General features: G+C 65.1%; 38 protein-coding genes (1 of these 38 running past the window's edge). 13 read left to right on the top strand and 25 right to left on the bottom strand.

Annotation, left to right across the window (positions count from 1 at the left end):
• Positions 1-164: 164 nt before the first annotated feature.
• Complete coding sequence (locus ACFYWJ_RS32530; protein ID WP_355280171.1) at positions 165-317, bottom strand: hypothetical protein; 153 nt, start codon at positions 315-317, stop codon at positions 165-167.
• Between the two features lie 222 nt (positions 318-539).
• Between ACFYWJ_RS32530 and ACFYWJ_RS32525 the strand changes: the two genes are divergently transcribed.
• The 3 genes from ACFYWJ_RS32525 (at position 540) to ACFYWJ_RS32515 (ending at position 7,566) form a co-directional block, all read left to right on the top strand.
• Positions 540-2,480 carry an N-6 DNA methylase gene (locus ACFYWJ_RS32525; RefSeq protein WP_355279788.1) on the top strand — a complete coding sequence of 647 codons (1,941 nt, stop codon included), beginning with the start codon at positions 540-542 and terminating at the stop codon, positions 2,478-2,480.
• A gap of 591 nt (positions 2,481-3,071) precedes the next feature.
• Positions 3,072-5,327, top strand: a complete 2,256-nt coding sequence (locus ACFYWJ_RS32520; RefSeq protein ID WP_355279791.1) for an N-6 DNA methylase — start codon at positions 3,072-3,074, stop codon at positions 5,325-5,327.
• Between the two features lie 379 nt (positions 5,328-5,706).
• Positions 5,707-7,566, top strand: coding sequence for a DUF2075 domain-containing protein (locus ACFYWJ_RS32515; protein ID WP_355279793.1), 1,860 nt, complete (start codon positions 5,707-5,709; stop codon positions 7,564-7,566).
• A 33-nt stretch (positions 7,567-7,599) separates the two neighbouring features.
• Here ACFYWJ_RS32515 and ACFYWJ_RS32510 read toward each other — a convergent pair whose 3' ends face one another.
• Together ACFYWJ_RS32510 and brxD are read right to left on the bottom strand one after the other, a co-directional pair.
• Positions 7,600-9,732, bottom strand: a complete 2,133-nt coding sequence (locus ACFYWJ_RS32510) for a DEAD/DEAH box helicase (protein ID WP_355279795.1) — start codon at positions 9,730-9,732, stop codon at positions 7,600-7,602.
• Positions 9,729-11,042: a BREX system ATP-binding protein BrxD gene (gene brxD / locus ACFYWJ_RS32505; RefSeq protein ID WP_355279797.1), complete on the bottom strand. Its 1,314-nt coding sequence runs from the start codon at positions 11,040-11,042 to the stop codon at positions 9,729-9,731. Before brxD ends, ACFYWJ_RS32510 begins: the two co-directional genes overlap by 4 nt.
• A 167-nt stretch (positions 11,043-11,209) precedes the next feature.
• Between brxD and ACFYWJ_RS32500 the strand changes: the two genes are divergently transcribed.
• Both ACFYWJ_RS32500 and ACFYWJ_RS32495 read left to right on the top strand, forming a co-directional pair.
• Positions 11,210-11,758, top strand: coding sequence for a DUF4365 domain-containing protein (locus ACFYWJ_RS32500; RefSeq protein WP_355279800.1), 549 nt, complete (start codon positions 11,210-11,212; stop codon positions 11,756-11,758).
• Positions 11,740-12,936 (top strand): hypothetical protein, encoded by a 1,197-nt coding sequence (locus ACFYWJ_RS32495; RefSeq protein WP_355279803.1) that lies wholly within the window; start codon positions 11,740-11,742, stop codon positions 12,934-12,936. Before ACFYWJ_RS32500 ends, ACFYWJ_RS32495 begins: the two co-directional genes overlap by 19 nt.
• A gap of 12 nt (positions 12,937-12,948) precedes the next feature.
• On the opposite strand, the gene ACFYWJ_RS32490 is transcribed toward ACFYWJ_RS32495, so the two are convergent.
• The 7 genes from ACFYWJ_RS32490 to ACFYWJ_RS32460 all read right to left on the bottom strand — a co-directional run bounded on the left by ACFYWJ_RS32490 (position 12,949) and on the right by ACFYWJ_RS32460 (position 31,268).
• Entirely contained in the window at positions 12,949-13,992 is a 1,044-nt protein-coding gene (locus tag ACFYWJ_RS32490; RefSeq protein ID WP_355279806.1) for a CBS domain-containing protein, read from the bottom strand.
• A gap of 2 nt (positions 13,993-13,994) precedes the next feature.
• Entirely contained in the window at positions 13,995-15,800 is a 1,806-nt protein-coding gene (locus ACFYWJ_RS32485) for a DUF262 domain-containing protein (RefSeq protein WP_355279808.1), read from the bottom strand.
• 126 nt (positions 15,801-15,926) lie between these two features.
• Complete coding sequence (pglZ, locus tag ACFYWJ_RS32480; protein WP_355279811.1) at positions 15,927-18,755, bottom strand: BREX-2 system phosphatase PglZ; 2,829 nt, start codon at positions 18,753-18,755, stop codon at positions 15,927-15,929.
• Positions 18,752-22,666 carry a phage resistance protein gene (locus ACFYWJ_RS32475; RefSeq protein ID WP_355279814.1) on the bottom strand — a complete coding sequence of 1,305 codons (3,915 nt, stop codon included), beginning with the start codon at positions 22,664-22,666 and terminating at the stop codon, positions 18,752-18,754. The genes pglZ and ACFYWJ_RS32475 overlap by 4 nt, the downstream gene beginning before the upstream one ends.
• Positions 22,666-26,304: a BREX-2 system adenine-specific DNA-methyltransferase PglX gene (gene pglX / locus ACFYWJ_RS32470; protein WP_355279817.1), complete on the bottom strand. Its 3,639-nt coding sequence runs from the start codon at positions 26,302-26,304 to the stop codon at positions 22,666-22,668. The genes ACFYWJ_RS32475 and pglX overlap by 1 nt, the downstream gene beginning before the upstream one ends.
• Positions 26,301-30,794, bottom strand: coding sequence for a BREX system serine/threonine kinase PglW (pglW, locus tag ACFYWJ_RS32465; protein ID WP_355279820.1), 4,494 nt, complete (start codon positions 30,792-30,794; stop codon positions 26,301-26,303). Before pglW ends, pglX begins: the two co-directional genes overlap by 4 nt.
• Positions 30,795-30,974: 180 nt before the next feature.
• Positions 30,975-31,268, bottom strand: a complete 294-nt coding sequence (locus ACFYWJ_RS32460; RefSeq protein ID WP_355279823.1) for a hypothetical protein — start codon at positions 31,266-31,268, stop codon at positions 30,975-30,977.
• 192 nt (positions 31,269-31,460) lie between these two features.
• Here ACFYWJ_RS32460 and ACFYWJ_RS32455 point away from each other — a divergent pair, with 192 nt between their 5' ends.
• On the top strand, positions 31,461-32,894 hold the full coding sequence (locus ACFYWJ_RS32455; protein ID WP_355279826.1) for a serine/threonine-protein kinase: 1,434 nt from the start codon (positions 31,461-31,463) through the stop codon (positions 32,892-32,894).
• A 388-nt stretch (positions 32,895-33,282) separates the two neighbouring features.
• On the opposite strand, the gene ACFYWJ_RS32450 is transcribed toward ACFYWJ_RS32455, so the two are convergent.
• The 5 genes from ACFYWJ_RS32450 to ACFYWJ_RS32430 form a co-directional block, all read right to left on the bottom strand.
• Positions 33,283-33,612, bottom strand: coding sequence for a hypothetical protein (locus tag ACFYWJ_RS32450; RefSeq protein ID WP_387163597.1), 330 nt, complete (start codon positions 33,610-33,612; stop codon positions 33,283-33,285).
• A gap of 31 nt (positions 33,613-33,643) precedes the next feature.
• Complete coding sequence (locus ACFYWJ_RS32445) at positions 33,644-34,072, bottom strand: hypothetical protein (protein ID WP_355279831.1); 429 nt, start codon at positions 34,070-34,072, stop codon at positions 33,644-33,646.
• Positions 34,069-34,719, bottom strand: coding sequence for a hypothetical protein (locus tag ACFYWJ_RS32440; protein WP_355279832.1), 651 nt, complete (start codon positions 34,717-34,719; stop codon positions 34,069-34,071). The genes ACFYWJ_RS32445 and ACFYWJ_RS32440 overlap by 4 nt, the downstream gene beginning before the upstream one ends.
• Positions 34,703-35,818: a hypothetical protein gene (locus ACFYWJ_RS32435; protein ID WP_355279833.1), complete on the bottom strand. Its 1,116-nt coding sequence runs from the start codon at positions 35,816-35,818 to the stop codon at positions 34,703-34,705. The genes ACFYWJ_RS32440 and ACFYWJ_RS32435 overlap by 17 nt, the downstream gene beginning before the upstream one ends.
• 283 nt (positions 35,819-36,101) lie before the next feature.
• Positions 36,102-38,051, bottom strand: coding sequence for a UvrD-helicase domain-containing protein (locus ACFYWJ_RS32430; protein WP_355279836.1), 1,950 nt, complete (start codon positions 38,049-38,051; stop codon positions 36,102-36,104).
• Between the two features lie 289 nt (positions 38,052-38,340).
• Here ACFYWJ_RS32430 and ACFYWJ_RS32425 point away from each other — a divergent pair, with 289 nt between their 5' ends.
• Positions 38,341-38,958: a hypothetical protein gene (locus ACFYWJ_RS32425; RefSeq protein ID WP_355279838.1), complete on the top strand. Its 618-nt coding sequence runs from the start codon at positions 38,341-38,343 to the stop codon at positions 38,956-38,958.
• 49 nt (positions 38,959-39,007) lie between these two features.
• Here the strand turns inward: ACFYWJ_RS32425 and ACFYWJ_RS32420 are convergent, their stop codons facing one another.
• Genes ACFYWJ_RS32420 through ACFYWJ_RS32410 form a run of 3 tightly spaced genes read right to left on the bottom strand, consistent with a single transcriptional unit; the run spans position 39,008 to position 41,149 of the window.
• Positions 39,008-39,367 carry a hypothetical protein gene (locus tag ACFYWJ_RS32420; RefSeq protein ID WP_355279841.1) on the bottom strand — a complete coding sequence of 120 codons (360 nt, stop codon included), beginning with the start codon at positions 39,365-39,367 and terminating at the stop codon, positions 39,008-39,010.
• Between the two features lie 58 nt (positions 39,368-39,425).
• Positions 39,426-40,937, bottom strand: a complete 1,512-nt coding sequence (locus tag ACFYWJ_RS32415; protein WP_355279844.1) for a hypothetical protein — start codon at positions 40,935-40,937, stop codon at positions 39,426-39,428.
• Entirely contained in the window at positions 40,934-41,149 is a 216-nt protein-coding gene (locus tag ACFYWJ_RS32410; protein WP_355279847.1) for a hypothetical protein, read from the bottom strand. The genes ACFYWJ_RS32415 and ACFYWJ_RS32410 overlap by 4 nt, the downstream gene beginning before the upstream one ends.
• A gap of 195 nt (positions 41,150-41,344) precedes the next feature.
• On the opposite strand from ACFYWJ_RS32410, the gene ACFYWJ_RS32405 reads away from it, so the two are divergent.
• Positions 41,345-42,016 (top strand): TetR/AcrR family transcriptional regulator, encoded by a 672-nt coding sequence (locus ACFYWJ_RS32405; protein WP_387163592.1) that lies wholly within the window; start codon positions 41,345-41,347, stop codon positions 42,014-42,016.
• A gap of 72 nt (positions 42,017-42,088) precedes the next feature.
• On the opposite strand, the gene ACFYWJ_RS32400 is transcribed toward ACFYWJ_RS32405, so the two are convergent.
• The 6 genes from ACFYWJ_RS32400 to ACFYWJ_RS32375 form a co-directional block, all read right to left on the bottom strand.
• Entirely contained in the window at positions 42,089-42,403 is a 315-nt protein-coding gene (locus ACFYWJ_RS32400) for a hypothetical protein (protein WP_355279849.1), read from the bottom strand.
• Between the two features lie 761 nt (positions 42,404-43,164).
• Positions 43,165-43,701 (bottom strand): hypothetical protein, encoded by a 537-nt coding sequence (locus ACFYWJ_RS32395; RefSeq protein WP_355279851.1) that lies wholly within the window; start codon positions 43,699-43,701, stop codon positions 43,165-43,167.
• Positions 43,702-43,754: 53 nt separating this feature from the next.
• On the bottom strand, positions 43,755-44,147 hold the full coding sequence (locus tag ACFYWJ_RS32390) for a DUF732 domain-containing protein (protein ID WP_355279853.1): 393 nt from the start codon (positions 44,145-44,147) through the stop codon (positions 43,755-43,757).
• Positions 44,148-44,360: 213 nt separating this feature from the next.
• Positions 44,361-45,611, bottom strand: coding sequence for a hypothetical protein (locus ACFYWJ_RS32385; RefSeq protein WP_355279855.1), 1,251 nt, complete (start codon positions 45,609-45,611; stop codon positions 44,361-44,363).
• Entirely contained in the window at positions 45,608-45,823 is a 216-nt protein-coding gene (locus tag ACFYWJ_RS32380) for a hypothetical protein (protein WP_355279858.1), read from the bottom strand. Before ACFYWJ_RS32380 ends, ACFYWJ_RS32385 begins: the two co-directional genes overlap by 4 nt.
• Positions 45,824-45,958: 135 nt before the next feature.
• Positions 45,959-47,761, bottom strand: coding sequence for a PQQ-binding-like beta-propeller repeat protein (locus ACFYWJ_RS32375; RefSeq protein WP_355279860.1), 1,803 nt, complete (start codon positions 47,759-47,761; stop codon positions 45,959-45,961).
• Between the two features lie 140 nt (positions 47,762-47,901).
• Here ACFYWJ_RS32375 and ACFYWJ_RS32370 point away from each other — a divergent pair, with 140 nt between their 5' ends.
• From ACFYWJ_RS32370 to ACFYWJ_RS32350, 5 genes are all read left to right on the top strand, one after another.
• Positions 47,902-48,063: a hypothetical protein gene (locus ACFYWJ_RS32370; RefSeq protein WP_355279863.1), complete on the top strand. Its 162-nt coding sequence runs from the start codon at positions 47,902-47,904 to the stop codon at positions 48,061-48,063.
• Positions 48,064-48,462: 399 nt separating this feature from the next.
• On the top strand, positions 48,463-48,792 hold the full coding sequence (locus ACFYWJ_RS32365) for a hypothetical protein (protein WP_355279865.1): 330 nt from the start codon (positions 48,463-48,465) through the stop codon (positions 48,790-48,792).
• Between the two features lie 16 nt (positions 48,793-48,808).
• Positions 48,809-49,177, top strand: coding sequence for a hypothetical protein (locus ACFYWJ_RS32360; RefSeq protein WP_355279868.1), 369 nt, complete (start codon positions 48,809-48,811; stop codon positions 49,175-49,177).
• Between the two features lie 20 nt (positions 49,178-49,197).
• Positions 49,198-49,407 (top strand): hypothetical protein, encoded by a 210-nt coding sequence (locus ACFYWJ_RS32355; RefSeq protein WP_355279870.1) that lies wholly within the window; start codon positions 49,198-49,200, stop codon positions 49,405-49,407.
• A gap of 2 nt (positions 49,408-49,409) precedes the next feature.
• On the top strand, positions 49,410-49,808 hold the full coding sequence (locus tag ACFYWJ_RS32350; RefSeq protein WP_355279871.1) for a hypothetical protein: 399 nt from the start codon (positions 49,410-49,412) through the stop codon (positions 49,806-49,808).
• Here the strand turns inward: ACFYWJ_RS32350 and ACFYWJ_RS32345 are convergent.
• Positions 49,731-50,150: the final stretch of a sigma-70 family RNA polymerase sigma factor gene (locus ACFYWJ_RS32345; RefSeq protein ID WP_355279874.1), read on the bottom strand. It continues 588 nt past the right edge of the window; only the last 420 of its 1,008 coding nucleotides appear in the window; its start codon lies off the right edge, out of view; it ends in the stop codon at positions 49,731-49,733. The two genes, ACFYWJ_RS32350 and ACFYWJ_RS32345, sit on opposite strands and share 78 nt — an antisense overlap.

Genomic DNA, 50,150 nt, shown 5'->3' with positions numbered 1-50,150 from the left:
CCCGGAAGCTAAGGCCACCTGCGCCGATGGTACTGCACTCGACAGGGTGTGGGAGAGTAGGACACCGCCGGAACATCATTGCGAAAGGCCCTCCAACTTCGGTTGGAGGGACTTTTTGCGTCCTTCATCTGAATTACGTCAGGATGTAATCGAGAGGTCGGCAATCAGCGTCGCCAGCACCGATTCCTCTTGGGCGGCATCAGCTCACCGATCGCGCGTTCATCGATCTTGGCGAAAGCGTCATCCAGCAGAACAACACGGAGCGTGCGATCGGCATCGAGGAGGCCTGAAAGGTAGCCGTCTGCCGCAGCAAACAGTGCGACATAGTCTGCTCTGCGGTCGGCGGGAGGGTGCGCGGCCGATGGGTAAACGTAGCAGTTGAGCTATCTCACCAGAAAGCCGCTAACAATGCTTTCAAGACTTGCTCCGGTGAACATTGGACGTGAGCGCGGTGAATGTTGAAAACATCGTCAATCTCATTTGGTGTAACCTGGCGTTTGACGACCCCCTCCACGTGGTGGCAGATCGAAGGGAGGCAGATGTCGGACTCAACCGCCACAGTCGCCGCAGCGGAGATCGCCCGGATGGCAGGTGTCACCCGCGCGACTGTCAGCAATTGGCGCCGTAGGCACGCCGATTTCCCGGTCCCGGTGGCTGGCGGCTCCGAGGCTCGACCCCTGTTCGATCTCGGCGAGGTACAGCAATGGCTGCGTGGACACGGGGTGCAGTCCGCCGACTCACCGCTGCAGCACTTGCGCACCGCGCTGCGGTCCGGCGTCGACCCGGCCACCGTGCCCGCGCTGATGGAGCTGGTCGGTGACCTCACTTCGGCGCCGGATATGCCACTGCACGCAGCTCTTCGCGACACCATCGCCGCGACCGACGTCAAGCAGGTCCTGGATGTGCTCGCCGAGCGAGGCCTGGACGCGGTGCCGAGCACCGGTGTCTACCCGACCGACCCGCCCGTCGCCGCTCTCATGGCCGACATCCTCAAGGCCGCAGCTTCTCCACCGCCGAGCAGCCTGCTCGATCCCGCCTGCGGCAGTGGCACACTCCTTCTCGAAGCCGCCCGGATCGGTGCCACCGCGCTGTCCGGCCAGGACGTGCTCCCCGTTCAGGTAGCCCGCACCGCCGCTCTACTGCATGCGAGAGTCCCCGTCTCCACCGTTGACATCCGTACTGGTGACAGTCTGCTCGATGACGCCTTCCCCGGTGAGAAGTTCGACGGACTGCTAGCCAATCCTCCCTATGTGCAGCGTGATTGGGGTGCGGAGTCTTTGGCGGTCGACCTCCGCTGGGAGTACTCGGTGCCGCCGCGCGGTGAATCCGAACTCGCCTGGGTTCAGCACATTCTTGCGCACCTGCGTGTCGGAGGGACTGCCGTCGTTCTCCTTCCCCCTGCCGTCGCCTCCCGGACATCTGGTCGTCGAATCCGCATGGAGCTGCTCCGTGGCGGTGCCCTGCGTGCGGTGATCGCGCTGCCGCAGGGGGCATCGACACCACGCCAGGTAGGGCTCCAGATCTGGGTGCTGCGTCGTCCCGGCGCGGAACCCGCTGAATCGGTGCTGTTCACCGACTCTGCACGACTGCCTAGTCATGGTGACGCCCAATCAGATTGGCAAGTCCTCGCCGAACGCGTCCTCGACTCGTGGCGCGCCTTCGACCACGGTGACGTAGGCGCCGCCACTGTCGCCGACCTCGCTGCGGTCGTCCGAACGATGGACATCCTCGACGACGATGTCGACCTGACGCCGGCCCGCCGAGTCCGCGCCGCCATCGACCCCAGCAATGTGGCGGCCTCCGCATACGCGGCCATCGCCCTACTCGGCGAGCAACTCGCCGAACTAGTCAGCGTCGCCGAGACGGTAGAGGAATGGTCCATTCATAGCGACACCGCGCTGCGCACCGCCACCGTCGGTGATCTCGAACGAGGTGAGGCGGTTCGGCTTGTACCCACAACCCCTGAAGCCGCAGACCCCGACGCGCCCCAGCGTCCCGTGCTTTCCGGCCGGGATCTCCTCGCCGGACTGGGCCCATCCGGCCTCACCGGACCAGGTGTTGCGGTGTCCGCTGAACTGATTCGTGAAGGCGACGTCCTGGTGTCCCGATTCCGCGACGACCACGGCGCCGCCCAAAGCGCCCGCGTCGCCGAGGGTGCCGACATCGGTGCGGTCCCCGGCTCCGGCGTAATCGTCTTCCGGACCGACCCGACCAGGTTGGATCCCTGGTTCTTCGCGGGGTTCATCGGCAGTCCCGACAACTCGGCGGCGATGTTCGGCTCGACCACGATCCGGCTCGACCCGTCCCGATTGCGGATCCCGATCATGCGTCTCGCCGAGCAGAAGCCGTATGCGGAGGCTTTCCGCAGATTGCATCTGCTGCGAGTGGCGGCAGCTCGGACCGCGGATGCCGCCGTCAGTGCGGCCGAGCTGATCGGGACGGGGCTGACCGCGGGGGTACTGGCGCCGAGCCGCGAGTAGCGAATCCACGATTCGTGAAGCGGGACTGCGCTGCTCCCACGCGCTAGTCCGACCGGATGAGCGGAGAACTCCCGCCCGGAGAACCGGAACCGAGAGCGCATGTTCACGGGCGCGACAGCGTGGGTAGCCAGCAGAACAGCTGGCAGCCGCGGGGTTCGGTCCAGCACTAGCCACTCCAGTCAGCGGCGTAGTGTTACTACGCCCAGGATGCTACTGAAGGGGTTGCAGCGCAGAGGTGCGGTTCGCTGGTGACGTGAACTGGGAAAATTTCCTCATGATCACCAGGCTATCGCTGGCAGGTCGTCGCAATCAATGACATGTGACCTGTTGTACCATCGGAGGAGGTGGTGGCAGGGTTGAGACCCACAGTGCCACCACAACTTTCGAGGGGACCATGCCAACCGTCCAACCGCCTGTACCGCAGCGGCCCAACCGTCCGACCACTGTTCTCGGCCTCATCGGCACCCTGCTCGATGCTTTCCTATCTGGGCAGGCGGGATGGAAGCAAGCTATGCAGGTCGTGTTCCTCGCCATCATGCTGACAGCGACCGTGGTCGTGGCGTGCCTGGTCATCCGGTCTGGCTTGCCGTGGTGAGCGAATTGATCCCGCTCGACGAGTGTATGACAACGACCGAACTGGCAGCGGCGATCGGTGTGGATGCGGCATCGATCGCGCATTGGCGGGGTCGTGGACGAGGCTTCCCCGCAGGACGGACCGACGGCAGGGTACGCACATACCGTGTCGGTGACATTGTGCTCTGGTTGGATACCCGGGTGATTCCGGCCAGGAACAGGCGGGTGGAGGAGTCCGCCGACGCCACCTATGGCGCCCGGCTGCGGAGCCATCTCGCGGCCAGAACCATCGCGGTGTCGCTGCGATCCGGGCCGGATGATCCGGCACCGGCGGTCCGGGACGTGAAAGCGCTTGCTTCTCGCGGGTTCCCGGCAACGCCGCCTACCGCCGTGCTCGAGGCGGCGCTTTTGCTCACATTCGTGTGGGTCGTCGATGAAACTGCCTGGGGGCGAATCGAATCGCACTTCGGTCTGTTGGGACCGATCGCGGCAGAGGTTGATCCAGTGCTTCGAAAGCACGGCATCGCCCCAGTTGCGGCGACGGTGTTCGGCGAACTGCGTCCGACCCGGTTGGACGCCGCGCGACGGCTGGTGAATGTGGCTGCGGGACTGGGCGCCCAGGGATTCGCAGCGATCCACCGAGAGATTGCCGAAGCCGGGGGCGGGACACCGGCGACCTACCGCACGCCGCAAGCGGTGGCGGAGCTGATGGCCGGTTGCGCGAAACCTGCTATCGACGCCGTTTCCACGGTGGCGGATTTGTATTGCCGTCATGGCGAGCTGGTCACTGCCACTGTCGGATCCGCGCCGTCGGCCGATGTCCGGATGATAGGTCGCGACAGCGCGACGATGCGTCGGGTCCGCATGTTGCTGATCATGCGCGGTCACCAAGTCTCGGTCGAGGTCACCGGATCCGCACCATGGCGCCAGGCTTCGACCTTCAGAAGCGACGCGGTAGTGGTCAACCCGCCATTCAATCAACAGCTCGGCGACGTCGCGGTCACCTGGGATTACGGTGCACCGCCGGAGCGCCGCGCGAACTTCGCCTGGCTGCAGATGGCGCTTCGCGCCACCGCCGATCAGGGGCGCGCCGCGGTGCTGATGCCGGTCTCCGCGGCGGCCACATCTGATGAGCGCGAACGCGAAATCCGCACGAGCCTGGTCGAGCGGGGTGCCGTACGCGCGATCATCCGATTGTCGAGCGACCTGTTCCCGGTGTCTTCAGTGGATGCGACGGTGTGGGTTCTCGGACATCCGCGCAAAGGCGCGTCCGAGCCCCGCATCGTGATGGTCGACGCGACCACGCTGAAGTTCAAAACGAGCGAGCGTGAGCGGCCCGTCTTCGCCGGTGCCCAGCAGATCGCGGCGCTGGTGCGTGAGCCTTTCGAACTGGTGTCGGGGGAAACGCGCACCGTGATGATCGAACGAGCCGTCGGGCCTGCGCGGATCGTGGCTGTTCCGGTTTCGGTGGTCGCGGCACACGGCTATCTGCTCACACCGCATACGTATCTCAGTGCCGACGATGTCGCCGGTGCAGCACGGATCCGGCGCATCGAGGATGCCGGCCGCGCGGCAGAGACGGCATTGGGTGAAGCGCTGGTACCGGTTTCGGCTCCTACACCACTCCTACGCAACGACATTCAAGATTCTGGATACCCCGAGGGCTGGGAAGTTCGCAAGCTCGGCGAGCTGTGCGAGATCAAAGCCGGGCCGTCCAGACTCAAACGCTCCCTGATGGCGACCGGTGACGGCGCACGCATACCGGTGCTCCGGCCCAGCAGCCTCGAGGCCAGGCATATCCGCCGGTTAGGTCTGGATCGGACCACGGAGGCAGTCGCCCGGGATTTCGCGGACTACGGCTTGCGCGCCGACGACTTGCTCGTCGTCCGGGTCGGGCAGGTACAAGATGTCGCCATCGTGGGCGAAGACATGGACGGGTGGCTGTTCGACTCCAACCTGACCCGGCTCAGGGTGCGAACCGGCGTCGAGGTTCAGCCGCGCTACCTGCTCGAGTTCCTGCTCAGCAGGCGGACCAGTGATCGGATCCGGGCGACCGCGTCGGTGCATGTCGCACCAACCATGAGCGCGGGCGAGCTGGCCGAGCTCGACGTTCCGGTACCGCCGCTGGAGCAGCAGCAGGTGATCGTTGCCGCGTTGGTGCAGCGAGAGGCGCGGATCGTCTCTCTGCGGCGGGCGATTCGGGCGGAGGAGGAAATGCGAGACGTGCTGGCGGAAGCACTGGTTGGCGGCGTCATCGACATCGACGGGGTGTAAGGGCGGTTCAGTCGCTGTTCGGCGCGTTCATGGTGCCCTCGTCGAGTGGGAGGGTCACGCGGTATCGCCTCGTCGGGGCGAAGGCGACCGGTGCGCTGGTGACGACGCGCAGTTCGTATTCGAGGAGATAGCCGGCCGAACAGAAGCACTTCTTCTCCGGTCAGCTCCGGGGCGATGCTGTGCTGAGCAGGACGTCGTACATGGAGCCAGGTCACCGAGGTGGTGTCCGTCGGCTTGTCATCCCTGCGCGTCAGGGTGAGTTGAGACCACTGGTTCACAGCAACTACGATCTTGCTTGTCAGGTTGCGGCCCGACGGGCTTCCGCTGTCCGGATAGGCCCCCGCTGCACGAGGTTTCGTGCTGTCTAGGGGTGGAAGGCGTGGCGGAGAAGGCTGTGCGGGCGACTGCGGCCGAGGTGCTGACCTGGTCGATGGAGGCGGTCCTCGCAGACCTGCTCATCGAGCATCTGCAGCGGCGGGGTGGTGGATCGAAGTCCGAGACGCGGTCCTGGGAAGCCAGCCTTCCCCTGATCGCCCGCGACCTGCAGGATGTAGGCCTCGGGCAGGTCGAGATGTTGCTCGAGTACCGATTGCCTGCGACGAATTCCCGGGCAGATGTGATCCTCACCGGGGTGGATCCGAACACCGGTGAGGACAGCTACATGGTGGTCGAGCTCAAGCAGTGGAGCGAGGCGGAGCTGGCCTACAACAGCGACCGGATCGTTCGGGCCAGCGGTCTTCCACGTGAGCAGCTGCACCCGATCGACCAGGTGCGTGGCTACTGCAAGTACCTCTCGCAGTATGTCGAAGTGCTTCATGAGCGGCCGCACTCGGTGCATGGTGTCGCATACTTGCACAACGCTACCGAGAAATCGATCAGTACTCTGCGGGCCAGACAGCCCGATCGGTTCGGCCGGATGTTCACCAAGGATGGGCGGGAGGACTTCCTGAAGCTGCTGTCCACCCGGTTCACCCCTGATCCGGGCGCGGCTGCTGCAGATCGGTTGCTGGCGAGCCCGATTCGCCGTCGGTCGGATCTGCTGGCTTTCACGGCGTCGGAATTGAGGCATCCGACGGAGTTCTCGCTGCTGGACAATCAGGAGATCGCCTACCAGCGCGTGCTCGAGCAGGTCCGGCTGTCCCATCAGCAGGATGGGAAGAGCGTTGTGATCGTGACCGGCGGGCCGGGCAGCGGGAAGAGTCTTATCGCGGTCACGCTGCTGGCGGAACTGCACCGTGAGGGTAAGCGGGTCCGGCATGCGACCGGTTCGCAGGCGTTCACCGAGTCGCTGCGGAAGTACCCGGCGAAAGGCTCCACCGAGCTCAAGGGCCTGTTCCAGTACTACCGGACCTTCGCCAAGTACGACAAGAACGAACTCGACGTCCTGATTTGCGATGAGGCCCATCGTATCCGGGCTGTGTCGACGAACCGCTTCTCCAAGAAGGAGGAGCGGACCGGCCGGCCGCAGATCGACGAGCTCATCGCGGCCGCCAACGTTCCGGTGTTTCTCCTGGACGAGCATCAGGTCGTACGGCCGGGCGAGGTGGGGACCTATCGGGAGATTCACACCCATGCGACTCGGGCCGGATGCCAGGTCTATCACATCGAATTGGACGGACTGTTCCGATGCGGTGGTAGTGAGGAGTACGACGAGTGGGTCCGTCGGCTGGTCGGTTTGCGGGTCGGCGGACCGACCGTATGGGCAGGGGATCCCAATTTCGAGGTTCGGGTGGCCAGCTCACCTCAGCAGATGCAGGATTTTCTGCGGGAGAAGAGCAAGGCTGGGGAGATCGCGCGGATCACCGCCGGGTACTGCTGGCCGTGGAGTGCGCCGAATGATGACGGCAGCCTCGTCGACGACGTTCGTATCGGCGGATGGTCGATGCCGTGGAATCTCAAGGAGGACAGGTCGGTCAACGGCATTCCGTCCCGGTTGTTCTGGGCGACCGACCCAGCCGGTTTCGAGCAGGTCGGTTGCGTCTACACCGCACAGGGTTTCGAATACGACTGGGCGGGGGTCATCATCGGCCCCGATCTGGTGATTCGAGGCGGGCGTCTGACGAGTGTGCGGGAGGGTAACGTGGACAGTGCCATGCGGGCCAAGAACCTGTTCGACCAGGAGTTCGATCAGTTGATCCGCAACGTCTACAAGGTGTTGCTCACCCGCGGGATGAAGGGTGTGACCATCTACTCCACCGATCGTGAAACCCAGGATTTCCTTGCCGGTTTGGTGCCGTGATCAGATCCCGACGTGGGTCGTATCGAGGCGGAATCAGTTCACCCGGAATCGTATCGGCTCGCTGAGTACCTGCGCGGCGCCGTCGACATCGGCCAGCCGAGCGGAAACAGTGGCGGCAGCCATATTCTGCGGGAGCACGTCGGAGAACTTCAGCCCCCGCATCGCACGTTCGTCGGCTTTGGGCAGCACCACGTTCCCATCGCGGCCGCGTTGGTCGGCGATCGCATCGCGCCAGATTTCAGCGGTGAGATCGGCGCGAAGGCGGATGCTGAAATCGTTCAGGCGCTGGACCGGGTCCACGACGGATTCCAAGGTGGCAGCAAGGGTCGCGTTGGCCCGGAACCCTGCCCAGGTCCACCACCGGACGGCGTCACCCGACCGTTCCACCACGGTGCCGTCGGTATGGGCGGCATCGATGTCCCTGGTGGCCCTGAGGTCGTCTAGCAGGCTCCGTCCCCGCCGGGTGAGCCCGACCGGCGGGTCGATTCCGGCGAGCACATCGCGCATCGCTCGACTCAGCGCGAACGACAGTCCGCGGATCCCGGCACCCGACCATTTGGCGACTCCGCCGGAATCAGCGGGCTCGACAAAAGCTCGCCGCCGCGACCAGTCGATGTAGGTGACGTGCCAGCTACGGCCGGCCAGCAGCAGAATCCGTAGACCAGCTGTATCGGAGGTCAGTACCGAGGGATCGGTGTGGCCGATTTCTTGTCGGCCCGCCAGAACGGTGAACTGCGGGGGAGCAGTGAACGCGGCAGTCAGATCGAGGAAATGTCTTTTGCCGAAGCGTTTCTCGGCGCTCGGTCCGATATGGAGCAGGCCGCCGTCGTCAGCCAGGTGCCCGTCCTGGATCAGATGACGCAGGATCGGTGTGGCCGAGATGTCGAACGGTGCCAGCCCGTTCCATTCCTGCGGCCAGATCCGGTCGCCGAGGCTGTGCTGTTGCAAGGTCACTGCGAGCAGCTGTTGGGCGACGAGGTGGCGTGGCTCCGGTGGGGCAGTGACGGGCTCGACCCAGCCGCGTCCCCATAACAAGAGAAGACCGGCCGCTTGCAGGAAAGCGTCGTCGGTGGTGGCCAGGAACAGGCAGTTCCGAATCGTGCCTGCACGGCGCCCGGTTCGGCCGATGCGTTGCAGGAACGAAGCAACAGTTGCCGGGGAGTCGATTTGGATGACGCGATCCAGATCGCCGACATCGATGCCGAGCTCCAGCGTCGACGTCGACACGATGACGCAGTCCCGCGCTTCGGCGAATGCTTCCTCGGCCCTTCGCCGTTCGTCGACGGACAACGACGCATGGGAGAGGAACACCGTAACCTGCCGCGTCCGCAGGGCGGCCCCGAGCTCCTCCACCTGGCGGCGTGAGTCGCAGAAGACCAGTCGTTTCTCGCCCCGGTGCAGTGCGGCAATGATTTTGGCGGCATTCTCCAGCGAGCCGACATAGTCGAGTTCGACATCGCCGGGCGGCGGCGATGCGTTTTTCCCCGGAGTGGGCAGTGTGACGCCAGGCGCCACGACCTGCCCGGGTCGGGTTCCGGCACCGGAGCCTTGGAGCCAGGTGAGCAGGTCGGCCGGATTACCGACCGTGGCAGACAGCCCGATTCGCTGAATCGGCCGCTCGGTGATCCGCTGGAGTCGTTCCAGGACCGCCAGCAGGTGCCAGCCGCGATCGTCGCCGGCGAAAGCGTGCACTTCGTCGACCACCACGGCACAGACGTTGCCGAGAAGCTGGTGGTGATCGGTCTTCGTTCCGATCAGCATGGCTTCCAACGATTCCGGGGTTGTCAGCAGAATGTCGGGTTGCTCCCGGCGGATCCGATCGCGAACAGAGTTGGTGATGTCTCCGTGCCACAATGCTGCACGGCGCCCCACCCATTGCGCGTAGCCATCGATGCGTGGAGCGAGGTTGTTCAGCAGTGCTTTCAACGGACACAGATACAGTACCGAAGTTCCGGTCCATTGCTGGAGTGACATCGCACTTATCAGCGGAAAGGATGCGGCTTCGGTCTTACCGCCCGCGGTGGGTGCCAGCAGTACCGCATCCTCACCGTCGAGCAATGGTGCAATTGCTTGTTCCTGGAGTGGTCGCAATCCCGGCCAGCCGAGGGTGTTGACGATGTGGTGCACCACCACCGGATCGAGCCGGTCCCACACCGCCTCGCTCACAGCTCGAGGTCGATCTCGTCGGCGCTGACGAGATTGCGCTCGACATCGGTCAATTCGGTGGTGTTGATCGTGAGCTGATAGTGCTGCCGCGGGTCGAACTCGGGGAACTGGTCGATTCGGTCGAGCACATCGCCCACGAGCTTCTTGAGAAACACCCGGGGCGCAATGCCGACCTTCCCGCCCAGCGACCCGCTGACCGCCGTGGCGAGGTCGGCCACATAGGCGTTGTCCGCGACCTGCCGGATGCGGCCCGGATCGGTGCTTCCTTCGGCGTAGAGGTCGCGGATCGTGGCACCGAGAGCATTGAGCGATTCGGCCGTGAACCCGGACAGCCGCAACTGGACGGCTCGCGGGTTGTCGAACCGCGGGTCGGTGGTGAAGTCGGTGGCCAGTCGTTGCGCCAACGGCGCCAGCCGCTGCACACCCTGCTGCCCGTCGTAGAAAGCCGGCGTGCCGGTGATCAACAGATACAGACCCGGGAATCGGCCCGAATGAACTTCGTCGATGAGCTGTCGAAGCGCGTTGAGTGCCTTATCCCTGGCATCGGAGCGGACCCGCTGCAGGGTCTCGACCTCGTCGAGGACCAGTAGCAGCCCCCGGTGACCGCTGTCGCGCAGCACGGTGAGCAGACCCTGGAGAAATCCGAAAGCTCCGAAATGGTCGAGTTCACCACGGACACCAGCCGCGCGCCTAGCCGCCGCGGCAACATTCGGCTGGCCACCCAGCCAGGCCAGAATCGCCGCCGCTGTCGCCTCATCGTTGTTCAGCAGCGCCTGGTGGTAGCCACGCAGCGCGGTGGCGAACGACGGCGCGTGCCGGGAAACCTCGGCCAGGCGCGCCGACATCAGCTCCGCGACGGCGGTCGGAAGTTTCTCCTCGTCGGCGCCCGCCGCGAGTGCATCCTCTTCGAGGGCGTAGAACCATGCATCCACCACCGGACGCAGCGCACTGGGCGGAAAGCTGGAGGTTGTCAGCTGCTCGGTGACGCGGCGGTACACGGTCTCGAGTTTGTGCAACGGCGTCTCGGTCTCCGAGATCTGAACTTCGGCGACAGCGAAACCCTTCCTCCGCGCCCGTTCCCCGAGCCAGCGGGAAAAGAACGTCTTACCCGATCCGTATTCACCGCGGACAGCTTTGAACACCGCACCACCGGAGGCAACAGTGTCCAGCTCGGTATCGAGCGCGGATTCGAACCGGTCGAGGCCGGTGGCGAGAAGATCCAACCCGTTGCCAGGGACCGCGCCGCGGCGCAGCGCATCGATGACATCGCGCCGGCGCACGGCGCTGACCGGGGCAGGAACGCTGTTCACCGTCCAATCCTCGCACGGAGCGTGAGCGGCTCACGTCCGGTTGCCCGTGGCTTCCGCTGTTGTCGGGTGTCCAGCGCTGTGTTCAGGACTTTGTCCCGGCAACGATCTGCAGGCAGGTGTCCTCTCGCCGTGGTTCAATGAGCCATGCCTGGCAGAGGACATCGGCGATGACGGTTGCGCTCTCCCACGAGCTGCCCGAGGGGTCCCTGCCGCTCAGCGCTATGAAGGAAGACCTCAGTGTTGCCTATATCCACATGCTGGCCAGCGCTTGTGGGATGACTGTGGGCAGCTGGTCGCAGGACTACGACGGCCGGGATGCGACGCTCAGTTCGAGTGTCGACTACACACCGCACATGTACGCGCCCAAGATCGATGTCCAGTTGAAGTGCAGTGGACAGGAGTCCATAGCCCGGGCCGACACGGTGGCTTGGTCACTCGACGTCCGAACCTACGACCTGATCTCGAAACGGAACCGTTCGAACCCGGCTCTGTTCTGCGTCTTGGTCGTGCCACCAGAAGCAGGACACTGGCTGCACCTGAGCGCCGACGGGCTGCTCGCCCGAAGTCACATGTACTGGCAGTGGGGTCACCTGCTACCGCCGGTCAAGCAGGACCAACAATCGCAGACGGTACACATCTCGAAATCTAATCTGCTGACACCCAAGGCGTTGCTCGAGTTGATGGAGGAGGCGAGCACATGGCTGCCACAAATCTAGCCGGTCCGATCAGTGAGTACGGCGATATCCTGACCCCAGCCAACGTCGCACAGTTCCTCGCAACGCGTGATTGGACGTGCCGAACGGACCGTAGAGTCGATCAGGTGTGGGTGTTGGACGCCGGTGGGGGTGGCCGACCGGTTTCTGTTCTCCTGCCACGCCAGCCGTCTTTCGTCGACTATCCGAAACGCATGCGCGAAGCCATAGAAACCATCGCGAGCACATACGAGCTGGGCCTGCCCGAACTTGCCGAGCAGGTTGCGTCCATACGGGCGGATCTGTTCTTCATCCGGGTCGACCAACGATACGACGACGGGACGATCCCACTCAGGCAGGCAAGCGCACTGTTGGACAGCATCGATCAGATGATTCGTGCCGCCGCCCTTTCCGCCCACAACCCGAAAACAACAGGACGTGGTCGGATCCCGGATACGGTGAGTGAATTCCTCAACGAGGATGTCCGGATGGGGCACACCAAAAAAGGGAGCTTCATCATCACTGTCGCCGCGCGAATCGGTGATGAAGACGCCCTGGAGGAACCGGAGGAGCTCGGAGCACCGGTGGCCGTTCCGAGCTTCGCCAGGCGAACCATGACAACGCTGGCGCGAAGTCTCGACGTGACCAGGCGCTACGCGGCGACACGCGATCAGTTCGACGGCATCGGTGACGCAGTCGACCAAGGACTGAAACTGCAGGTTGTGCAGGCACTTCAAGAAATAGGCGGTAGTGACGGGATTCGCTCGCTCGACCTGTCGTTCGAATGGGCTCCGGCGGAACCGCAGCGTGCGGTCGTGCCCAGCCATGTGTCACTCGACCGCAGCCTCATTGATCAGTTGCCGGATATCGAACGCCGGCTGGTGCGGCGGACCGAACCGGAGCGGATCACCATCGTCGGTCCGGTCACGGAATTGAAGCGGCAGGATTCCGGTAGCGGTGACGTCGAGGAGAGCGGTGGCGAAGTCGTGGTGAATGCCGAAATCGCCGGCCGAATCAGGCGGGTGACCGTTCCGCTCGACGTACCCGATATGAGTCTGGCAATCACCGCATTTCGTGACAGGCTGCCATTCACTGCCGCGGGGAAGATCGTCAAACGTGGAAATACCTGGCGTCTTGCGGAACCGGTGGACGTCGATCGTTCCTTCTTGGAGTTCCATCTCGGGCGGCCCAGTTCTCGATAGTGATCGAATTGTCTATATCAGGTCGTTCAGCAAACCACAGAAGCTGTGGAGTTCATCGATATCTCGGTCTGGTAAGGGCTTGGGGCTGAAGTGGGCTATTCGGTTGCGGATTTCAGTGACGTGCTTGAGCTGCAGGACGAACAATTTGCGATCGACGGTGGTCCAGCCCAGTGTCCGCCAGTTGTTGTCGGCGCTCACGGACACTTCTTTGGCGTGCTTCTTGACCGGTTCGACGTCCTGCTTCTCGAGTAGCTTGACGTACTGGCCGAACGACATGTCGTGGATGGTGACGGGGTCGCTCATCTGATATGGATAGCGGATCAGGTCGATTCCGTCCTGTGGAATCGGCTGCAACAGGGTGCGAAGCTTGCCTTCTATCTCGCCGACGAGAAAGAAGGGCAAGGCGATTTGATGGAATCGATCGGTGATGTCCGCGGGTGTGACAATTCCGCAGAAGCGTCCGTTCGGTTCGCGGACGAGCATGAACCCGTGCTTGTGGATGAGCGCGAGCCGAGGGAACAACTCGTGATGGGTTTCGGCGCATTCGGCGGTGGCGATCATGGCATCGGTCAGCTTCCCGGATCGTCCACTCTTCTCGTGCATGGCGGCGACCGACTGCCAGGTGACAACGCCGCGAAGATCCGAGTGGCCGTCGATCACCGGTATCTGGGAGTAGTTGTGCTGCCGCATCAAGTGGATCGCGTGCGAGAGGGTAGCGTTCGGTGGCACCGAATGGATCCCGGATCGGGCCGACTGCAGGTCGCCGACATGGAACGGGCGTTGTGGCAACGTCCCTGGTTCGAAGTCGTCGTGCTCGTCGTCCTCGTCGTGGTACGTCACGTCATCGGCCGGAACCACCGTGATGGTCTTGTCACGATGACAGTTGGCGAAATTCGGGGCCGTGGTGAGGCCGGCATCGCGGAGCGCCTCGGAGATCGCCAGGACGCTCTCGTTGCTTCGTCGCCGGAATCCGAACAGTTCGATGAAATCTTTGGCAGGCATCGACTTGCTGCGCAGGTCTGCCACTTCTGCGGCAGTCAGCACGGTGCCGGACACACTCACACCTCCGATCTGTTGCGATCGAATGCGCTCTTGCCCATCGCCTGGGAAACCAGCCACAGTAGTTGAGCTTTTCGGTCCTCGTAGAACTCGTCGAAGTTGTCGGCGTGCAGAAGGGCCGGATCGATCAGGTGGGTCGCGACGATGTCGTCGAACCATTCCTCACGAGTGCCGGATTCGCCGGCGAGAACCGGAAGGTAGTTGCTGGGCGCACCGACAACGCTCTTGTTGGCGCGATCCGAGAGCGGTGTCTTGTTGACGATCGAGGTAGCCTGCCACTGCGGTACCCCGAACCGGGCGAGCCATCGCTTCGGGAACACCTGGCGGATGTCGACAGCGTATTGAACCAGCGTGTTGGCGGTCATCGGATCGGAAGTGAAGTACCAATCGATGGCGCCCTGCTTGATCAGCAGCGCGATGATGCCCTTGTATGCGGCGCTGTTGCGGGTGCTAAGGGAGTCGAGGCGGGTGTCGACGAAGATGGCTTCGCTGATGGTATCCGGTGTGAGTGACCGACCATCCGTCCAGGCGACAAGCTGTTCGACGTCACGCGCGAAGCGGCTCTCGGTTGATCCGCCGTACATTTCGCCGAGAACGCCGCACCAGTACCACCGCGTCAAGAGGTCGAACATCGCGGGCTCGTCGGTTCTTTCGCCGATAATCGCACGAACGGCCGCCAGCGGAATCAGCTGCGAACGATAGGGCAGGTCGGCGGGGGTGACGATGCACTGGTCTGCCAGGAAGTCGCCGACCCAGGCGAAGGCATCCCGGACGACCGGCGCCAGCTCGTCGAAGTCATGTAGGGGCAGGTTGAGCAGATCGCGTCGCTTGCACGAAACCGCGGTCGACGGCCGCTGCTGCTTGAGCTTCCAGGTCCGCACCAGCGCTACTGTCTGTAGGAAATCGCTACTGGTGAGACCGTTTTCGGTGCCTGCATCGATGTTGCCGTAGACCGGTCGAGCGGTGGCCAGCCCCTTCTTGATGTCGGCCCACACCACAGGCAGCCGATAGTAGTCACCGTGCTCGTGTTCGTACTCCCTATTGCCGGAGTACGTCGCAGTGAGGAGCTCGAACACGTTCAGCGGCACGCCACCGGTGTTCACGCGCTCGAAGACCGCGCAGACCGCGTCCGGAGTGGTGTCGGCTCCGAGATTGATCATCGGCACAGCGAAGGACTTGATGTGCTGGATCACCGCGTTTTCGAACTCCGACCACAAATCCCAGTTCTTGTCCTCATCGGCTTGAATGAACGAGCGCCGCCACCGGGCGTAGCCCTTCGGGTCGAAGACAACCCGGAGCGGGAAATAGCCCGCCGCCACTTCGGCGGCGGTGTCGGTCAACGCGAAAAGCGGTCGTCCGGTGTGCGGATGCCGGACGGCTCGGGTGTCGTGCCGGACCGAAACGATCGCGTCGTCCCGGTCGTTCGGGGACCCCACTGCTGTGGCAATGTCGACGTAATACCACACCTTCATGGGGTTGTTGCGGCTGTCGATCGTCTGTACCGGCTGGTCAAGGAATAGGGCCTGATACAGCGAGGTCAGGCGCTGCTGGCCGTCCAGGAGAAGCTGCTCGGGCTCTGCCGCGCTCGCGTCGGCTCCGGTGAGCGGGCGGGCACGGAACCTGGTCTGACCGCCGGTCTTGAGCGTCATCACGACACCCAGCGGATAGTCGAGGGTGACTGTCGCGATCAACTCGCGGATGCGCTGATCGTCCCACTTCCACTCGCGCTGGAAGTCGGGTAGCTGGAGCTGCCCGGAACGAATCCAAGTCAAGACCTCGAGCAGCGGCGGGTTGTCCAGAGCCATCGTCACGTCCCCCATCGGTGCGGTCGGCTCACTCGCGGTGGATACGACCGATTCTTCATATGTGCATCAATTGCCTTGGTGCACAGGGATTATACGTCCTGCGAATCCGGTGTCCCCTGACTCACGTCAGGGCAGCCCGAACTGCGCCCGCAGCAGTCCGACGTGCAGACGCAGGGTCCGCCCGTCCTGCATGGTCTCCAGCACCTGTACTCCGTCCACGTTCAGCAGCTGACCGAGAATCGCCGCGAAACCGCTACCGCGTGTCACCGGGTCGCCGACCCGCTGCGCCAGTGCGGTCGTCGACTGCGGGCCGTCCATCAGTGCTCGGATCGCTTTCTCCAGTTTCGTCGCGGCGGGTTTCCTGGCGAGCTGTTCGAGCTGTGCCTCGAAGACCGCCGAGGCGAGGAGTCCGGTCACGAGTGAGTCGGTCGGGTTCGCGGGCGCGGCCATCGGATCCGGTTCCGGGAGTGCAATATCGAGGGTGATCTGGTCGCTGGTCTTCTCGGCGGCTTTGCGGGAGACCGCGGTTGCAATCTTCCTCGCGGTTACAGCCGGAGCCGGGGTTGGGGTCGGGAGAATATCGGTGGGATCGCGCCACCAGCTCGGGCGCTGGTCACCCAGTTCGCGCCAACCACCTGGCGGAAGGGCGCCGAAGGGGAGGAATGCCAGGACCGGGATGGTGATTTCGGCGAGTGCCGCACCACCGTGGTAGCCGGCCTTTTGCGTGGTGTAGCGGGAATCGTTGTCCCACAGGGCAACGATCGATGCGCCGGGTTCCGGCCACACCACGCGGGGGCCGTGTAGGGGGATCTCGGCTTCGCTGCGACGATCGAAGTCACCGGCCGGGACTCGATGACGTGCGGAGGCGACGCCGGTGGCGGTGACGGCAATTCCGTTGCGGTCGATGACGTGTCCGTGATCGCTGGTGATCAGCACGACCATACCCTGTGCGGTCGCTACGGAGACCAGTGCCTGCAGGTCACCGATCTCGCGGGCCTCCCAGCCGGAGTCGTCGAGTTTGGCTTCCTTGCCGAGCCTGTCGTCGATGGTGTTGAGCACCACGGCGACATGGCAGTCGGGGTTGGCGAGCGCGCGGGACAGGTCGGGGCCGAAACGGTCTCCTGCCTTGCTGCGCAGGTTGTCCTTGTGGAATACCTCCGCGCGTCGCGCACCCCAGAACGAGTGCTCGGGGAAGAGTTTCTTCTCGGTCTTCTGGTCGCCTTTCATGAGCTTGCCGGCGAACAGCGAGGTGCGCGACACCGTGGTCAGGCTGGGTAGGGCGGCGGCCATGCACCGACGCATCGGTGCGCTGGTCCCCGGCAGTGGATCGAATTCGGAGAAACTGCTGCGCAGTTCGCCGGCCAGTTCGGTGGCGATGGCGGCGCTCATGCCGTCGACGACGATCAGCAGTACCCGGTGGTCGGCGGCCAGCGGACGCACGACGCGGTGCAGGAAGGTCTCGACGGTCAGAATGGTCTTGGGGGGTATGCCCGAATCCGTCCACACGGCAAGGTTTTTGGCGAACTCCCGGTCGAACTCGCGACGGATGGTCCGTGCGCGCTCGGCGATGGCGGCGTAGGCCATTCGCAAGGTGGGTTCGTCGTCACCACCGGCATCAAGGTAGTCCAGCGCGCGATCGGCCCATGCTGTGTCGTGCATCTGGCGTTCGAGGGCCGCCGCGACGCTGTCCTCCACTGTCGGGTCCGGCTCGGTCCGCAGCCAGCGGGTGAGCCGCTGCGCCATGCGGAGACGGCTGATCCGCACCCGCGCGTCGGGCGCGAGCCGGTGTTCCCGGACTGCGGTGACGGTCCGATCTATCTCCGCGGAGTGGCCCCGGTCGAGTGCATGCCCGGCGGCGGCGAAACGTGCAGCCAGTCCGGCGGGGAGAAGCGGGCTGTATGTTGCGGCGTCTCCGGCGCCGAACTGGCGGACCAGCTGATCTGCTTGGAGCAGAATCGCGGCCTTCGTCTGCCGTGCAGTGCGGGTCGGTTCGTCGACCTCGTCATCCGGATCAGCGTCCGCGTGAGCCTTGTCGAGCAGCACGGTCACATACTGCTCGCAGGTCCGGCCGAAGGTACTGAGCAGCGCATCCAGTGCTTGCGCCTGTGCAGGTGGGTGATCACCCAGCCATCGTTCGACCCGTCCCCGCGCCTGGTACACGGTGCTATCCGGCCGTGCGTGTGTCCACAGCGCCGCGCAGACGAGTCCGTAGGCGATGGCTTCGGCAGCGTGCCCTGTGCGGGCGAGGGCAGTCACGACCGAACCGGCCGCACCGGATTGCTCATTCTCGCTGAGGAATTCGGTGATCCCGTCGCGCTCCGGAACACGAAGGTCGAGCAGGAGCTGCGGGCCGCCGGGTGACAACGTCCACGTGAGGAGGGTGTACGGGTCGATCCGGTCAGAGTCGGTCGGGATCTGCAGTCTGCGGGCGGTGAGCGCGGCCAGCGCGGGCACGCGGGACAACACGCCGCCTGCCATGGTGGTCGGCCAACCGCGTGCTCCCGCGGCATCCAGCAGCGCCTCGCAGGCCCAGCGTTGCTGCTTGAGCCTGGTGTCGATGCCGGTGGCGCCGAAAGACTCCCGCACGATCTCCCACTGATCCACCGTGCGGATGCGGTTGCCGTAGGCGCGAACGAGGATCGCTGGGTCGACATCGTGGTCGTCGACAGTGGTCACCAGGACCAGCACGCGCGGATCGGGGTCGATCTTGCGAGCGTGACCGAGGATCTCCTCGTGCACCGCCAGGGGCGACGCCGCCACCGCGACCTCGATTCGACGGCCGTCTCCGAGGGAGAGGATCGAGTCGCCCTCCCACACCGGTTCACCGCGCAGCAGCACCGTCACCGGGGCACCGGGTGCGGCGGTGAGTTTGGCGATCTGGCCGTGGGAGGAGAGGTACTGCGCGACCGTCGATCTCGACAGCCGCAGCGCACCGGCCGAGGTGGTCGAGGTCATTCGACGACCTTCCAGGAGACTTCGACGGTGGCTCCTGGTTCCAGTTCGGCCAGTTCGGCCAGTTCCGCCGCGAACGCTGCGACAGCCTCGCGCGCGGTCGTGGTCTGAATACCCACCCGGCGCCGAGCCGTTGTACGTACAGATCGATCGGGTGATACCGGTGGGACGCTGGTGGTCGTGCCGAGGTCGACTTGGTCGGCGCGTTGGGTGGCAGGGGAGGGTTCGGGCGCCACCGGAGCGGGGGTGGGCTGGGCAGTTTCCTGCGCGCGTCTGCGTGCTTCTTCCTCACGCAGGCGCCGCGTGGTCAGCTCGGTCACCTTCTGCGCGGTCTGCGCCAGCGACTCGGCCAGATCTGCTGATCGCTGGTCCGCGCGGGCAACGGTGCGCAGCGACTCCAGCAGCGCCGTGCCCTCCGGTCCCAGGAACTGAGCGGTTTCGAGGTTCTTCCACGGTGCGTGGGTCATCGCCCGAATCACCTTGTCCGCAGCGGTGATCGAGGTGGCATACCGGTCGGCGTTCACCGCGCCCAGATCGGCACCCGCCAGTGCTTCCACAGTCTTCTTGGCACCTGCCGATCCACCACCGCTCGCGCTGAGCAATCCCGACAGCAGGTCGAGTGAGCGCCGGGCGAGCGCGAGCCTGCCGCCTGGTTCGGTGTCGTCGAGGCGGAGGAACTCCGCGTGTTCCTCGAGCTGGTCGACCAGCCTCGACGCCGGATCCTGGAAACGCGTCGCCGCGGCGGTGATCTGGCGGGCGAAGTGCTGTACTTGCCCACCGCGGAGCAGCGTCGGTGCCTTCTCACCGAAGAGGACCTCGAACCGGTTACGTGCTGTGTCCCAGTCCGATTCGCTGGGCAGTGGCTGTGCACGGAGGGCGTCGCCAGGTGCGAGTTTGGTCAGGTCCGGTGTATCGATCGGCACGCCGCCGCGGACCCAGATCCGGTCGTCCATTTCGGCGAAGGACGCGATGACCAGGTTGGCGATGTGGGATTCGAGCCCGCGCGGCTGTGGCCTGTCGATCCAGTCGCCGAGGGAGATCACCGACAGGTCACCGGTGTGACCGTCGTTTTGCGCGTACTTGCGGAAGTGGTCGGCCCAGCGCTTGGACAGCTCGAAATAGGCTTCCTTCTGGTTGCCCAAGCTGAGCGGTTCGGCGATGCGGCGCATGAGCGGCCGGTCCTTGGCAGGCACTTCGAAGCGGCCGTCGCGGGCCTCCGCCGCGCCTTTCACATGCTGCAGCACAGTTTTCGCCTCGATCGGCTTGACGGCGGTGCCGGTACCTTCCTGGTCGAGGTTGGGGTGATCGGGGTACTGGTGGGCCAGCAGTTTGCCTGCCAGGGTGCGGATCGCGTTGTAGAAGGTCTGCCCGATCGACACCGTCAGGTTGTCGATGTCGGGTAGCGGGTGGAACAGGCGATCCAGATCGGTGGTGACGTCGTTCGGTTTGCGTTCGGCCAGGCCGTAGGCCTGCTTGAACCAGGCGAGTACCTGGCCGCGCAAGGTTTCGCGCTGGGATTCCAGGAGCTGCTTGGCCGTCGCCCGGTTGTCCGGATTGAGATGCTGGGCGTACTGGGTGTTGAAGCGGTAGGGGTCGGCGAGTGCCTTGGTGACCACCAGCAGCCGCCGGAATTCCTCCCAGCGGGGTTTGGTCAGATGCGTCGGCAGCCAGGCGACGGTGCGGGGGTGGTTGTCGCCCTGGGTTTCGCGCAGTTTCCGGATGCGGTCGGCGTCTTCGACCGGGCCGTGTAACCCTTCGTCGTAGGGCAGATCCAGCACGATCCGCCAACGACCCTCGATGGCAGGCTGCAACTCGTGGTTGGGCAGTGAATCCTCGTCGCTGACATTGCCGAACACCACTTCGGCGACCCGATTCGAGCCACGCCAGGTGAAGCGCAGCTCGTCGGCGTCGAATCGGCCGTTGGCCCGGTCGAGTCCGAACTCCTCGGCGAGCAGGTCGCGGGCGAGCGCGAGCCGGTTCGCCGGATTGTCGTTGACCTGCGCGTTCGCGATCACCGACTCTACGTCGACACCGGAGATCTCCAGCCGCACACCAGGATTGGTCTCGGTGCCGACCATCTTGATCTCCGGGAACCGGCCCGCCCATTCCCGCACGATGTCGATGGTCAACGCTTCTTCGCGGCCGGGGATCATCGACCGGATCGAACCGTGATTTAGCGCGGTCAGCCGGCGGATGGTCAGTTCCCGCAGGGCAGGCACGGTGGGGGCTAAGGCGGCGAGCAGCACGGTGCAGGCGAGTCGGTTGTGGCCGACGAACTTGGCGCAGTTGCCGAGCCGCTTGGGATCGGTGATCGTCTCGCGCCGGTTGAGATAGGTGTCGATATCGTCTTCGGTGACTTCGCAGGTGCTGAGCAGATAGGGGCGCAGCCGGGTCCGGTAGAGCTTGTCGGCGGCGTCGAAGAGGACCTTCTTGTCGGCGACGAACGGGCGGTCACCGCCGCGGGTCAGCTGCTCATAGAGGTCGCCCAGCGGCACCAGGTCACCGAGGCGCAGTTCGTTGCGGTGGTCGGCGAGCAGCTGGCTCATGAGTTTCAGGCCGGTGCGGGAGCGCTGCAGCGCGGCCGAAATGTGCACGAGGGTGTCGAGGAACGCCGGCGAGAACGGGTAGCTGAGCCGGAACGAGGCTTCGTCGGCGCCGGTGGTCGTCTCGTCCGAGCCGAGCAGGGTGTCCCACACCCGGGAACTGAGCTTCTTGGTCTGCTCGAACGCGGCATCGATCTGCGCGGACGCGGCGGCGTCACGCGGCTTCAGCAGCCGGGCGCGGGCGATCTGCGGCAGGTTGCGGTCTTCGAGACTGATGAGATCGAACCGGCCAGAAGCATGGTTCAACGCGTCCTGAATCGTCGATTCCGCCGCGCCTGCCAGTTCCTCGCCGACCAGCTCCCGCAGGTCACGCTGCCGGGCGATGAACGAGATGATCGGAATCGCCCGCCGCGCATCACCACCTTCGCGCAAGTTGGTGATCTTGCTGGCCTCACGGGCGACCTTCTGCTCGTCGTGGATCAAGCTGGCCAGCCACAGGATCAGCTCGTCGAGGAACAGGATGATCCCGTCGTAGCCGAGCGACTTCGCATGCGCGGCAATCACACTGAGCCCCGCGTCGAGCGAGACGAATCCGCTTTCGTCCTCGGAGGCTCGCCGGGTGAATCCCGGCAGCAGCCCGATGCTCACGTCGTTGACGAGTTTGGCGCGCAGACCGGCATCGGTCGTGGGATTCACATGGTCGATGGGGCGACCGTCGTGGGCCTCCTCGGCGACGAGCGCACGGTCGACCTTGTCGGTGGTCCAGAATGCGGTCGTATCACCCCACTCGTCGTCCTCATCGCCGGCATGGTCGCCGTTGAGCGCGGCGAGGAACGACTCCTCACCCATCCGTTCCCGCAGCGACCGCAGATCGGTGAACAGCGCATCGGTGCGATACACGGGCGGCACCGACGCATCCGGGTGCTTGGCCCGCACGAACTCGACGTACTCGCCGAGGACCCGCTGCTCCATCGATTTGGCGTCGATCATGTGGTAGGGGACCATCAAGAACTTCTTGTTCTCGGTGATCAGCCACTCGTGTTTGGTGAGCACCGGGTCGAACTCGGTTTTGGCGCGTGCCACCTGATTACCGGACAGCAGCGCGTACAGCACCGCCATGAAGTGCGATTTACCGGCACCGAACGAACCGTGCAGGAAAGCGGGCTTGGACGTGTTCCCGTCCAGCGCGGATTTGATCAGCGCCAGCGCTTCGTCGAAGTTGCCGAGCAGCCGATCGGTGAGCACATAGTCCGCGACCGCCTTCGTCGATCCCGCCTCGGTCACCGCTTCGGAGAGGGTGAGCACATAGTCCGACCCGGAGGGATTCTCCTTGATCTCGATGAGCTCACGCAGCAGCGGATGCTGGTTCATTAGTTGTCGTCCCCCTCGGCCTCGGCGGCCTTCTTCTTTGCAGTGCGTGCAGTGGTGCGGCGACCACGCGGTGCGGGTTGCGGTCGCCAGTTGCGCAGATCGTCGTCGGTGAGACCGTGCTCGGCTTGGCGGTCGCGGCGGTCACCCGACAGGAAGGTCGACGGGGCGATGCCGTAGTTGGGGTCGACCTCGCTGTGCCACTGATCGAGCCAGGGCTGGAGTTCGAGGAGAGCGGCCAGGAACGGGGTGATCTCCTCGGTGGTGAGGCTGTGTTCGGCGAGGTAGATGGCGATGGCCATGGCCTGCTCGCGGTGATCCCAACCGGCCCAGCCGTAGAGGTCGGGGGTTGCTGCGTTGGTTGTGCCGTAGGAGATGAAGCGTTCCTTGGGCACATCGAGGCTGCCTCGCGCGGACCAGAAAGACGGCCGTAGAAAGTCAGCCCTAGTGTATTTGGGAGGCAGAGGGACCGTTTTGCGGAACGCGATTTTGTCGGCTCCTTCCGGCATGGCGTCTTCTTGACGCTGAAGATCCCACACGTGTTCCCAGTTACTGTGCTTCGTGAGACCAGAGGGCTTGTAACGCAGCGCCGCAAGTCCTGGGACATGCTCATCCGTCAGGAGGTTCACAACGAGCTTGGCGAATTCGGTTCGTGGAGAATACAAGCTAGCTACGGAGACGAAATCCTTGTCGGACGCGAGACGATCGGTCAGGCGGGAAAGGGTGAGGATCTGCGGTTGTCCGTTAAAATCTGACCACAGGTCCCCTGACTCTATGCGGTCAAGGAGCCAAGCGCGAAGAGATTTGGACAGTAGGCTGTCCCAACTTTCTGTGGACCAGCGACGCTTGTATTCCGGACGCTCGATCATGCCGATCGCGCGGTTTGTTAGTATTGTGTCGATTCGACGTTGGACAACTTTCTGGTAGGAACGCGGCCAACTTTGGGGGATCTGATTCGTTGGTTCGGTTCCATGGCGTTCGAACCACGCGCTGATCTCTTCGCCATTATTGATTCTGTCAGCGAGTGCTAACTCGAATGCGCGTTCACCCAGCGCGAGCGTCGGTAGATCTTCTGCGGGTGTTCGAAGATCTTCGGAAAGTCCGTAAAGTGAGTACACTTGCCAGTCCAGTTCTTCCTGCAGCGTGATCATCTGCGCCCGGATGCACTCCCATCTCTGCTTCCCGGACTGCATCAGGGGGGCGTTGGGAGTATTATCGGCGATAATTGCTGCTGGCGAAGCTGACATCAGTTCGCGTGAAAGCGCATCCAACTTCGTGCTGATCTCGATTGGTTCGGCAGCTGGCAGCGGGAGCTGCTTCAGGTTGCTGGAGTTGAAGACGAATCGGTGTTCCCAGAATTCGTCGGATATCCCGCCACCTATCCCTCCGTTGCCTTTGTCGAAGCACACCAACTTCAACCAAAAGCAGGCTGCAGAACTGTTAAGTATCCCTAGAAGCGCAAGATAATCAGAATCTTGAGAGGTTGCGGGAAGCTTGATAATCGGTGATGTCCGATTGTATGCGTTCTTGTCTCGGTCAAGGACGAAGTGATTGTGGGTTGTAATTTCTCCATAGGCGATCGTCCACGGATGTGTATCCTCATCCTTCGGCAACTGATGCCATGCCCACCACGGGCGCCCTGTCTGATAGTAGGTCTTACCTGTTCCGACTGTCCGATTCCAGAGTGGGGTCCTGATTCTCCAGAAGTGACGGAGGAATGCCTCGGACAGCTCTGACGCGGTGGCTATTTCGTGCTTCGAATCGTATGGGAACACCGTGATGTCGCGACCAGTGAAATGCCAGTCCCTAGTTTGGTCGCCCCTGAAGCTGCTTACAAGACGGAGTTCATCCGACAGCAGTCGGGTGGCGTGCGTATTAGCTAGATTGAATGCGTCATCGGCGTGTGAGTCGCCGAAGAATCCAATTCTTTTGACCCTATCGCCAAGCGGGCATGCTTTGCGTCCGTTGAGGATCTCGATCATTTCTAGGCCGCCGTCGAGGAGGATCCAGGGTTGTTTGGCGAAGTATTTTCCCCGATCAAGATCCTCTACGGAAATCCAGTGCCCTAGATGGCCGGGTTTGTCGATGTTCTCTACAATTGAACGCCAGACGACGCCATGTCTTGGATCTCTTGGAGTTGCTGGCTCGCCTTGCACGCTGCGTACTGTCCTGATGGTCGACGTGCGACCATTTCCTGATCTACAAATTCCTATAAGAATGATGGTGGGGGTGGCGTGTCCTGGAATGTATGCTCCAGATGTATCGATTACCTCGGTAAGTTCCACCTGCTTCGCGAAAAAATCCTCGATGAGTGTAGACCCGAATTCCCGCTTCATAAAGGAGTTAGCTGTAATCTGCCCCACCCTGCCGTAGCCATTGCCTTGCTTGTCGCCCTGTTTGGCCAGTTCAAAGAACCTTTGCGCGAATGGTACCGATAGTACGTATAGTCCAAAGCATGCATCGTAAAGTTCTCGATACAGGTCCTTTAGGCCTCTGTCCTTAACCTCAATATAGGGTGGATTTCCAACGACTGTGTGATAGCGTCCTGGCTTCAAGATGTTTGGGTAGTCTTGGACGTCTTCGGTGGCGTAAGAGTGTTCGGCAAGGGGATCGTTCTGTTCGCCGTCGAAGGTGAGCTCGAGCTGGCGCGCCTTTATGAGGGAGTCGCCGATGGCGAGTTTGATCGGCCAGTCGTAGCGGGCGGCCTCGTTGAGGGTGCGGATGTTGGCGGCGGCCATCGCAGCGACGAGGAGCCGGAAGCGCGCGATCGCGATGGCGAAGGGGTTGATGTCGACACCGTGCACGGATTCCAGTGCGGCGCGGACTCTTTCGTGCCGGTCCATGGTCGGGCGGTTGTCAGCCCAGAGGGAGTTCAAACGTTTGAACGCGCCGAGGACGAAGTGGCCTGAGCCGCAGGTCGGGTCGATGAGTTTGATTGCGGCGTAACCGAACTCGTTGATGGCAGGAGTGAGGGTGCGGTCGAGGATGAATTCTTCGACGAACTCCGGGGTTTGCAGGAGTGCGTAGTTCTTGCGGATGTCCTCGGAGAGGTCCTGGTAGAGGTCGCCGAGGAAGCGGGTGTCCCAGCCGTTGATGCCGTCTTCGTCGAGGGGGTCGGTGAAGTTGTGGATCAAGACGCCGTGCTCGTCGCGGCTGCGCCAGAATTCGATGAGGCCGCGGGCGCCTTCGTGGGAGACGGGGATTTGGTACAGGGGGTTGCGGGCGGGGTCGAAGAGGAGTTTGCCCGCTTGGCCGGTGCCGAGTTCGGCGAAGGCAGTTTCGAGCCAGCCGCGGTAGGTGGGGTCGGGGTCGGATTCGACGTAGGAGTCGTAGCGGGCGTGGGCCAGGTCGCGGCGGTCGTTGCTCGGGCCGGTGAGGTAGGGGTCGGGGATGAGGTGGTTGTCTTCGCAGAAGCGGACGAAGACCGTGCCGAGAACCCAGGCCACGGCTACCTGGGTGACGCGTTCGCCCAGCCAGGCGGATTCGGTGGCGGCGGTGCGGTTGAGTTTGCGGGCCTGGGAGTATTCGGCGACCAGGCGCGCTTTCACCTCGGGTAGGGCGCGGAGCTGGTCGGTGAGGTCCTTCTCGACCGCGGTGACCTGCTTCTTCAGATCGGAGAGCAGTGCGGTGCGGTCGATCATGCGGTGGCTCCTGATGCGGGTTCGGTGGGGCGGTGGCGGTTGCGGATCCACGTGTCTGGCAGGCAGATCCACTCGTTGAGGGCGGACTGGTAGGGGACAGCGGTCGTACCCAGGTGCGGATGGCGGGTCGGGTCTGCCTGCGGGCACATGAGCCAGAGGCCGCCTCTGCCGCGGCGGGCCTGTTCGGCGAGGCGGCTGAGGACGTCCATGGCGTCGTAGCGGGCGAAGACCAGGGTGTCGGTGAGCAGGAGGGGGCCGTCGCCTGCGATATTGGCGGCGATTTCGGCTTCCATGCGGCCCCATGCCGTGCGGGCGTACTCCGAGAACTTCAGTGCGCCACGTGAACCCGGTTCGGCGACATCGGCGCGCAAAATGGTGTCCCAGGTCGGCTTGGTGTTAGGGGGGACCTGTTCGTGCATGGTCGCCAGAAACAGGGCGGTGGCCGACATGGGGCGGGCGCCGAAGCGGTCACGCAGGATCTCCACCGTGGTGGCTCGGTTCTTGCCGACCGGTGTGATGGGGGCGGTGAGTACGCGGAAGCCGTCGCGGCGGGCGGCTCCGGTGAGGAGTTCTTCGGCGCGGGCGGCGCTGGCGATATCGGGGTCGTCGGCGTAGGTGCCCGTTGCAGTGTTGGTGCCGGTATTGGTCGACCAGCGGCGGGAGTGGGCGGTGAAGCTGGATTCGGTGTCGTTGCGGTCGGGGAGATACCGGGGCGTGCGGGTGACCGGGTGGGTGGCCACTGTCAGGGTGAACCCGGCTTCGCGGAGTGCTTTGGTGAGTTCGGGGGTGTGCTGTTTGCGGACGCCGCCGGGGACCGGGAGTTCGGGGAAGCGGGCCAGGATACGGTCGATGACGGTTTCCGGGGCCAGGCCCGTTTGGTGAGACATGGGCACGCCGGGGGTCAGGGACAGCAGACCTGCCTGGGCGAGGCGGACGGCGCGGACCAGGGGGAGGTCGCGCGGATAGATCTCCAGGCGGGGAGTGACGGCGGCGTTGTGGGAGGCCGCCACGGCTACCTGGACGAGGCGGCGTTCGTCCAGGGTCGCCGAGCCCGGTGGTGGTTCGACGGCGCCGAGCCGGTCCAGGACGGTGGCGGCGGTCGGCAGGGTTTCCAGTGCCGCCAGGGCGTCGGCGGACTTGCCCAGGCGCAGGGCGTAATTCGTCAGACCCTGGGCGCCAGGGGTGCTGGGGTCGGTGTCGTCGTCGACTTCCAGCGCCAGCACGACCACCGGGTCGGCGCCGGACTCGCGGCGCTGCGCGACCAGCAGCCTGGCCTCATCGGGGACGAGCTGTTCTACCTCGGCGACCACGCGCACCGCGGCCATGCCGAGAGCGCGGCGCTCCGCACGGGTCTGCACAGCAGAACCACGCAGCACGAGGAGAGCGTCGGCGAGTTCGGTCGCGGCGGCCACCCGGCCGAAACCGGCCAGCAGTTCGAGGACCTGCGTGCGCAATGACTGCACCGCGGGGTCCTCTTTCCACAGCTTGCGCTGGGCCTTGAGTAGCTGGGTAACCCGGGCCGAGGTCAGGCCGAGAGTCTCGGCGACTCTCGTCTGGGTGGGCCAGCTGTCGAGTTCGGGAAGATCGCCCGCGCCGGGGATACGGAGCAGGCGGGTGACCGCGTCGACCTTGGTGGCATTGCTGCCGTTGTTGTTCCGCTCCGGGACGAACCGGGTGGCCAGGGTGTCGAGACTGAGAGTGTGCAGCAGGCCGTCGCTGAGATCGGCTGTGGCGGTGTCGAGTTCGTCCTTGGCCTCTTGCCGGGCCTGCGGTGCGAGCGGGGCGGCCTCCGCACGGCCGAGCCGATTGCCCCACTCCTTGAGTCGTTCCTGGATCTCCCGGCGGGACCGAACACCCAGACCAGGGGCGTTGATCAGCTTGCCGCGGCCGTACTCGAGAAACTCGCCGACGGTGTTCACCCCGAGCCCGTACAGGAACTGTTCGGTCGCGGCGGTGAGGCCGGCCTGCGAGAGGTGGGTCTCGAGAGTCGCCTCATCGGCGATCTGGCGGCGCTGATCCTCGGGAGCGGGGGTGTCGAGATCACTCGGCGGTGGGATCGGGTGGGAGCTCAGCGGGCGGGACGGCACCGCGCGGGACATGTCGAGGAAGATCTTGCGCCACGCATCACGCATCGGCTTGAGATCCGAGAAGCGTTGCGCCACCTGGCGGTGCAGGGCTTTGCGGAAGAACGAGACCAGGCCGTCGCGGACCGAGGGATCGAAGGCATCCGCGGCGATCTTCGGGTAGGGCCACTCGGTGGCGTCGAGCTGTTGCGGCAGCATGCTTCCGTCGCCCCAGCAGGGCAGTTCACCCGATGCCATCTCGTGCAGGGTGACAGCCATGGCATAGCGTTCGGCATGCGCGTCGTAGACGCCGCGGGTCAGTGTGCCGATGAACGGGTCGAGGTAGCCGTCGGTGCCCGCATCGGTGTTGCGCACCGGGTAGCCGGCGAGCGAGAAATCGATGAGGACCAGTTCGCGGGTGCGGTTGGGGCGTACGCGAATCGCGATATTGTCCGGCTTGAGGTCTCGGTGCCACACGCCCTCACCCTCGAGGAAATCGAGGGCGCCGAACAGGTAGTCACTGTAGGTTTCCAGCCTGCCGACCTGCAGCCGGCCGTTGTCACGGAGCTCGCGGGCGACCGTCTCCTCGGTGCGCTGCTTGGACTCCGAATCCAAGCCCTGCTCGTTGCCGACATACTCGAGCACCAGGGTGGTGCGTCCGGCGAGCGTCAGCAGTTCGGGATCGACGAGGCCGATTACACCAGAGTCGCGGCGCAACCCACGCAGCACCGCCGCTTCGCGTTCGAGGATCTCGGCGCGATCGTCGGAGAGCGCGACCTTGAGCACCACATAGGATTTGGTGCCGGGCTTGGCGGTGGTGGACTGCTCGTCCTCCACCAGCAGTGCGCGGCTGGTGGAGCCGGTGCCGAGACGGCGCACGACCTTCCAGCGACCGGCGAGCACATCACCGGGCACGGCGTCGAGCGGATCCTTGTCCGGAACTTCGGGTTCGTCGTCGTCCGGCGCGTCGAGCGCCTTCTCCGCCGACTCGAGCAGTTCGAGGAATTCCTCCATGGAACCCAGCCGCTTGGACGGCTGGAAATCGGTCGCCGCGGCGACCAGCAGATCCACATCCCAGGGCACATTGTCGGCCAGCGCGCTCGGGCGCAGCTCCTCACCCGATTCGAAACGCGCCAGCAGCTCGGCCTGCGAACCCGCGGGCGCCTTGCCCGTGGTGATCAGGTAGGTGAGCATGCCGAGCCCGTAGACATCCATGGTGATGGGGTCGGGGGCGGGGGCCGTGACCTCGGGGGCGAGATAGGCATTCGAGCTGGACCGCAGGTGCTGGGCCGACAGTACGGTGGGTGCGTGATTGCGGGTCATGGGCGAGGCGGTTCCACCCGGGCGCTGCGTCGCCACCTGCCAATCCGAGATCTGTAGCAGCGGCTCCCGCCACCGTTCGGTCTCGTCCTTGCCGGAACGGGGAATGACGTGGATCGACCGCGCGGCGAGCGCGCGGTGATAGAGGCGGGCTGAATGCGCCGACCGCAACGTCTCGGCGAGCTGGCGCACCAGCCGCACCCGGTGACCGATATCCAGGGTGTCGCCGTGGCGGGTGAGATAGGCGTCGAGGCGCAGGGTCTCGGGGTGGTAGCGGAAGATCAGAGCGGGGCCTGCGACATGCGCCGACGGCTCGAAATTCTCGAGCTGCACCACCCCCCGATGCCCGAAGCGGCTCAGCACATGGGCCTCCCGCTGGGCGGCCGCGTCGACCGACCTGCGGGCTTGTTCGTCGGAGCCGCGTTCGCGCAGATACAAGCGGACCCGGACCTGCTTGCGCAGTTCGGTATGCGTGGCGAGGTAGTCCTGCCACGTCGGGCCGGTGTCGAGCGGTTTGCGTTCGAGCTGGTAGGCGCCGATGACGAAATCGGCATCGCTGCGCCCGATGCCGACCTGCTCGAGCGCCTTCTTGATCGAGCGGGCCTTGTCCAGAGAGATGGTGTGCCGGGCGTCACGAACCGGGGCGTTGAGGCGGTCGATCAATTCCTTGATCGTGTGCGTGTTGGCGCGGTCACCGGTCGGGAGATCGAATTTCAGGCTCGCGTTGGTCAGGCAGACCGCCGCTCCGACGAACACCCGGGCGCCGTGCTCGCCGAGGAGACCGGCCAGCTCCTTGCTCTTCTGGTTGACCAGATGCAGCGGACTGCGATGGAAGCGACGATCGCCGCGGATCGTGGTCTGGACCCAATCGCCGCCGGATGAGGTGAGCCGGCCACTCCAGTCCTTGAGCTCGATCATGTGCACGCCGTTGGGCGCTATCACAAGCAGATCGACTTCGCGCACATGGCCGGTCTTGGCGGTGAAGGTGAAGTTGGACCACGCGAACCACGGGTCGACATCCGGCAATCGCGTCCGGATCGCCTCGAGCCCCCGCCGCTCGTGCTCGAAACTCGACTCGGTGACTGGTGTCCACCGACCCTCGTTCATATACGCACAGTCCTGTTCTCGTCGACCCGCACCGCCTGCGCGATGGCGTCACCCCTTGTTTCCCTGGCAGCAACAGTAGCTGCCAGGCGGCCCGTGAGAAGCATCGCCGGGGGGATCCCGGCTGTTTCGTCAGAGGGTGTGTTGCGGGCAGTAGGCCTCGATCGCTGCGGCGAGGAACGTTTAGGGGTATTTCAAGGCGTCGCGGGTGCTCTCGGCGAGCCCGATCTGGTTGGCTGCGGAGTTGCCGTGTGCGTCGAGCCATCGGCATTCCGACCGTGTCCGCCGGATGGCGGCATTCTGCACGTCGCAGTCCTCGTCGTCGTGGTTCGACCCACGCAGGAATCGCCGATCGGCAGCGCTGCGTGCGCCGCCGCTCTCGCTCGACGAGCCGCCGGCGGAACCGGTGCTGGGAGCGGCGGCGGTGAGGGTGAGAGCGGTCGCGCCGGCAGCCAGCAGGGCGGAGAGGGTACGCATAGGTTGTCCTTGCTCTCTAGATGAACTATGCACACAATTCGTTGTAGTTGAAATCAATGTCAAACGATTCAGTTGAAGATGTCTGTGCTTAGCATGCGGGGGTCCGATGCGACGGGTACATGCGAGGATTGGAACAGTCGGTGTGCCCGCATCGCATGAGGGCGGGTGGGAGCCATCGGGAGTGACGGAGGGATGGCCGTGCAACCGCAGGTTGTCGGAGGGCGCTACGAGCTCATCGGTCAGATCGGCGCCGGCGGGATGGGGCAGGTGTACGAGGGGTTCGACCGGCACCTCGAGCGGCGGGTCGCCGTGAAGTTCACCCAGCCGAGTCTGGACGGCGAACCGGGCTGGACGAAGCGGTTCTTCCGGGAAGCCAAGCTGATGGCGGGACTGCGCCATCCGGGGTTGCCCGCGATCTACGACATCGGCCTCGGATCAGGCGAGAGCGAACGACCCTATCTCGTCATGGAGTTCATCGACGGCATCACCTTCGACGACGTGCTCGCCGAACACGGTCCGCTGCCGGTCGGTGTGGTCGCGGCGCTCGGCGCGCAGACCGCCGCTGTGCTCGCTGCCGCGCACCGGGACAACATCTTTCATCGCGATCTGAAACCGCCGAATCTGATGCTGTGCGCCGACGGAACCGTGAAAGTGCTGGACTTCGGGTTGGCGGTCGTCCTGGATGCAGACGTCACCCGCTACACGACCACCGGTAACACCCTCGGAACCCCTGCGTTCATGGCGCCCGAACAGATCGAGGGCAAGCAGGTTCTGCCCCAGACCGACCTGTATGCGCTCGGGCTGGTACTGCACGAACTGCTCACCGGCAGGCGGGTGATGACCGGGGTCACGCCCTTTGTCATCTGGCAGAACCAGATTCATCGTCCGGCGGCCGAGATCGGCGCACTGCGTCGCGACGTGCCCGCCGATCTGGCCGAGCTGATCATGGACATGCTGGCGAAGTCGCCCACGCTGCGACCAGCGGATGCGTCGGCTGTCCACGATCGGCTGCTTCGGCACGCCACCGGGTTCGGCGAGCTGGCCCAGGTCGATGATCGGCACGGACCTGCCGGGATGTATGCGCGGGCGATTGCCGTCGGCTACCCCGGGAACCCGCCCGAGCCGGAGATCGTGGCGGCTGCCCCCGCGGACAGTCCCGTGATCACGGAGCTACCGGCCGACGCCCCGAAGGCCAGCCGGGACAGTCTTCGCCGGGTCATGGAACAGACCAGGGTGCTGGTGAATCCCGGGGAACGGGACGATGTGGCGCATCAGCTGCGCACTGTCATCGATGCCGTGGTGCCTGAGCTCGGGGATGCGGACGCGGATGTGGTCAGCGCCCGGATCGGGCTGGCGGACCTGCAGTTCGACAGCGGCCATGATCGCGACGCCGCACCGGCGTATCGAAGCCTGGTCGAGGAGCTGACGGCTGCGCTGGGTCCCTACGATCCGCAGGTGCTGCACTGCCAGACCAGGCTGGCACGGTGTGAGGCGCGATCGGGTGATGTGCGGACAGCGCTGCAGCGACTTCAACGGCTCCACGGTCAAATGGCGATTCGCTACGGTGAGCAGGATCGGCGCGTGATCGAGCTGGCATCGCAGATCAGGGGAGTCGAGGCGGAGTAACCGATGGTGCGGACACGGATCGGCTTGTGCTACGAACTGATCGACGAGATCAGCTCCGGCGGTATGGGCTCGGCGTGGCGCGGTTACGACACTGTCCTCGGTCGTGAAGTGGCCATCAAACTCATACAGCACACGCACCCGAGCTCGGTGGCCGAAGCCGCCGAGCTCGCGGAACGCTTTCGAAGGGAAGCGCGGATCACCGCACGGGGAGGGCGGTGTCGGCAGGCGGTCGGATTCGGTCAGCGTGACGGTTCGCGCGCCCGTGTTTCCGAGATTTCCTCCGCCCACCGGTCGCGGTTCGGGCCACGAGGAGTTTGCGGATTCGGTCGGGGTGAGTGCGCTGCTCACCAGGTCGTGGTCGAGGATATGACCAGGCGGGTCGAGATCTTCAGGCTGAGAACACGACGAGAAACGCCGCAAGCAGCAGCCCGGCAAGTGTTAGTGAGGCCGTCGCCGCCGCGCCGAACCAGCGCGTCTTCCTGTAGGTAGCGAGTGCGATCGCGGCCGCCGCAAGCGCGGCGAACAGTGCACCGATGATGGACCAATAGCCGATCGACGCGAACAGACCGGCATCATCGGTCAGTCCGAGTAACCGTCTCAGCCGCTTCGCGATAGCGGGAATGGCCCGAATTCCGGCGAACCATCCGACGGCTATCCCGCTCACCGCCTGGAGGGTCGCATTCAGCACTGCCATCGCTTTGCCCAAGCTGAACGCCATTGCTTTCTCCGGCTGGGCCTCGGGAGCCCGGTCAGCAGGCAGCTCGGAGGAACACCCGGTGGGTGCCTGTTCCGAGGTCATGAATCACCACCCATCTGGCGTCGGCCCGGTTCGGTTCAACAGAGTGCTCGTTTCCTGTGCTGGAACCGAGGGTGTCGGCGTCGCTCCAGTATTGCTTCCAGGAGTCCGGCACATTGGGTTCGAACCGGTCCAGTGCCGATTCGCGCTTGAACTCGGCGATCTTGTCCGAGTGCATTTCGATGATCGCTGTCGCTATCCGATCGGTGAAGAATGACTCTTCCCGGTATTCGCGGAGCTCGGTGCCGGCCGGGAACACCAATTTTCCACAGGCGGCCATCGACCGTAGATCTGCTTTATCGCTCGAGCAGCCGGCTATGAATGCAAGAATCGAACCCAGGGCGACGATTCGTAGAGTCGTGTGGCGCGCATGGGCAGTCACAGCAGCTGGTTTCGTGTTTCGACCGACGCTGATTGGCCTCTGGCTACGAAGCTGCGAGCCCACCCGAATTCCTCCAGTTCGCGCATATGATTCCCGATCTCGTTCGCCATGTTCAACTTCAGATTTCCAAACGGCTGCCAAGTTGTGGTGTCGAAATTGTAGTAGTCCCAGACGTATACCTTGTAGGCTATTTCTGCGCGCAGACCATCGGCGGACTCTCTGACGACGGTGTCACTTCCGACCGCAACCGAGAAGTGGCCGATGCCGTAGGCCACGTCGCCGTCCTCGGTGGGGCCTGCCGGCAGCCAGTCCGATGTCAACTCGCGCAACACGCCGAGCTGCGGATCGCGGCGGGCTTGTTCGGTGATCGAGACCAAGGCCTCGGTGACCTTGGACTGCACGTCGGCTGTCGCGACGACCTTCTGGAAGTGGTCGTTCTGGATCGAATAGTCGGAGGTCGGTCCGGGGTTGGACAGGTAGAACGCCAGCAATGCTGTCGAAAAGTCGTAGTCGTAGAAGTCGAAGACTCCCATCGCGGTCGGCGCGTCGACAGTCTTGTAGATCCGAGCCTTGGTTTTGTCCCCGAAGCTGGTCCTGGATCCGTACGCTGCCGGATTCTGCTTCGTTGGATCAGGGGGCGGTTTCAATGCTGTTCTCCCACCATACGTTGTCACCGAATCCGAAGCGTGCGACACCCAAGTCCACGACTACTTTCTCGGGCGCCTCGAATTCGTTGACATTTATCGCAGGAATCGTCCGGCCCGGGGTGTAATCCGCTGCGGTCGAAAGGTATCCGACGAGCGTGGCTATAGCGTCTCTTCGGGCGTCCGCGGACTTCCTCAACGTGTCGACTGCCGACGATATCTCCTGTTTGATCGATTCTTGAAGGGGGCTGTCGATCAACTGTGCCCAGTGTCCGAGCGGGAGGTTGAAGCCGAGGAAGCTCATCGATTGCATGATCCCGCTGGTCAATGCCATTGCCTGGTTGTAGACCAGGCGTTCGAGGCATATGCCGCCGTTCTCGACGATCTTCGACACGGCGTTCAGGTCGTCACTTCGTCCGGTGGCCGTTTGAGAAAGCGTGGATGCGCTCGACCCGAAGGCGCCAGCTGCGTCTCCCTGCCAACTGTTCTGTAACCATCGTGTGCCCTCGCTGAGGTTCTGCGACACGACATAGTCGTTGATGCTGAGGCTGCCGATGCGCCTGCTGATCGCCTGCAGTGCCTCCCAATCGGCCTCCAACGGTGCCAGGTAGTCCGCGGCGGGCTTCATGCCGATCGCCGCACTCAATGCTTCGTCGTACCCGGACAACTGTTCGATCGCGCTGACCACGACCGCGCGGACCGTGTACACCTCCTCCGGCGTGTCCAGGAGGGTGGGTAATTGCAGTCCTCCGAAGCGCTTCACGGTGGTGTCGGTGCCGGTCGCGGTGTTGGAATCCCCTGGCGCGATCTTCGAGAGATCGGCCGCCGTGGCATCGTCTGTGGACTCGAATTCGGCCGCGGCCGTAGCCAAGTTCGTGCGGAGCGTGCTGATGGCCGTCAGATCCGTTTGTTGCGCCGCCGAAATCGCGCTGCGGAACTTCTCGAACGCTGGTGCCAGTGTGGCGATGATCCCGGATGCTCCGGTCGGCAGCGCTACTGCGGGTAGCAGCCGTGCGGTGTTCGACGCCAGCGACGTACCAGCATCCTCGAGGTCCAGCTGGAATCCGGTCAGGCAGCCGAAGTCGATGATGAGATCGGTCATGCTGTCACCGCATAAGTCCAGCTGGCAACGTGGCCCGCCCTGTAGGTCGAGCTGTCTTGTACGGCAACGTGATACGGACGAAACATGAACCCCTCTTCGAACCGGCGCCAGCCTATCGCACCATGCGCACGCGAAAATGTAGCGGTGGAGATGGTCGCCGGGTGACCTGGATGGCTTGGGAAGTTCGCCCGGACGAGATCGGCGCCGCGAGCTCACCTCGAACTGATCAACCATGACAAAGACGACGGACGGTCGGCTGCTGTTCGAGCCGCGCCCCGGTCTATCAATCGGTGAGCACACCCACCCAGAGGTAGTCGCGGGCTCGGCTGGCGGCTACCAAGTGCTGGCGGGCTTGAAGTTCGGCCTGGTCGCGGGCGGCGGGGGTGAGATCGGCGAGGTTGGTTGGGGGTTGTTTGGTGAGGAGGAAGACGGCGGTGAAGTCCATGCCCTTGGCGCGGTGGATGGTGCCGACCTTGATGTCGGTGGTTTGGGTGCCGTCGTAGTGTTCCAAGGGGATGGCGGGGAAGCCTGCTCGGCGGAGGATGGTCAGGTAGCGGCTGATGTAGCTGCGGTACGGGACGATCACGGCGATGTCTGCGCCGGTCAGGTTCGCGGCCTGGATCGCCCTGGGCAGGGCTGACTCTGCTTGGTAGCGGGTGAGGTGCTCCTCGACGACTTCACCGTCGGGGAGGGTGGAGTCGCTGTCGCGCAGCACGACGCCGGTGCCGCCGTCGAGGTCGTCGACGGTGTCGGAGGCTTCGATGCGTCGGGCGTAGTCGAGGATCGCGGCTCGGTTGCGGTAGTTGGTGCGCAGGACGCGGCCGCGGCCGCCGAGCAGCGGAATGCCCGCCTCGGAGAGTGTGCAGCCGCCGGCGTAGACCTCCTGCTGGCCGTCACCGACCAGCAGGAGCAGGGAATCCGGTCTGGCGCCGGCAATTTCGTAGACGAGCTGGAGTTGGCAGAGGGTGAAGTCCTGGACTTCGTCGACGACCACCAGGTCGAAACTCTCACGCTCGGTGAGTGGGCGCGCACGGAGTTCTTCGATGGCGAGCGAGATGAGGTCGTTGTAGTCGTGGGCGCCGCGGGTCGCGAGGCCGTGCTGGTAAGGCTCGTACCAGTTTTTCCAGACGAATTCGCGGCGGTTTCCATGGAGGCTGATTCCCTCCCGGCCTCGTCGCTGCACCTGCTTGTATGCCTCGACGCTCGGCAGGCCGCGGCCCTTGATGACACGGTCGATCTCGTCGTGCCAATAGCCGAAGTCGGTGCCTTCGACTTTGTCCAAAGTGTGGCGAGCGCCGCGCCAGACGTCGGCGAGCGCGGCGTCGACAGCCTTCTCGTCGAGATTGAACGACACGCCCCGCTCGCCAAGGAATTTGACGGTCCAGGCGTGCAAACCAGTGAAGACTGCGCGATCCACCGCCCTAGGTGCCAAGCGGGCGAAGCCGCGTTCGTGGAAGGTGGGAAGGGTTTTGACGAAGGTGGTGAACAGGAGGCGGCCCGGATGGCGTTTGGCCCAGTGGGCCATGCGGTGCAATGCCACGACGGACTTACCGGTGCCGGCCGGTCCGCTGATGCGAGCGGGACCGGTGAAGGTGGTCTGCACCAGAGTGAGCTGGGCCGGGTCGAGAAAGGTCATCCAATCGCTGAACGGGCGGGCGAGAGCCGCAGCGCGTTCGGCTTCATTGAGGTCGGTTTCGGTGAAAAGGCCTGCGAGGTCGGTGGACTCGTCGGCGGTCGGTAGATCGAGGTGCAGGCGGATGAACTTGTCGACGCTCGACGCCGCGAGTTGGGCGGAGCGGGCCGGCTTGAACCGTCGCTCGCGCCGGATCAGGGTGTCGAGCAAGGCGGCTTCGTCGACGACGTGGATGCGGCCATCGGATTCGGCACGAATTCGGCCGGGGAGCACGACGACGATCTCGACCATGTGCGGGACGAATCGGAAGTCGGCGGCAGAAAGTCGCACGAGTGGTTCTTCGGCGTGCTTGCGCAGATCGCTGAGCTCGGAGGCATCGGGGGCGGTAGCGGCGAACACTATCGCGAAGACGCCGGTGGGACCGATCGCGAAGGCGGTCGGGTGGGCGGGCCGTCGAGTTCCCAGGCGGGCCAGCAGATGCCAGCCCTCGGTGGCGAGAATGCCCGTGAGAACTCGACGTTCCGGCGAACTCAGGTGGGCCTGTTCGGCGAGTGCCTGTTCGGCGGCCCGCAGGCGGCGCTCACGTCGGATATTGGCCATGGTTTCCCCCTAGAACCCTGGTCTGGGCGTTCGTTGCCGAAGCTAACCCGTTGTCTCCCAACATAGTTGATACGTCGGGACGGCGTGAGGTGAACGGGGCGCGTTCGATCGGAGGCTGCCAGCGACTAGGGCCTCGTGGGCGACGGGACTGGGGATAAGGCCTGCTGGATTCGGCAGCGTCTTCAGAGGCGGCGGGCCGGCGGTGTTCGAAGGGTGAGTCGTTATGGCTTGTTGATGCGCCTGGTCATCAGCCCGGTCTGGTTGCTAAGCACACCGATATGGTTCAGCGGTGAGGCTTTGGACGTTGCAGGCGCCGGAAGTTGTCGCGATATTGCGTCACGCTGGCGTCTATCGCGCCGACTGGGATCTGGTGGTCGGCAACTGGCGTGGTGCGTACGCCGACATGGTGGCAGAGATGGGGCGGCGGGGAATCGACTGTGGTGGGGCGCCGCCGGTGTGGTGCTGGCCCGGGCGGGCGTGGCGGCGTGGGGCTGTTCGGTCATCGGCGAGCATGTTGCTCGGTGACCATGAATGGGCACACGGTCGGTGGTTGTTGAAGCTTGATGTGCCTGCGGAGGTGTCGCTGGCGACTTCGTACGCGGTGTGGAACGAGTATCTCGGCTACGCGGCTGGGTTTCAGGACCAACCGGAACAGATGGATTGGTCCGGGCGGAAGACGTGGGAGTTCGACGAGATTCAGGTGTGTGTTCCGGAATTGCGGCGGGAGTGGGTGGTGCGTGCTCGGCCGTACCCGCCTGATGCGGACACGGTTGCTCGGATCGAGGCGGACCCGTTGCTGCGCGATCTCTACGTCCCGACTCGTGGTGGGCTGTGGAGCGGAACGATTCGGGATCGCTGGGCAGGTGCTCAGTGCAGACGAGGACCGACCACATCACGGTCTGCGTAGTTTATGCGTGGCGCCCGCCGACTTCACCAGGTACGCAACGTATCTCGACTCATTGGCCGAACGAGTATCGAAGGTTAGCGTTGATCAAGGTGTTCAGGCGGTAGCGAAGGTGACCGATCGCGGAGTCGTCGAGGTTCGGAGTGTCGATGTAGAGGGTCCAGCGGAGGTCTGTGCCGCCTCGGCCGTCCGTGGGGAGGTCGAAACGGATACGGGCCGTGGGGTGTTTCGGCCACAGTGAGCTCCAGATGACGAGGTCGGGATCGTTGTGCTCGAGGATGGTCGGGCGTTGCTCGTCGGGGAGCAGGATCAGCCAGGGGCGGGTCGGGTCGCGGTCCGGGTTTGTCAGCGCGGCGTAGACGGCGTGGGGCGGGGCGGGTTGGTTGCGCTTTCGGCTGCCTATGGGGTGCATGGCGCGGATGGTAGTGGGGAACCGCGGTCGGGCGTGGTGACCGCGGTTCGGCGGTGGGTCAGGTCGACAGGGCGTTGGCGATGTCGCTGTGTCCGCAGCGGGCTGCTTGGGGTGCGAGGAGAGTGCGGAGTCGGGGAGGGAGGTCGGAGTTGATGGCCGCCACGGACTTCCACATTTCTGGGTCGGTGGTCGTGAACGAAGTGACCAGGGACTCGAGGTCGTCGAAGTCGGCGAGTAGGGTGAGTGAGCGGGTTCGGGCGGCGGGGGCCTGGCGGAGGACGATGCGGATCAGGGTGTTGGTGGCGCCGGCGGCGGGGGTCGCGGTGAGGGCGGCATGGAAGTCGGGGGTGGTAAGGGTGGCGATGGTGGTGGCGAGGTGGTCGTGGGTGTGGGGCGGGAGGGCGTCGACGAGGGGGAGGGCCGCGGACCAGAGGTTGTGGGCGGCGGCCGTGGTGACGGCGGCCGACAAGGTGTCCGGGCGGTGCATGACGGGGAGGGCGGCGAAGCGGCGGCGGTCGGGTTCGTCGAAGGCCAGTGCTACGGGGATGAGGATGTCCCAGTGGTCGCCGGTGTGGGCCTGCTCGATGAGCGCGGTGAGTGCGTCGTCGGGTTCCGCGGAGATTCGGGCGGCGACGGTGTGGAGCTGGGCTGGTGACAAGTGTTGGGCGAGGGGGAGCAGGTCGAGCCAGAGATCGTGGGTGAGCGCGAGGTCGACGACGCCGGTGAGGACGGCCGGGTCCTGCATGAGTGGGCGTTCGACGAGACGTTGCAGGGCGGTGGATTCCATGCCCGCGGCTACCGGGAGGAGGGTGTCCCAGGCGTCGAGCTCGGTGACGGCGGTGAGTAGGGCGTCGAGGATTTCGGGGGCTTGATCGGCGACGACATTGCCCAGGTGGGAGCGTTCGGTGGGGCCCAGGAGGTCGAGGAGGGCGATGGCTTCGGGCCACTGGTTTTCGGCGGCGGTGGCGCGGATCATGCCGGGGATGCGGTCGGTGACGATGGTGAGGAGGCGGTCGGCGGCGTCGGTGTTCTCGAGGTAGTAGCCGACGTGGAGGAGGTCGATGTCGGCGGCGTGGGGGAGGGCGGCGCGCAGGACCTGGTCGGGGACGGCGCCGGCCAGGCGGCCCATGGTGAGGTAGTCGCCGCGGGCGATGAGTTCGCGGGCGGTGGCGGCGGCCATGCGGTCGGGGACTTCGGCGATGAGGGCGGTGGCGCGGCGGGGGTCGAGGGTGACGGTGGCGTCGGCGAGGAAGGTGGGGGAGAGGGCGCCGGCGATGGCTACGGCGCGGGCGGGGTCTACCGAGCCGGCGATCGCGGCGGCCAGGACGGGGCCGAAGGCGGCTTCGGTGATCTTGGCGGCGATGGGCGCGGGGATGAGTTTGGCGGCGGCGCCGATGCGTTGCATGCGGCGGGACTCGCGGTCGGCGATGGTGGTGGTGATCTGGTCGCGGAACCGGCGCAGTGCCTCGGGTGGGAGGTCGGCCAGGAAGTCGAGGTCGGTGGAGTCGCGGCGGTCGAGGACGCGGGCGAGCTTGGCGATCTCGGCGGTGCTGTGGTGGGTGGTGGTCACAGGCCGAGCACCTTCTTCACCGCGGGGCGGGCGAGGCGGGGGATCAGGCGCATGCCGGAGTTGACGGCGTCGTCGAGGGCGGCGCGGCGGGTGTCGAACGCGGCGCGGACGTAGGTGTCGAGGACCGTCAGCTGCTCGGGGGTGAGGTTCGCGAATTCCGGGGGTGGTGGGGCGCCGAGTGTCGCGGTGAGTTGAGCCAGGGCATCCGGCACGGACCTTCTCCTTCGCTGCGGTGTTCGGCAGAACGTACTGCCGGTACGAATTCCGATACTGCCGGTCCGGAAGGGGAATGTAAAGCGGGCTGGCTGGGTGGTGTCGCTGGTCATACCTGGCGAACGGGGTGCTTACCGGAGCGAGTCGAGGTGATGCTGCCAGGTCGTACTTGCGGTACGTGTACGGTGTGACGGGTGACCAGACCGAGCCGCCGACCGCCGCCGGTGAGCCGGGATGTCATCGTCGATGCCGCGATCCGCGTGCTCGATCGGGACGGGCCGCGGGTCAGCATGGATTCCTTCGCCGCCGAGGCGGGGATCACCAAGCCGCGGTTGTATCGGCAGTTCGCCGACAAGAGTGATCTGTACACGGCCATCGGCAACCGGTTCGCCGATACCGCTTTCGCCGCGACCGGCACCGATCTGACGCTGCTGCTTCAGCCGCCGCGGGAGGCGATCGCGCGGGCGCTCGGAGATTACGCCGTCGGGATTCTCGACCATCCGAATGTGTTCCGGTTTCTGGCGCAGGCGCATGCCGGAACGAGTGGGGACGGGGCGACCGGGCAGTACGACCTCAGCAGTGCGGTCGCGGCTCGGTTCACGAAAAGGGCACGGTCGGTGGCGGATTCGATTCCGTTGGATGCCGAGGGGATCGAGTATCTGGCGCGGGCGATCGTCGGGGTGATGATCGCGCTCACCGATCTGTGGTTGAGTGAGGACGAACCGGATTCGGGTGAATTCGTCCGGCGGGTGGGGGAATTGGTGTGGGGGATGATCGATGCGTTCTTGCGGGGGCGTGGGGTGGAGGCGGCGCCTGATGTGCCGATCTTCGTCACGCTGGCGGCGCTGAACGCGGATCCGGAGTAGCGGTTCGGGAGGCTCGTCAGCAGGCAGCTCGGAGGAATACCCAGTGGGTACCCGTTCCGAGGTCGTGGGCCACTACCCATCTGGTTGCGGCCAAGCTCGGTCCGTCCGAGTGCTCGCTTCCGGTGTTGGAATCGAGTTGATCGGCGTCGCTCCAGTGCAGATTCCAGTAGGTCGGCACGCCGGTTCGAACCAATCGAGTGCCGATTCGCGCTTGAACTCGGCGATCTCGGCGTCGACGACTGCTGTCGATACTTGGTCGTTGAAGAAGCCCTGCTCTGTGTATTCACGGAGTTCGGTGCCGGCAGGGAACATTATCTCTCCACAGACGGCTATCGCCAGCAGATCCGCTTGTCGTTCGAGCAGCCGACGATGGATACGAGCATCCATCCGAGGACGGCGATTCGAGTCGTCACGCTGCGGCGAGAGCGGTGAGTTCGAGGGCAGTTCAAGGCAGTTCGAGTGGGGTGCTGCAGGAGACCGTCTCCGGTCCGGTGGTCGGGACGCTGTACAAGGGCTCGCCGTCGAGGTCGCGGGGATCTGGGTCGGCCGTCGACCCGAAGCCAAGGCAGAACGAGATCGGATGGGGAGGGGTGGTGAGCGGTGGCAGATGCTCCGTCGCAGACGGTCCTTCCGGATGGATCACATGCAGCGGTAAGGGCACGTGAATGGTGTCTGTGAGGGTGGATCCGGGTTCGACCCGGGACGCCAGGGGCGGCGGTAGCGGCATCGACCGCGGTATGACGCAGTTCGGCGATCGGTACAGGAGCGCTCGTTGGCTGATCTCGACAACACCGTCAGTGCGCGGTACGACGTAGTGTCTCTCGCGAGGTGTGGCCGCGCCGGTGTCCTGCTGGATTCGGTTGAGCACGTACGCGGTACTGGTCCGATTGTTGGTTGCCGTGTAGTGGATGATCAGTTCGGTCGGAGTCGTCGTGAAGTCCACTGTCAGCCCGAGCTTTTGGTCCCACTGCGCCGGGGCGGGTTCGCACCAGTGATTTTGGTTTCCGTCGGTCGGAGTGGTCGGAGGCGGTGGGGAGGTGGCCGGAATCCCCGTGTATTGCGCAGTCGAGTCCTGTCCCGGGGTGCATCCGGTGAAGAGAAGAATCGACGACACGAGAAGGACGCGTCGTGGGTTCATAGGCTATCGATCAGTTCTGGTGCACATCACCGAGCACCGTTGTGACGAAGCGCATCACCTGGAGATCATCGATGCCGCTCGGCTCCGCCCGGTTGATGGCATTGAGCAGCAGGTGCGCGATACGGTCCGGCTCGTTGTCCCATTCGTCTTTGTCGTATCCGAAGTCGGCTGTGATTCCGTAGCTTTCGCGAAGTTCCACCGCGAGAGCGGCGATTGCATCCAGCCGGGTCGCGCCGGGGCGCAGGCAATGTAGGCCCGGGCCTTCGAGGTACCACCGGCATCCAGCCGGCGGCGCCTCGTCGGCAATCGCGGAGATCCGCGCCTCGTCGTTGTTCCAGTCGAAGAACACGGTGAAGGGGTATAGGTGTGTGCCGCTCGTGTCGACGAGGATGAGGTCGCGCGCGATCTGGTACCAGCGATCGGGATCGATCAGTTTCGCGATATCGAAGGTCGCGCCGCGTAAGTCCTCGACTTCCACCTCCTGTCCGCAGCTACTGCGGATCCGCCAGCCTCCATCGACGGGAGTAATTGTCGCGATCTCCGGCACGGCGGCAATACTGCCACAGGGAGGACCCGCCCCGGCTGCTTCTCCTACTCGGGCTACGGAGCCGCGTCCGCGAGGTTCCCCGCAAACTCTGCGGACGGTGGACAGAGGTATTTGATGCTCGCTCCAGCGACGACCTCCATGGAATGGAAGTCGTCCGCGCGCGTGTTCGGCAGCATCGCGCTGCTGATATCTCCACGTCCGCTATATATCTGGTTGCAGATCCGGCGGCCCTGGATGGCGAGGTCGGTATCGGAGATGCCGGTTCGGTCGACGCCGGCTACCTCGATCGAGCGCAGAAATCCAGGGACGTCTTCGGTTTGCGCGTCGATCTGTCCCTGGACCCAGGGGTCTGGACGTGGAGCGGCACCGGCTGTTCCGGTAGTGAGCATGACGCCCACGGCGAGCGCGGCAAGGAGCGGCGAAACACAGTGACGTGCTGGCAACATCACGTCACTCTACCCGCGCTCCATCGATGCTCCAGGTGGTCTTTCGGTCGTCGTTTCGATGGAGGTCGGGTGCGCATCGACGGGCAGAGAGGCTGGACCGGATCGTTGCATGATCGAAGAGTTTCGGCGACCGATCAGTGACTCGGCCCCAGCGACCCGCGGACGGTCGGCGGTGGGTTCCCGCTCTCGGTCACATCATTGTGACGATCCTGGTTAAGCGTCGCTCGACAGCGCGGACGCTACTTCGTCGAGGCCGCAGGTGCGGGCCTGGACGACGAGGAGTTTGCGCATGCGGTCGGGGAGTTCGTCGGTGATCGCGACGAGGGTTTCCCAGGCTTTGGCGTCGCCGCCGCCGAGGAGTTCGACGAGGGAGTCGAGTTCGGGGAGGCCGTCGAGGAGGGTGAGGACTCGGGTTCGGGGTTCGCCTTCGACGATCAGGGCCAGGGGGAGCATGGTGGGGGCTTCGGGGCTGGCCAGGATGATCAGGTCGCGGAGGGCGGGGTCGGGTTCGGCGAGGACGCGGGTCGCGATGCAGCGCTGTTGGGCGGGGTCGAGGTGGCGGACCAGGGGGAGGAGGTCTAGCCAGAGGCCCTGGGCCAGGGAGATGTCGGAGACTCGTTGCAGGGTGGCGGGGTCGTGCATGACGGGGCGTTGGGCCAGGCGTTGGAGGCCGGTGATGGCCATGCCCGCGGCGACGGGGAGGAGGGCGTCCCAGGCGTCGAGGGTGGTGACGGCGGTGAGGAGGCCGTCGAGGATCTCGTCGTCTTGTTCGGCGACGATGTCGGCCATGCGGGCGCGTTCCTCGGGGCCGATGATGTCGAGGAGGGAGATGGCGTCGGCCCATTTCTCCTCCGCGTACATGGCGGTCACCATGCCGGGGACGCGGTCGGTGACCATGTTCAGCAGGCGTTCGGCCTGGGAGCTGTCCTCGAGGTGGAGGCCGACCTGGAGGATGTCGCTGTCGGCGGCTTGGGGGAGGGCGGCGAACAGGATGGAGTCGGGCATGGCGCCGGCCAGGCGGCCCATGGTGAGGTAGTCGCCGCGGGCGATGAGTTCTTGGGCGACCTCGGCGGCCATCGCGTCAGGGACGCGGGCGATGACTTCGGCGGCGCGTTTCGGGTCGAGGAGGACCGTCGCGTCGGCGAGGAACTTGGGGGACAGGGATTCGGCGATGCCGACCGCGCGGGCGGGCTCGACGGCGCCGGCGACCGCGGCGGCCAGGGCCGGGCCGAGTGCTTTCTCGGCGACCAGCGCGGCGATCGGCTTCGGGACGAGTTTCACGGCGGCGGCGACGCGCTGCATGCGCAGGACGTCGCGGCCGGACATCTCGTCGCTGACCTGATCCCGGTATGCCTTGATGGCCGAAGGGGGTTGCGTCTTCAGGTAATCCAGTTCGGCGGGGTCGACGCCGAGGACGCGAGCCAGCTTGGCGATCTCGGCGATCGTGTGTCGCACGCTGCTCATAGTCCTAGGACCTTTCGGACGGCGGGGCGGGCCAGACGGGGGATCAGGTGCATGCCCGCTCCGAGGGCGTCGTCCATGGCGGCCTTGCGGGCGGCCAGTGCCGATTCGGTGAGGTTGTGGAGGTGGGTGAGGTCGGCGACGTCGAGGGTCGCGAAGTCCGCCGGGGGAGGGGCTCCGAGGGTCGCGGTCAGCTGGTCGAGGCGGTCCGGCACCGGGGGCTCCTTCGATAGTGTTGGGGCAGTGGCGATTACACGATAGCGGTGGGCGGCTGTCGTCGCCTTCTGTGCGGGGGTGAGCTCAGCCGCGCGCGGCCGCCTCTCCTCTCCGGTTCGCCGGGGCCGGTGTGGTCAGCGGAAGCCGATGATGTCGAGGGTGGCGTCGCCGTTTTCCTCGTTGTTCTGGCACACCGTCAGGAGCGCTGAGGAGACCGGCATCAGCTGCGGGGTGGTCTTCTTGGGGCGGCAGGTGCTGTTGAAGGGGATCGTGCTGGGGGCGGACAGGTTTCGGCGGTCCCAGCGGGACAGGGTCGGGGAATCGTCGAAGGTCAGAGTGACGATCTCGTCGGTCAGCAACAGCACGGAGCCCTCGGTCCACTGGGTCAGCTCGGGGACCGGGGTAGTCGCGGTGTCGCCGGTGGTCGTCAGCGTGGCTTCGGGCTCTTCCGCCGAGCCGACTAGGACAGCTGGGCCGGTGGGATCCGCGGCGAACGGCCACCCTGCGGTTCGGAGGGGTGCGCTCGCGAGCTGTTCCGGTGTGTCCGTGAGGAGATAGGTCCTGTCCCGGCCGCCCCAGCGGGCCAGGAGGGTGTTCGACAGCAGTTCGAGGCGGGGTTCGTCGTCGGCGACGACATCGCGGCTGGCGACGGTGTCGCCGGTGCTCGCGTTCAGCGCGGTGATGCGCCAATCCGCGCCGCAGCGGAGCAGTCGGTAGATCGTCGTCGCGGTGACCTGGGTGGGTTCGTCGGTGCGGAGGCAGCCGGCTGCCGAGCGGGTCGTCGACCAGCGGTGGGCGGCGGTGCGGGCGTCGAATCCCGAAATTTCCTTGGCGGTTTCGACGATCAGGGTGTCCGCGGCGGGGGTGTCGAGCAGTCGGGTGGTGCGGTCCTCGTCGAGGTCGGCGAAATCGTTGTCGTCGTCGGAGGTCCACAGGATCTGGCCGGTGACGGCGTCGAAGGTGATGCGGCGGCGCTGGTCGCGGGGGCCGTCCCAGCGGGTCGTGACCACCGAACGGTCTGCGGTGGCGACGGTGGTTCCGCGCTCGAGGGTGAAGACGCGCTTCCCCGACTGCGGTCGGCGTAGGTAGTGCCACCGCAGTTCGCCGGTCGCGCCGTCGTAGGCGCGCAGGCCGTCGATGCCCGCGATGACGAAGCCGGTGCCCGCCGGGATGATCTCGCGGCCCGTCGCTTCGGGCCTGTTGTTGAGTGGTGGCAGTTGGAGTCGGTAGGCCTCGGCGCCGACGCGGGCGGGGAGGGCGGGCATCGGAGTCGGGGCGGCGGTGCGGTGGTCGACATTGGCGTTGTCGTCGCCGGCGCGGATCGCGATGGTGCTCGCCGTCGCGGCGATAACCAGGCCTGCGGCGACGGCCGCCGCGGTGGCGCCGCGGCCGATCGTGCGGGCCACACCGGTGTGGATCGTGAGGGGAAGAACGAGGATCGCTCCGGTGCCTACCAGGATCGTCGCGGCTACGGCAGTCGGCAGTTGGGCGAAGTAGGGCAGGGTGGCGCGGAGGGCGTCGTAGCTGCTCGGGAGGTGTTCGCGCCAGGCCAGTCCGGCCAGGACCGCGATGATGAGCCCGATGGCTCCGGTGGCGATCTGTTCCCAGGTGTGCTGGCGGTTCCACAGATCGATCGCGCGGCGGCGGCCGGTGATCCAGGCGACGAGGGCGATGACCAGGGCCAGACCGCCGAGTTCGGTCGCGACCACGGCGACCTGGGTCGGCTGGGCGAACCTGTCGTCCACGGAGACCGCGGTGGTGCCGTACTGACTGACGAGCGCCAGCGCTACGCCGCCCGCGAGCAGACCCGTGCCGGCAGCAGCGGCCAGTGCTCGCGGCCGGGCCAGGCGGCCGAGAGGGCGTTCCAGGGTGGGGAGCGAGGTGGGCGGATCGTCGACGGTGGTGCGTGCTCGGTCGGCGCTGGTGCTTTCCCCCACGGAACTGTCCCCTCGTCTGTTCGTTCGGCCGTGAGCGGCACGGCCGGGAACAGCGTATGCGGTCTGGATGACCGGCGCTGATCGCGCGATGCCCGCCTGCCGAACTCGGCTACGCTGGAGAGGGAACGAGGGGAGCGGCCATGTCCGAGCAGCACGAAGGTGATCCGCGAGCGCGCTGGCGGGAGTTGCCGCCGGAGCCTGCCGAGCTCATCGAGGAGACGACGGTCGAGACCAGGGCCGCCGATCTGGGGGTTCCCGCCGTCGATCTCACCGAGGAGTTCGTGCGCAAGTACGGGCTCTGACGCCGCTGGGCGCGCGACCATCACGAGACCTCGGCGCCGCGCAGTAGTCGTCGGCTTATCGTGCGCTCGAATTGGACTAACGCCAACGCGATTGGCGCCATGCCGATGCGCGTGCGGGTGAGAACTGGCTCCACGTGACGGTTCCAGGTGACTGGGTCGCGTAAGGCGCCCGGGGCTATCCACGGAGATCGCCGACACCGGCGATTCGCACAACGTTTGCTAAATGCCTAGTGCCGCAAACGAATCAAGCTTGCCATGCCGATTTCCGGCGGTAGAATTTCCCCAGCTCGGTGCGTTTGTTCGCTACCCGAGGTATCGGCTTGTCGCTTCTTTTCGGCATCCCTGTGGTCGTTCGAGAGGGCTCGGTCTTCGCGCGTGCTGTGGTCGATAGTCAAGGCAGTGCTGATTCTCGTCGTCAGCGTGAGCGTCGCCAAGTTCATTGTCGTGCCCGCGGTGAAATGGCTGATGGTCACTGTTTTCGAGGAGCTGGAGGGGGAGGAGGGGGCGCTGCGCACCGCGCGGCAGCTGCTCGCCTATCCGGTCACCGGCCTGCTCGGCAGGCAGCGCAAAGCACGGCGGGGCGACGAGGACGCCGATCTCGAACTCTTTCTCATCGATGTCGCGGTCGGGACGGTGTTGAGCACGTGCGTGCAGGGATTCCTGCTCACCCTGTTCACCATCGGTGGGCTGGGTGTGCTGACCGTTATCGGTGTGGTTCTGTTCGAATGAAAGTACGGAGGAATTCTTGAGCGACTTTGTGCCCGACATTCCGTTCCGGGTCGTCGACCCGCGAAACGAGTTGGCGCGTAATGGAAACGACGTCAGTGAGCTGGTCATCAAAGCGGTGGTGATGGCGCTGCAATATCCCGTGGTCACCGCGATCAAGGAGGTCGTGCTCTCGGTGCACCGCGCGAGCATCGAGATCCAGGTCGCGATGCAGGACGCGCGGGTGGCCAAGCGGGTGGCCCTGCAATCGGTGACGGCCAAGCGGTTCAACGACTGCCTGATGCAGTTGCACGCCGACAACGGGTGGCATCCCGAGGTGCGGCAGATGCTGGAGGACAGCCTCGTCGAGGACCTCGCGAAAGAACTGCGCCGGATCCGGGTGACGTAGGCGCGAGGAGAGGAACCGTCATGAGCAATATCGAACGCAGGCCCGAGCGGCCGCGGCGGAAACCGTCCGCCGAGCTGAGTACCAACCCGGTCCGCGCCATCGCGGAGGCGGGCGCCGAGCTCGAGCGGAAGGTCGCGACGGCCAAGCAGGCGGTGCGGACCGACATGCGGATCAAGGAACGCCTCGCCGAGGCGGAGATCGCGCAGGATCGAATCGACCGGGGGCGATAGCGGTGCCGGATCGTGAACTGCTCGAACTGATCCGGGTGCAGATCGAGGAACCCGCCTTCGCCCGGATCCGGTCGCTGATGGCCTCGGGCCAGCTGACCATGCAGGACGCGGCGATGTTCCGGGCGTCGGCTGATCGGTACAAGGCGGCGATGCTCGCCGAGTACTCCGGATATGACCCTCGGGTCCGTAACGAGCTGCTCAAATCGCTCATCACCGACTACGGGACGGAACTCGATCGGCTCATCGAGGCGGCGGTGCGTCATCGGTCGCCGCACCACCCCGGGCCAGGGATGATCGCCGGTGCTCCCGCCGCGCCTCGGGCGTCATCGGTACTGGCGCAGCGGTTCACGCGGCTGGTGGGGCGGATCGGGTGGAAGCGGAAGGCCCAAGGTGAGCGGTAAACCGAAGGGCGGGAAGCGGTCTGGGCCGTGGAAGGCGACTACGCGGTCGATGCCGGATCCGGTCGCGGTGAGGACTTGGATGGAGTGCGCTTCGCTGTTCATGTAGACGGCGAAGGCGGGTTGGCCGTTCGCGGCGGTGGGGATCATGCGGACGGTGCTCGCGCGGGACGGGCACTGGGTGGCGATCAGGTGGAGGATGCGGGCGCGGCCGCGGAACCAATCGGGGATCGGGGGCATCTCCCAGACGGCCTCGGACTTCAGCAGGGTGGCGAGGGTGGCCATGTCGGCGGCGGCGAAGGCGGTCGCCCAGCGGTCGAGGATCGCGCGGGTGGCGGGGTCGTC

It is taken from the genome of Nocardia sp. NPDC003269, assembly GCF_042888005.1.
In the GTDB taxonomy this organism is placed as follows: domain Bacteria; phylum Actinomycetota; class Actinomycetes; order Mycobacteriales; family Mycobacteriaceae; genus Nocardia.
The sequence above is the reverse complement of the archived record's forward strand: the minus strand, read 5'-3'. Positions and strand labels throughout refer to the sequence as shown.

Coding starts and splice junctions, on each gene's coding strand:
- ACFYWJ_RS32525 (WP_355279788.1), top strand. CDS start 540: ATGTCGGACTCAACCGCCACAGTCGCCGCAGCGGAGATCGCCCGGATG.
- ACFYWJ_RS32500 (WP_355279800.1), top strand. CDS start 11,210: ATGACGGTTGCGCTCTCCCACGAGCTGCCCGAGGGGTCCCTGCCGCTC.
- ACFYWJ_RS32495 (WP_355279803.1), top strand. CDS start 11,740: ATGGCTGCCACAAATCTAGCCGGTCCGATCAGTGAGTACGGCGATATC.
- ACFYWJ_RS32485 (WP_355279808.1), bottom strand. CDS start 15,800: ATGGCTCTGGACAACCCGCCGCTGCTCGAGGTCTTGACTTGGATTCGT.
- pglZ (WP_355279811.1), bottom strand. CDS start 18,755: ATGACCTCGACCACCTCGGCCGGTGCGCTGCGGCTGTCGAGATCGACG.
- ACFYWJ_RS32475 (WP_355279814.1), bottom strand. CDS start 22,666: ATGAACCAGCATCCGCTGCTGCGTGAGCTCATCGAGATCAAGGAGAAT.
- pglX (WP_355279817.1), bottom strand. CDS start 26,304: ATGATCGACCGCACCGCACTGCTCTCCGATCTGAAGAAGCAGGTCACC.
- pglW (WP_355279820.1), bottom strand. CDS start 30,794: ATGAACGAGGGTCGGTGGACACCAGTCACCGAGTCGAGTTTCGAGCAC.
- ACFYWJ_RS32460 (WP_355279823.1), bottom strand. CDS start 31,268: ATGCGTACCCTCTCCGCCCTGCTGGCTGCCGGCGCGACCGCTCTCACC.
- ACFYWJ_RS32455 (WP_355279826.1), top strand. CDS start 31,461: ATGGCCGTGCAACCGCAGGTTGTCGGAGGGCGCTACGAGCTCATCGGT.
- ACFYWJ_RS32450 (WP_387163597.1), bottom strand. CDS start 33,612: ATGGCGTTCAGCTTGGGCAAAGCGATGGCAGTGCTGAATGCGACCCTC.
- ACFYWJ_RS32435 (WP_355279833.1), bottom strand. CDS start 35,818: ATGACCGATCTCATCATCGACTTCGGCTGCCTGACCGGATTCCAGCTG.
- ACFYWJ_RS32430 (WP_355279836.1), bottom strand. CDS start 38,051: ATGGCCAATATCCGACGTGAGCGCCGCCTGCGGGCCGCCGAACAGGCA.
- ACFYWJ_RS32420 (WP_355279841.1), bottom strand. CDS start 39,367: ATGCACCCCATAGGCAGCCGAAAGCGCAACCAACCCGCCCCGCCCCAC.
- ACFYWJ_RS32400 (WP_355279849.1), bottom strand. CDS start 42,403: ATGGATGCTCGTATCCATCGTCGGCTGCTCGAACGACAAGCGGATCTG.
- ACFYWJ_RS32390 (WP_355279853.1), bottom strand. CDS start 44,147: ATGTTGCCAGCACGTCACTGTGTTTCGCCGCTCCTTGCCGCGCTCGCC.
- ACFYWJ_RS32385 (WP_355279855.1), bottom strand. CDS start 45,611: ATGAGCAGCGTGCGACACACGATCGCCGAGATCGCCAAGCTGGCTCGC.
- ACFYWJ_RS32370 (WP_355279863.1), top strand. CDS start 47,902: ATGTCCGAGCAGCACGAAGGTGATCCGCGAGCGCGCTGGCGGGAGTTG.
- ACFYWJ_RS32355 (WP_355279870.1), top strand. CDS start 49,198: ATGAGCAATATCGAACGCAGGCCCGAGCGGCCGCGGCGGAAACCGTCC.